Origin of the sequence: Microbacterium trichothecenolyticum (assembly GCF_000956465.1) — a bacterium.
Classification (GTDB): Bacteria; Actinomycetota; Actinomycetes; order Actinomycetales; family Microbacteriaceae; genus Microbacterium; species Microbacterium trichothecenolyticum.
The window spans coordinates 1-57089 of the sequence record NZ_JYJA01000036.1 but is presented as its reverse complement, the minus strand read 5'-3'; the positions used below and the strand labels follow the sequence as shown (position 1 = coordinate 57089).

The 57089-nt window shown below is 70.8% G+C and carries 48 protein-coding genes (1 of these 48 running past the window's edge); 19 read left to right on the top strand and 29 right to left on the bottom strand.

The window, feature by feature from the left end:
* Positions 1-1520 carry the 3' portion of an MFS transporter gene (locus tag RS82_RS12005; RefSeq protein WP_045299738.1) on the top strand. The gene continues 88 nt to the left of window position 1, outside the view, so only the last 1520 of its 1608 coding nucleotides appear in the window; its start codon lies off the left edge, out of view; its stop codon occupies positions 1518-1520.
* A 46-nt stretch (positions 1521-1566) separates the two neighbouring features.
* Here RS82_RS12005 and RS82_RS12000 read toward each other — a convergent pair whose 3' ends face one another.
* The 3 genes from RS82_RS12000 to RS82_RS11990 are packed head-to-tail and all read right to left on the bottom strand — an operon-like array spanning position 1567 to position 5020.
* Complete coding sequence (locus tag RS82_RS12000) at positions 1567-2412, bottom strand: transglutaminase family protein (RefSeq protein ID WP_045299736.1); 846 nt, start codon at positions 2410-2412, stop codon at positions 1567-1569.
* Positions 2409-3341 carry an alpha-E domain-containing protein gene (locus tag RS82_RS11995; RefSeq protein ID WP_045299734.1) on the bottom strand — a complete coding sequence of 311 codons (933 nt, stop codon included), beginning with the start codon at positions 3339-3341 and terminating at the stop codon, positions 2409-2411. Before RS82_RS11995 ends, RS82_RS12000 begins: the two co-directional genes overlap by 4 nt.
* Positions 3335-5020 (bottom strand): circularly permuted type 2 ATP-grasp protein, encoded by a 1686-nt coding sequence (locus RS82_RS11990; protein ID WP_045299732.1) that lies wholly within the window; start codon positions 5018-5020, stop codon positions 3335-3337. Before RS82_RS11990 ends, RS82_RS11995 begins: the two co-directional genes overlap by 7 nt.
* 89 nt (positions 5021-5109) lie before the next feature.
* On the opposite strand from RS82_RS11990, the gene RS82_RS11985 reads away from it, so the two are divergent.
* Positions 5110-6711: a molybdopterin-dependent oxidoreductase gene (locus RS82_RS11985; RefSeq protein ID WP_045299731.1), complete on the top strand. Its 1602-nt coding sequence runs from the start codon at positions 5110-5112 to the stop codon at positions 6709-6711.
* Between the two features lie 29 nt (positions 6712-6740).
* Here the strand turns inward: RS82_RS11985 and rocD are convergent, their stop codons facing one another.
* The 6 genes from rocD to RS82_RS11955 all read right to left on the bottom strand — a co-directional run bounded on the left by rocD (position 6741) and on the right by RS82_RS11955 (position 14823).
* Positions 6741-7967, bottom strand: coding sequence for an ornithine--oxo-acid transaminase (rocD, locus tag RS82_RS11980; protein ID WP_045299729.1), 1227 nt, complete (start codon positions 7965-7967; stop codon positions 6741-6743).
* A 23-nt stretch (positions 7968-7990) separates the two neighbouring features.
* Positions 7991-8875, bottom strand: coding sequence for a dimethylargininase (gene ddaH / locus RS82_RS11975; RefSeq protein WP_045299727.1), 885 nt, complete (start codon positions 8873-8875; stop codon positions 7991-7993).
* A 148-nt stretch (positions 8876-9023) separates the two neighbouring features.
* On the bottom strand, positions 9024-10079 hold the full coding sequence (locus RS82_RS11970) for an NAD(P)-dependent alcohol dehydrogenase (RefSeq protein ID WP_052676816.1): 1056 nt from the start codon (positions 10077-10079) through the stop codon (positions 9024-9026).
* A gap of 1 nt (position 10080) precedes the next feature.
* Positions 10081-10296: a helix-turn-helix transcriptional regulator gene (locus RS82_RS11965; RefSeq protein ID WP_045299725.1), complete on the bottom strand. Its 216-nt coding sequence runs from the start codon at positions 10294-10296 to the stop codon at positions 10081-10083.
* Positions 10296-10730, bottom strand: coding sequence for a hypothetical protein (locus RS82_RS11960; protein WP_045299723.1), 435 nt, complete (start codon positions 10728-10730; stop codon positions 10296-10298). Before RS82_RS11960 ends, RS82_RS11965 begins: the two co-directional genes overlap by 1 nt.
* Positions 10731-11019: 289 nt before the next feature.
* Positions 11020-14823 carry a proline dehydrogenase family protein gene (locus RS82_RS11955; protein ID WP_045300038.1) on the bottom strand — a complete coding sequence of 1268 codons (3804 nt, stop codon included), beginning with the start codon at positions 14821-14823 and terminating at the stop codon, positions 11020-11022.
* Between the two features lie 164 nt (positions 14824-14987).
* Here RS82_RS11955 and RS82_RS11950 point away from each other — a divergent pair, with 164 nt between their 5' ends.
* On the top strand, positions 14988-15896 hold the full coding sequence (locus RS82_RS11950; RefSeq protein ID WP_045300036.1) for a LysR family transcriptional regulator: 909 nt from the start codon (positions 14988-14990) through the stop codon (positions 15894-15896).
* 51 nt (positions 15897-15947) lie between these two features.
* On the opposite strand, the gene RS82_RS11945 is transcribed toward RS82_RS11950, so the two are convergent.
* Positions 15948-16499 (bottom strand): hypothetical protein, encoded by a 552-nt coding sequence (locus RS82_RS11945; RefSeq protein WP_045299721.1) that lies wholly within the window; start codon positions 16497-16499, stop codon positions 15948-15950.
* Between the two features lie 223 nt (positions 16500-16722).
* On the opposite strand from RS82_RS11945, the gene RS82_RS11940 reads away from it, so the two are divergent.
* Positions 16723-18675: a sensor domain-containing diguanylate cyclase gene (locus RS82_RS11940; RefSeq protein WP_052676815.1), complete on the top strand. Its 1953-nt coding sequence runs from the start codon at positions 16723-16725 to the stop codon at positions 18673-18675.
* Here RS82_RS11940 and RS82_RS11935 read toward each other — a convergent pair.
* Positions 18667-18969: a DUF7882 family protein gene (locus tag RS82_RS11935; protein WP_045299719.1), complete on the bottom strand. Its 303-nt coding sequence runs from the start codon at positions 18967-18969 to the stop codon at positions 18667-18669. The two genes, RS82_RS11940 and RS82_RS11935, sit on opposite strands and share 9 nt — an antisense overlap.
* Positions 18970-19010: 41 nt before the next feature.
* Here RS82_RS11935 and RS82_RS11930 point away from each other — a divergent pair, with 41 nt between their 5' ends.
* The gene (locus RS82_RS11930) at positions 19011-19271 is read left to right on the top strand and encodes a hypothetical protein (RefSeq protein ID WP_045299717.1); all 261 of its coding nucleotides are present in this window, start codon (positions 19011-19013) and stop codon (positions 19269-19271) included.
* 21 nt (positions 19272-19292) lie between these two features.
* Here the strand turns inward: RS82_RS11930 and RS82_RS11925 are convergent, their stop codons facing one another.
* The gene (locus RS82_RS11925; protein ID WP_045299716.1) at positions 19293-20081 is read right to left on the bottom strand and encodes an EAL domain-containing protein; all 789 of its coding nucleotides are present in this window, start codon (positions 20079-20081) and stop codon (positions 19293-19295) included.
* Positions 20082-20214: 133 nt separating this feature from the next.
* Here RS82_RS11925 and RS82_RS11920 point away from each other — a divergent pair, with 133 nt between their 5' ends.
* Together RS82_RS11920 and RS82_RS11915 are read left to right on the top strand one after the other, a co-directional pair.
* Positions 20215-20529 carry a DUF7882 family protein gene (locus RS82_RS11920; RefSeq protein WP_045299714.1) on the top strand — a complete coding sequence of 105 codons (315 nt, stop codon included), beginning with the start codon at positions 20215-20217 and terminating at the stop codon, positions 20527-20529.
* A 63-nt stretch (positions 20530-20592) separates the two neighbouring features.
* Positions 20593-20898, top strand: a complete 306-nt coding sequence (locus RS82_RS11915) for a hypothetical protein (RefSeq protein ID WP_045299712.1) — start codon at positions 20593-20595, stop codon at positions 20896-20898.
* A 4-nt stretch (positions 20899-20902) separates the two neighbouring features.
* Here the strand turns inward: RS82_RS11915 and RS82_RS11910 are convergent, their stop codons facing one another.
* A complete protein-coding gene (locus RS82_RS11910; RefSeq protein ID WP_045299710.1) occupies positions 20903-21463 on the bottom strand; it encodes a thioesterase family protein in 561 nt (186 codons plus the stop codon).
* 148 nt (positions 21464-21611) lie between these two features.
* Between RS82_RS11910 and RS82_RS11905 the strand changes: the two genes are divergently transcribed.
* Positions 21612-22118: a GNAT family N-acetyltransferase gene (locus RS82_RS11905; RefSeq protein ID WP_045299709.1), complete on the top strand. Its 507-nt coding sequence runs from the start codon at positions 21612-21614 to the stop codon at positions 22116-22118.
* A gap of 102 nt (positions 22119-22220) precedes the next feature.
* Positions 22221-22997, top strand: coding sequence for a coenzyme F420-0:L-glutamate ligase (gene cofE, locus RS82_RS11900; protein WP_045299707.1), 777 nt, complete (start codon positions 22221-22223; stop codon positions 22995-22997).
* Positions 22998-23124: 127 nt separating this feature from the next.
* On the opposite strand, the gene RS82_RS11895 is transcribed toward cofE, so the two are convergent.
* The 3 genes from RS82_RS11895 to RS82_RS11885 are packed head-to-tail and all read right to left on the bottom strand — an operon-like array spanning position 23125 to position 25939.
* The gene (locus tag RS82_RS11895) at positions 23125-23979 is read right to left on the bottom strand and encodes a DUF4097 family beta strand repeat-containing protein (protein ID WP_045299705.1); all 855 of its coding nucleotides are present in this window, start codon (positions 23977-23979) and stop codon (positions 23125-23127) included.
* On the bottom strand, positions 23976-24686 hold the full coding sequence (locus tag RS82_RS11890; protein ID WP_045299704.1) for a response regulator: 711 nt from the start codon (positions 24684-24686) through the stop codon (positions 23976-23978). The genes RS82_RS11895 and RS82_RS11890 overlap by 4 nt, the downstream gene beginning before the upstream one ends.
* Complete coding sequence (locus tag RS82_RS11885) at positions 24674-25939, bottom strand: sensor histidine kinase (protein WP_045299702.1); 1266 nt, start codon at positions 25937-25939, stop codon at positions 24674-24676. The genes RS82_RS11890 and RS82_RS11885 overlap by 13 nt, the downstream gene beginning before the upstream one ends.
* Positions 25940-26158: 219 nt before the next feature.
* On the opposite strand from RS82_RS11885, the gene RS82_RS11880 reads away from it, so the two are divergent.
* Positions 26159-26839, top strand: coding sequence for a pentapeptide repeat-containing protein (locus RS82_RS11880; protein WP_052676814.1), 681 nt, complete (start codon positions 26159-26161; stop codon positions 26837-26839).
* A 10-nt stretch (positions 26840-26849) separates the two neighbouring features.
* On the opposite strand, the gene RS82_RS11875 is transcribed toward RS82_RS11880, so the two are convergent.
* Genes RS82_RS11875 through RS82_RS11865 form a run of 3 tightly spaced genes read right to left on the bottom strand, consistent with a single transcriptional unit; the run spans position 26850 to position 30270 of the window.
* Positions 26850-28511 carry a cytochrome b/b6 domain-containing protein gene (locus RS82_RS11875; protein ID WP_045299699.1) on the bottom strand — a complete coding sequence of 554 codons (1662 nt, stop codon included), beginning with the start codon at positions 28509-28511 and terminating at the stop codon, positions 26850-26852.
* Positions 28512-28517: 6 nt separating this feature from the next.
* Positions 28518-29483, bottom strand: a complete 966-nt coding sequence (locus RS82_RS11870; protein ID WP_045299697.1) for an electron transfer flavoprotein subunit alpha/FixB family protein — start codon at positions 29481-29483, stop codon at positions 28518-28520.
* Positions 29484-29493: 10 nt separating this feature from the next.
* Positions 29494-30270 (bottom strand): electron transfer flavoprotein subunit beta/FixA family protein, encoded by a 777-nt coding sequence (locus tag RS82_RS11865; RefSeq protein ID WP_045299694.1) that lies wholly within the window; start codon positions 30268-30270, stop codon positions 29494-29496.
* 180 nt (positions 30271-30450) lie between these two features.
* Between RS82_RS11865 and RS82_RS11860 the strand changes: the two genes are divergently transcribed.
* Positions 30451-30987 carry a MarR family winged helix-turn-helix transcriptional regulator gene (locus tag RS82_RS11860; RefSeq protein WP_045299693.1) on the top strand — a complete coding sequence of 179 codons (537 nt, stop codon included), beginning with the start codon at positions 30451-30453 and terminating at the stop codon, positions 30985-30987.
* Between the two features lie 5 nt (positions 30988-30992).
* Here the strand turns inward: RS82_RS11860 and RS82_RS11855 are convergent, their stop codons facing one another.
* From RS82_RS11855 to RS82_RS11845, 3 genes are all read right to left on the bottom strand, one after another.
* Positions 30993-31784 carry an enoyl-CoA hydratase-related protein gene (locus RS82_RS11855; RefSeq protein ID WP_045299691.1) on the bottom strand — a complete coding sequence of 264 codons (792 nt, stop codon included), beginning with the start codon at positions 31782-31784 and terminating at the stop codon, positions 30993-30995.
* A gap of 191 nt (positions 31785-31975) precedes the next feature.
* Complete coding sequence (gene mmsB / locus RS82_RS11850; protein WP_045299689.1) at positions 31976-32875, bottom strand: 3-hydroxyisobutyrate dehydrogenase; 900 nt, start codon at positions 32873-32875, stop codon at positions 31976-31978.
* A 25-nt stretch (positions 32876-32900) separates the two neighbouring features.
* Complete coding sequence (locus RS82_RS11845; RefSeq protein ID WP_045299687.1) at positions 32901-34073, bottom strand: acyl-CoA dehydrogenase family protein; 1173 nt, start codon at positions 34071-34073, stop codon at positions 32901-32903.
* 210 nt (positions 34074-34283) lie between these two features.
* On the opposite strand from RS82_RS11845, the gene RS82_RS21080 reads away from it, so the two are divergent.
* A complete protein-coding gene (locus RS82_RS21080; protein ID WP_045299684.1) occupies positions 34284-38117 on the top strand; it encodes a choice-of-anchor I family protein in 3834 nt (1277 codons plus the stop codon).
* Positions 38118-38169: 52 nt separating this feature from the next.
* On the opposite strand, the gene RS82_RS11835 is transcribed toward RS82_RS21080, so the two are convergent.
* Positions 38170-38502 carry a YciI family protein gene (locus RS82_RS11835; RefSeq protein ID WP_045299682.1) on the bottom strand — a complete coding sequence of 111 codons (333 nt, stop codon included), beginning with the start codon at positions 38500-38502 and terminating at the stop codon, positions 38170-38172.
* A gap of 203 nt (positions 38503-38705) precedes the next feature.
* Here RS82_RS11835 and RS82_RS11830 point away from each other — a divergent pair, with 203 nt between their 5' ends.
* Both RS82_RS11830 and RS82_RS11825 read left to right on the top strand, forming a co-directional pair.
* The gene (locus RS82_RS11830; RefSeq protein ID WP_045299680.1) at positions 38706-38885 is read left to right on the top strand and encodes a hypothetical protein; all 180 of its coding nucleotides are present in this window, start codon (positions 38706-38708) and stop codon (positions 38883-38885) included.
* Between the two features lie 39 nt (positions 38886-38924).
* Positions 38925-39296: a bleomycin resistance protein gene (locus tag RS82_RS11825; RefSeq protein WP_045299678.1), complete on the top strand. Its 372-nt coding sequence runs from the start codon at positions 38925-38927 to the stop codon at positions 39294-39296.
* Positions 39297-39343: 47 nt separating this feature from the next.
* On the opposite strand, the gene pulA is transcribed toward RS82_RS11825, so the two are convergent.
* Positions 39344-45358: a pullulanase-type alpha-1,6-glucosidase gene (gene pulA, locus RS82_RS11820; protein ID WP_245619597.1), complete on the bottom strand. Its 6015-nt coding sequence runs from the start codon at positions 45356-45358 to the stop codon at positions 39344-39346.
* A gap of 255 nt (positions 45359-45613) precedes the next feature.
* Between pulA and RS82_RS11815 the strand changes: the two genes are divergently transcribed.
* Entirely contained in the window at positions 45614-45844 is a 231-nt protein-coding gene (locus tag RS82_RS11815; RefSeq protein ID WP_052676813.1) for a DUF1232 domain-containing protein, read from the top strand.
* Positions 45845-45847: 3 nt separating this feature from the next.
* Here the strand turns inward: RS82_RS11815 and RS82_RS20735 are convergent, their stop codons facing one another.
* The 5 genes from RS82_RS20735 to RS82_RS11790 form a co-directional block, all read right to left on the bottom strand.
* Positions 45848-46702 carry a hypothetical protein gene (locus tag RS82_RS20735; RefSeq protein ID WP_157005547.1) on the bottom strand — a complete coding sequence of 285 codons (855 nt, stop codon included), beginning with the start codon at positions 46700-46702 and terminating at the stop codon, positions 45848-45850.
* 79 nt (positions 46703-46781) lie between these two features.
* On the bottom strand, positions 46782-47960 hold the full coding sequence (locus RS82_RS11805; RefSeq protein WP_045299676.1) for a thiolase family protein: 1179 nt from the start codon (positions 47958-47960) through the stop codon (positions 46782-46784).
* Positions 47961-48084: 124 nt separating this feature from the next.
* On the bottom strand, positions 48085-49176 hold the full coding sequence (locus RS82_RS11800; protein ID WP_052676811.1) for a phosphotransferase family protein: 1092 nt from the start codon (positions 49174-49176) through the stop codon (positions 48085-48087).
* Positions 49173-50381: an acyl-CoA dehydrogenase family protein gene (locus tag RS82_RS11795; RefSeq protein ID WP_045299674.1), complete on the bottom strand. Its 1209-nt coding sequence runs from the start codon at positions 50379-50381 to the stop codon at positions 49173-49175. The genes RS82_RS11800 and RS82_RS11795 overlap by 4 nt, the downstream gene beginning before the upstream one ends.
* A complete protein-coding gene (locus RS82_RS11790) occupies positions 50378-51139 on the bottom strand; it encodes an SDR family oxidoreductase (RefSeq protein ID WP_045299673.1) in 762 nt (253 codons plus the stop codon). The genes RS82_RS11795 and RS82_RS11790 overlap by 4 nt, the downstream gene beginning before the upstream one ends.
* Before the next feature lie 191 nt (positions 51140-51330).
* Here RS82_RS11790 and RS82_RS11785 point away from each other — a divergent pair, with 191 nt between their 5' ends.
* The 4 genes from RS82_RS11785 to RS82_RS11770 are packed head-to-tail and all read left to right on the top strand — an operon-like array spanning position 51331 to position 57074.
* Positions 51331-52482 (top strand): acyl-CoA dehydrogenase family protein, encoded by a 1152-nt coding sequence (locus RS82_RS11785; RefSeq protein WP_045299671.1) that lies wholly within the window; start codon positions 51331-51333, stop codon positions 52480-52482.
* 11 nt (positions 52483-52493) lie between these two features.
* Complete coding sequence (locus RS82_RS11780) at positions 52494-53696, top strand: acetyl-CoA C-acetyltransferase (RefSeq protein ID WP_045299669.1); 1203 nt, start codon at positions 52494-52496, stop codon at positions 53694-53696.
* Between the two features lie 44 nt (positions 53697-53740).
* The gene (locus tag RS82_RS11775) at positions 53741-55930 is read left to right on the top strand and encodes a 3-hydroxyacyl-CoA dehydrogenase NAD-binding domain-containing protein (RefSeq protein ID WP_045299667.1); all 2190 of its coding nucleotides are present in this window, start codon (positions 53741-53743) and stop codon (positions 55928-55930) included.
* Entirely contained in the window at positions 55923-57074 is a 1152-nt protein-coding gene (locus tag RS82_RS11770; protein WP_211255925.1) for an NAD(P)H-dependent flavin oxidoreductase, read from the top strand. Before RS82_RS11775 ends, RS82_RS11770 begins: the two co-directional genes overlap by 8 nt.
* Positions 57075-57089: the final 15 nt, after the last annotated feature.

Below are 57089 nucleotides of genomic sequence, written 5' to 3'. Positions count from 1 at the left end.
ACGTCGCGATCCCCGCCATCGTCGACGACCTGGGGATCACGTCCAGCGAGGTGCAGTGGGTGCAGGAGGCCTACACCCTCGTCTTCGCGTCGCTGCTGCTCGTGTTCGGCGCGCTCGCCGACAGATGGGGACGACGACGGATGCTGCTCATCGGCGTCGTCATCTTCACCCTCGCCTCCGTCGGCGCCGCACTGGCGACGACGGGCGGGCTCCTGATCGGGGCGCGCTTCATCCAGGGCATCGGCGGGGCCATGATGCTTCCCACGACGCTGTCACTGCTCAACGCGACGTTCCGAGGACGCGAGCGGGCCATCGCCTTCGCGGTCTGGGGCTCGACGATCGGCGGTATGGCGGCCGTCGGGCCGCTGCTCGGCGGCTGGCTGACGACCGAGTTCTCCTGGCACTGGGCGTTCCTCATCAACGTGCCACTCGGCATCGCCATCGTGGTCGGGGTGCTGCTGACCGTGGACGAATCGCGCGGCGATGCCGCGTCGATCGACCTCTTCGGCGCGCTGCTGTCGGTGATCACCGTCGGCGCGCTCGTCTTCGGCCTGATCGAAGGACGCACCTACGGCTGGATCACGACCGACAAGCAGCTCACGATCGGCGGATGGACCTGGCCGTGGGACGTCTCACCCGTCGCCGCGGCCTTCGCCATCGCCGCCCTCGGCGTCGTGTCGTTCATCTGGTGGGGGCTGCACCGTCGTCGGGTCGGCAAGCCGACGGTCATCGCGTTCGGGCTCTTCCGCATCCCGTCGTTCCGCAACGGCAACATCGCGGCGATGGTGGTCTCGCTCGGCGAGTTCGGCCTGATCCTCGCACTGCCGCTGTGGCTGCAGTTCGTCCTCGGGTTCGAAGCCGTCCAGACCGGCCTGATCCTTCTGGCCCTGGCCATCGGCTCCTTCGCCGCAAGCGGACTGGCGGGGGCCCTCAGCGGACGCGTGGCACCGGTGTGGATCGTGCGCGTCGGAATCGTGGCCGAGATCATCGGCATCGCAGCGGTCGGGTTCATCATCGAGCCGGACGCGTCGTGGGTGCCGCTCATCCCGGCACTCTTCGTCTACGGATTCGGCGTCGGACTCGCCACCGCGCAGCTCACGGGCGTGGTGCTCGCCGACGTGCCGACCGCCGAGGGCGGTCAGGCATCGGGAACCCAGTCGACGGCGCGCCAGCTCGGCGCGGCGCTCGGCATCGCCATCCTCGGCACCATCCTCTTCTCGACGACCTCCGCCGTCCTCACGGCGCGCCTCGACGACCGCGGGATCCCCGCCGAACAGCGCGACCAGGTCGTCTCGGCCGTCGTCGACAGTGCCGGCGGGGCGATCGCGGGCCTTGCCGGATCGCCTCAGACCGCGCCGCTCGCCGACGACGCCAAGGCCGCATTCTCGGAAGGCACGAAGTACGCCAGCTTCGCCGCCGCGGGCTTCCTCGCGGTGGGCCTGCTGGCCACGCTCTCCCTCGGCGGCGGCCGGCCGCGCGACGAGGAGCGCATCGAGGTCGAAGCCGTCGAACCGGCCTGAGCCGCAGCATCCGTCCGCCGAGACCCGGAGAGCTTCGGCAGCTCTGCTACGCCTCGCGCGTGATCGTGACCTTGACGTGGAGGTTGCTCTTGAACGGGCCGGCGTAGACGCCCCGCAGCGGCGGAACGTCGCCGTAGTCGCGGCCGCGGCCGACGAGCACGTGGCGGTCGCCGATCTCGATGTTGTTCGTGGGGTCGAATCCCTGCCACTGGCCCGCGAACCACTCGATCCACGCGTGGGACTCGCCCGTCACTGCGACGCCGACCTCCGCCGACGGCCGCGGATGCAGGTATCCCGACACGTACCGCGCCGGGATGCCGACCTCACGCAGCGCACCGAGTGCGATGTGGGCCATGTCCTGGCAGACGCCTTTGCGCGCCTCCCACGCCTCGGCTGCGGTCGAGTGCACGCCGGTGATGCCGTGCATGTACTCGACGGCGTCGCCGATGGCGACCGCGATCGCGTGCGCAGCGCGGCCGGGGTGGTCGTGCTGCGCGGCGATCGACCGGGCGAGCTCGGCGACCTCCTCGTGGGGGCGGGTGCGCCGGGTCTGCGACAGCTGCTCGACGGTCTCGAGCGAGCGGGCCGCCTCGCGGGCGAGAACCTCCCACGTCACGTCGATGTGCTCGAGCGGCCGCGGACGCACCTCGACCAGCGAGCGAGCGGTGATCGTGAGCGACGAGTGGGGCGAGAGCACGTCGAACGCCGCAACCCGTGTGCCGAAGTAGTCGACGTACTGGTTGACGGAGGTCGACGGCTCGATGTCGAGAGACGAGTTGAGCACGAACTGGCTGTCGGTGGAACCCGGCAGCATGCGCGCCTCGTTGTACGACGCGGTCACGTCGCCCTGATAGCTGAAGCCGGTCTGATGCTCGATCCGGAGTCTTTTCATGAGATCTCTCCGATCCAGCTGGGCTCGGCCTGCGTCGGGAAGAACCGGCCGCGGATGGCTTCGGATGCCTCGCGCGTGACCTTCTGCACGCGGTCCATGTGCGTCGGCAGCTCGCCGAGGATCTCGGAGATCGGCCGGTATTCGAGGTCGTTGCGGATCTGGCCGAGCGCCCGCAGCACGGTGTTGGAGTGGCCCACGCGGTCCGCGCGGGGATCGATGGCGCTCATGCACTCCTCGGCGCGCTGGATCGAGTAGATGATCGAGCGGGGGAAGAGCCGGTCGAGCAGCAGGAACTCGGCCGCATTGCGGGCGCTCGGCATGCCTCGGTACGTGCGCAGGTACGCCTCGTACGCGCCGCACGAGCGCAGGATGGTCGTCCACGACGGACCGGATGCCTCGGTCAGCGACCGCGTCGCGAGCAGGCGCGCGGTCATGTCGGTGCGCTCGATGCTGCGCCCCAGCGTGAAGAACTGCCAGGCCTCGTCGCGGCTCGTCGACGAGTCCACGATGCCGACGGCGAGCGCCGCCCGCTCGCGCACCCACTGGAAGAACTCGTGCACGCGGTCGTTCTGCAGGCGCCGCGGCATGCGGGCGTTCGTCGTGTTGAGGGTCTCCCACAGCTCCGTCGAGACGATCTCCCGCGCGCGGCGGGCGTTCTCGCGCGCCGCCGTGAGCGCGTACGCGATGCTCGACGGGTTCATCCGGTCGACGGCGAGGCGCGCGAGCACGTCCTCGCGGCGTACCTGGTCGACGCCTTCGGGCGGCAGAGACCCCATGACGCTGAGGAGCGACCGGCACGCCGTGTCCTCATCGATCCACGGGTCCTCGAGGAGGAGCTGCAGGTGCACGTCGAGGATGCGGGCGGTGCCGTCGCTGCGCTCGATGTAGCGCCCGATCCAGAAGAGGCTCTCGGCGATGCGACTCAGCATGATGCACCTCCGTCCTGCTCCGCAGCCTGCTGCTGCTGCTCCTGCTGCTCTACGCGCGAGCGCGGGCGGTCCTGCGGCGAGTGCGTCGGCTCGGTCTGGGCGTCGTAGATGATCGGGATCGCCGCGGTCACCGTGGCTGCCTGGTCGGCGACCAGGCCGGCCACGCTCTGCCCCTGGCCGTACTCGACCTGGGCGGGAGCGGAGCCGCCGACGATCCAGGTGTCCTTCGACCCGCCGCCTTGGCTGGAGTTCACCACGAGCTGGCCCTCGGGAAGGGCGACGCGGGTGAGGCCGCCGGGGAGCACCCACACGTCCTCGCCGTCGTTGACCGCGAAGGGGCGGAGATCGGCGTGACGCGGACGCATCCCGTCCTCCACGAGCGTGGGGATCGTCGAGAGCATGACCACGGGCTGCGCGATCCAGCCGCGCGGGTCGGCGAGCAGGCGCTGCCGGAGCTTCTCGAGCTCGGCGGGTGAGGCATCCGGCCCGACGACCAGCCCCTTGCCACCGGAGCCGTCGACGGGCTTGACCACCAGCTCGTCGAGACGGTCGAGCACCTCTTCGAGGGCGTTCGGGTCTTCGAGCCGCCACGTGTCGACGTTCTTGAGGATGGGCTCTTCCGCGAGGTAGTAGCGGATGAGGTCGGGGACGTACGTGTAGAGCAGCTTGTCGTCGGCGACGCCGTTGCCGACCGCATTGGCGATCGTGACGTTGCCCAGACGCGCGGCCAGCATGAGGCCAGGGGCGCCGAGCATCGAGTCGGCGCGGAACTGCAGCGGGTCGAGGAATTCGTCGTCGACGCGGCGGTAGATGACGTCGACGCGCTTGGGGCCGCGCGTGGTGCGCATGAACACCTTGCCGCCGATGCAGAGCAGGTCGCGGCCCTCGACGAGCTCGACGCCCATCAGGCGGGCCAGCAGCGTATGCTCGAAGTAGGCGGAGTTGTAGACACCGGGCGTCAGCACCACGACGTTCGGGTCCTCGATGCCCGCGGGGGCGGAGGCGCGCAGCGCCGCGAGGAGCTTGTTCGGGTAGTCGCCGACGGGGCGCACCCGCATCGACACGAACAGCTCGGGCAGGGTCTGGGCCATGACCCGCCGGTTCGAGATGACGTAGCTGACGCCCGACGGGACCCGCACGTTGTCTTCGAGCACACGCATCTCGCCGTGCTCGTCGCGGATCAGGTCGATGCCCGACACCTGGATGCGCACGCCGTTGGCCGAGTGGATACCGGCGGCCTGACGGTAGAAGTACTGCGAGCTCGCGATGAGTCCAGCGGGCAGCACCTCGTCGCGCACGCAGAACTGATGCCCGTACGCGTCGTCGAGGAACGCCTCGAGTGCGCGCACGCGCTGCTTGACGCCGGCCTCGATGCGCGACCACTCGTCGTACGTGATCACGCGCGGCACGGCGTCGAGCGGGAACGGCCGCTCCTCTCCCGCGAAGTCGAACGTCACGCCCTGCGCGAGGTACGAGCTCGCGAGCGAATCGGTGCGGCCGCGCAGCTCCTCCTGGGTCATCTGCGCGAGCGCCTGGTAGAGCTCTCGATAGGCCTCGCGCGATTCGGCCGGCGCGCCCGGGTGGGCCGGGCTCCCGAACATCTCGTCGAACGCGGGTACCCCCGAGGGCGTCTTGCGCGGCGCCAGCGTGGAGCCGTAGCCGTCGAACAGATCACCCATGCGAAGAGCCTAATGCGGCCTTCGTTGCGCTCGTGTTTCCGAGCCGTTCTCCTGGTCCGCACTGGGAGGATCGGACGTATGCTCCCGCTATGACTCGTGAAGCGGGGGCCGCGACGCGCGTCGCCGCGAAGGCCTCGGCCCTCTCCGGCGCGGGAGCGGGCGCGGCGTCCGCCGTCCTCGGCGCGGGGGTGGGCGAACTGGTCGCAGCGTTGGTCGCGCCGTCGTCGAGCCCCTTCTCCGTCGTCGGCGGCGTGCTCATCGACCTCGCACCGCCGTGGGCGAAGGATGCCGCGATCTCGCTGTTCGGCACGGCCGACAAGCTCGCCCTGCTCGTCGGGATCGCGCTTGTGCTGCTGGTCGCGGCGGCGGGTGTCGGCATCCTGGAACTGCGTCGCCCGTGGTTCGGCGCCGCACTGTTCGCCGTCCTGGGTGCGGTCGTCGCCGTGCTCGCGATGACCCGTGCCGGCGCGACCGGACTCGCGTGGCTCCCCTCGCTCGCCGCGGGCCTCGTCGCGGCGACGGTGGTGCGGCTGCTGACGCAGCTGGCAAGACGCACGACGGATGCCTCGTCCCCCGCCTCGACGGCGGCGGGCACGGGCGACGCGCCAGGCGACGACGACCCGTCGCGCCGCCGTTTCCTCGTGTGGGCAGGTGCGGCCACGGCGGCCGGCGTGATCGCGGCGATCGCGGGGACCGCGCTGCAGGCAGGTTCCCGCACCGTCACCGCCGTGCGCCGGGCCCTCCGACTGCCCGCGCCGGCCGTCGCCGCGCCGCCGGTCCCGGCCGATGCGCAGCTCGATCTCACCGGCATGACGCCGGTCGTGACCCCGAACGCGAGCTTCTACCGCATCGACACCGCCCTCGTCGTGCCGCAGGTGGATCCGAGCGACTGGAGCCTGCGCATCCACGGACTCGTGGAGAACGAGGTCGAGATCGGGTGGGACGAGCTGCTTGCGCTCCCCCTCGAGGAGAGCTGGACCACCCTCGCGTGCGTGTCGAACCCCGTCGGCGGCGACCTCATCGGCAATGCGAAGTGGCTCGGGTATCCGATCCGCCTGCTGCTCGAGCGCGCCCGGCCGACGTCGGACGCTGACATGGTCCTGTCGAGATCGATCGACGGCTTCACCGCGAGCACGCCGCTGGAAGTGCTGCAGGAGGAGTCGCGCGCCGCGATCCTCGCCCTCGGGATGAACGACGAACCGCTCCCGGCGGAGCACGGCTTCCCGGTGCGCATGGTCGTCCCCGGGCTGTATGGCTACGTCTCGGCGACCAAGTGGGTCACCGAGCTCGAGGTGACGCGGTTCGACAAGGCCACCGCTTACTGGACGACGCGCGGATGGTCGGCGAAGGGGCCGATCAAGCTGCAGTCGCGCATCGACCTGCCGCGCCGTGGCCAGGGACTGAGCGCCGGCGACACCACCATCGCGGGCGTCGCCTGGCAGCAGCACGTGGGCATCGCGAAGGTCGAGGTGCAGGTCGACGGCGGGCCGTGGCGCGAGGCGACACTGGCGTCGGCGATCTCGGACGACACGTGGGTGCAGTGGTCGATCCCGTGGACGGCCGAACGCGGCTCTCACGCGATCCGCTGCCGCGCCACCAACGTGAAGGGCGAACGGCAGACCGAGACCGACGCGTGGCCCGCGCCCGACGGCGCGACAGGGTGGCAGCAGCTCAACGTCGAGGTGGCGTGAGCCGCCGCTGAGCCCCGACCTCAGACCCCTCAGGCCGCGAGCACGAACCGCAGCTGTTCGACCGCCCAGTCCAGCTCGGTCGCGCGCACGACGAGCGGCGGCGCGATGCGGATCGTCTGGCCGTGCGTGTCCTTGGCGAGCACGCCGCGCCCGATGAGACGCTCGGCGATCTCGCGTCCGGTGCCGACCTCAGGGTCGATGTCGATGCCTGCCCAGAGACCCGCGACACGCACCGCGGTGACGCCGTGGCCGACGAGCTCCTGGAGCTTCGCCTCGAGGTGGTCGCCGAGGAGCTTCGCGCGGCCCTGGAACTCGCCGGTCTGCAGCATCTCGACCACCCGCAGGCCCACGGCCGCGGCGAGCGGGTTGCCGCCGAATGTCGAGCCGTGCTCGCCCGGGTGGATCACCCCGAGCACGTCGCGGTCGGCGACGACCGCCGACAGCGGAAGGATGCCCCCGCCCAGCGCCTTGCCGAGGAGGTAGATGTCGGGCACCACGCCTTCGCGGTCGCACGCGAACGTCTCGCCCACGCGGCCGAGGCCGGACTGGATCTCGTCGGCGATGAACAGCACGCCGCGGCGGGTGCAGATCTCCCGCACCTTCTTCAGGTAGCCCTCGGGCGGGAGGATGACGCCCGCCTCACCCTGGATCGGCTCGATGAGCACGGCCACCGTGTCGGCGGTGATCGCGGCGTCGATGACCGCGGCGTCGCCGAACGGCACCGAGACGAAGCCGGGCGTGAACGGACCGAAGTCGGCGCGTGCCTGCGGGTCGTCGCTGAAGCCGACGATCGTCGTGGTGCGCCCGTGGAAGTTGCCGTGCGCGACGACGATCTTCGCGGCGTCCGCAGCGACGCCCTTCACTCGGTAGCCCCACGCGCGGGCGACCTTGATGCCGGTCTCGACGGCCTCGGCGCCGGTGTTCATCGGCAGCACGAGGTCTTTGCCGCAGAGCTCGGCGAGCGCAGCGGCAAAGGGTCCCAGACGGTCGTTGTGGTACGCCCGGCTGGTGAGCGTCAGTCGGTTCAGCTGCTCCTGCGCGGCGGCGACGATCGCAGGGTGCCCGTGCCCGAAGTTGAGGGCCGAGTAGGCCGAGAGCAGGTCGAGGTAGCGCTTGCCCTCGACATCCGTCACCCACGCTCCCTCGCCGCGCGAGATCACGACGGGGAGCGGGTGGTAGTTGTGGGCGACGTGCTGCTCCTCGGCGGCGATGATCTGGCTCATGGCGGCATCGAGTGAGGTGGAGGCGGCGGTCATCGGGGGCTCCTCTTTCGCGCGGGTCAGCGTCGCAGCTCGAGCGTGCAGCACTTGATGCCGCCGCCGCCGAGCAGCAGCTCGGACAGGTCGACGAGCACCGGGTTGTAGCCGCGTTCGCGCAGCTGCGCCTCGAAGCCGGTCGCGCGCGGCGAGATGATCACGTTGAGACCGTCGCTGGCCGAGTTGAGACCGAACACGGCGCCGTCGGCGTCGGCGACGCGGATCGCGTCGGGATAGCGCTCGGCGAGGATCGCCTGGCTGCGCTCGTCGAACGCGTGCTCGAGGTACGCGATGTTGGCCTTCTCGACGCCGCCGGGACCCTCGACGGGGTCCAGCACCGAGATCGCGGTGTCGAGGTGGTAGAACCGCGGGTCGACGAGAGTGAGGCTCACGACCTCCTTGCCGAACACGTCGCCGAGTTCCCGGTGACTGTCACCCGTCGAACGGAAGCCGGTCCCGGCGAGGATCGTGTCGCCGACGAGCAGGAAGTCGCCCTCGCCCTCGTTGACCTCGACGGGCTCCGCGACCTCGAAGCCGTTGTCACGGAACCAGTCCATGAACGCGGGCCCCTCGGGGACGCGCTCCTGGAAGCGGAACTTCGCGCCGTACGCGACGTTGTCGATGACGAACCCGCCGTTGGCCGTGTAGACCATGTCAGGAAGACCCTCGATGGGGTCGATGAGGTGCACCTCGTGGCCGAGCGCGATGTACGTGTCGTAGAGAGCCTGCCACTGGCGCACCGCGAGGGCGGTGTCGGTCGGGTTGGCCGGCTCCATCCACGGGTTGATGGTGTAGCTGACCGTGAAGTGCTCGGGGCGGCACATCAGGTAGCGACGGATCTGCTGGGTCCGGCCGGAGGCCGACCCGGTGACCGGAGTGGTGGCGGGCGCGGTGTTCTGCGTGGACATCTTGCTCCTGTAGAGGCGCGGCGGACGCTGTCCAGAGGCCCGGCGGTCTTCGCTCCAGGGTTGCTCAGCCTGTCGAAGGGCGATCCGGGCACGCCACGTCCATTGTCTCACGGACCCTGAATGCGATCTGGGAGACGCGGCATCCGTCTCATGCTCGGGCGATGACGACGACCTTCCCCGTCACGTGACCGTCGGCGACGCGAGCGAGCGCAGTGCCGGCGTCGGCGAACGGGACCCGCGCCTCGATCACGGGGCGCAGGCTGCCGGCCGCGGCGAGCGCGAGCAGCTGTGCGAGCACGTCCGGCTTCGCGACGGCGGCGAGCGGACGAAGCGGCCGCTTGGAACCGATCGAGAGGACGGATGCCGCGGCGATGCGCCCGATCGGACCCCAGACGCGTCCGCCTTCACCCGACACGAGCACGACGCGGCCCCCCTGACGCACCAGCCGACGCAGCGTGCGCAGCGGCGCGGTGCCGGCGATGTCCACAACGGCGTCGAAGCGGCCCTCCCCGAGCTCCGCCGACCCGGGCTGCACCGTGCGGTAGTCGAACGTGCGCGACGCGCCGAGCCCCTCGACGAGCGCCCGGTTGCGATCCCCGCACAGCGCCCACACCTCGGCACCGCGCGCCGCCGCGAGCTGCACCGCGAACGTGCCCACGCCGCCCGACGCCCCGATGACGAGCACTCGCTGCGTCGACGCGTCCGCCGCCGGGCGGATGACTCCGCCGAGCTCCAGCGCCTGCCATGCTGTGCCCCCTGCGACCGGAAGCGCTGCGGCGATCACGGCATCGAGCTCGGCGGGCCGCCGCGCCAGCCGGCCGGCCGGCGCGAGGGCATAGTGGGCGAGGCCGCCGCCCGCGGGGAGCTCGCCCACGACCTCGTCGCCGACGGCGAGCGCGGTGACGCCCTCGCCGAGGGCGACGACGGTGGCGGCGGCATCCATCCCTCGGACGGCTTGGCGTGGGCGGCGCAGGCCGAAGGCGAGCCGCACGAGGAGCGGCTCGCCGCGCATGACCCGGATGTCGCCGTTGTTGAGGCCTGTTGCCCGCAGGCGCAGGAGCACCTCGCCGCGGCCGGGCGCCGGCACGTCGACGGTCTCGAGGACCACCCCGTCGGCCCCGCCGTAACGGCGCTGCCGCCACGCCGCCATCGCCCCGGGAATCGCGGCCGCGGCATCCGTCGTGCCGTCCTCATGAATCGTCATGTCATTGCTCCGGGTAGTCGAAGAGGTCGTCGAGCCCGACGCCGAACGCGCGGGACAGCTGGAACGCCAGTTCGAGCGTCGGGGAGTACCGTCCCTGCTCGATGGCGATGAGGGTCTGCCGCGTGACGCCCACACGACGGGCGAGATCGGCCTGGGTCATGCCGGCCGCTTCGCGGACGGCGCGGATCGAGTTGGTGACCTTCGTGGGCTTCACCATCAGACGAGGCCCCGACGGTAGGCGAGGACGCTCGCAATGCCGCCGACGATCGACGACAGCGCGAAGCCGAAGTACATGGTGTTCGCGATCCAGAACCAGTCCGCCTCGAACGCGCACAGCACGATCACGCCGAGGCCCGCGATGACGAGGAACGCCTGCCCGACGCGCGTCGACATGTGCGCGATGTCGCGGTCGCGCTGGTCGCTCTTGCCCACGCCGTCGGGGTCTCGCATGCCGGCGAGGATGCCCCACGCGATGCTCAGGACGATCGCGCCGACGATGCTCGCGCCGATGACCCACAGCATGATCGGCACCCAGTCCACGTCGGTGAGCGGGCGGCCGTCGGCCTGCTGCAGGACGATCACGACGTAGACGATCGTGCCGATCACGCTGACGATGAGACTCGACCAGATGTTGCGCTCTTCGTAGACCATGACTCCCCCAGGGGCTTGTAAAGAATTCTTGACACCGACGGTAGGCGGACCCGCCGTGCCTGTCAAGAATCTTTTACACATCTGGCCGCCAGGTCGCGACGCTCGGCACGGCGCCCGCGGGCTGAGCAGCCCCGACGAGAGCCCCGCCATACGGGCTCGGCGGGCATCCCGCGCGTTCGGGGCGCGCCCGCGCCCCAAACGATCGCCGCACGCCCAAGCCCCGGGATCGGGCCATCCAGAGACAGCCGGGAGAGCGAGCGGATGCCGCGGACCGCAGCATCCGGATCCGTCAGATCACGGCCTCCGACCACGGGTCGGGGTTGCCGAAGCGGTGCGCCGTGATCGTGACGGACTGCTCGTGGAGGAACGGAAGCAGCTCGAGCCGACCGGCGGTGGTGACCTCGTTGTCGTAGACCGCGAGATCGGGGTCGCCGCCCATGCTCTGCGCGACGAGGGTGTGCAGCGCCGCGACCGACTCGGTCTGTCCGATGAGCCGCACGCGCGCGGGCCGCGGCTCGGGGTCGGCGTCGGCGGCCGCCGCGACGATGTCGACGGCGCTGAGTCGCTGGAGCCACTGCTCGTCGGTCTCGACGAAGACGGCGACATCCTCTTCGGCCAGAACCCGGCGCACCGCGGCAGGAAGACCGACCGGCGCCGAGAGCGTCAGCCGTGAGCCCGCCCGGAGTCCCGCGACCACCACGCGCAGCACGGCCTGCCACGAAGCGTCCGCGGTCGCGCGCAGGGCGACCGCCGGGATCGGGCGGTAGCGGAACAGGTTGCGCTCGACGCCGAGGCCCGACACGTCCTTGACCTGGCCGAACTCGCGGTCCCATGCGATGGCGTCGGACAGGGCGCCGCGACGGAGCCATTCGAACGCCTCGTAGTCGAGCGACGGCTGAGCGGCCTCGATGAGCGCGGCGATGCGGGTGTCGAGCCCGCGCAGGTGCAGCGTGGCCGATGCCGGGACGCCGGAGGTGGCGCGCCAGCGGCCGAGGCCGACGAGATAGTTCGGCCCACCGGCCTTGGCGCCGGCGCCGACCGACGAGCGCTTCCAGCCGCCGAACGGCTGGCGCTGCACGATCGCGCCGGTGATGCCGCGGTTGACGTAGAGGTTCCCCGCCTCCACGCGATCGAGCCACTGGGCGAGGTCGTCGGGGTTCTGGGTGTAGAGCCCCGCTGTGAGCCCGTACGCCACGGCGTTCTGCAGCTCGATCGCGTGTGCGAGCGACGACGCGTGCATGATGCCGAGCACCGGCCCGAAGAACTCCTCGCGGTGGAAACGCGAGCCCGGCTGCACGCCGGTGCGGATGCCGGGAGTCCAGAGGCGGCCGTCGTACTCGGGGGCCGCGTCCACCGGCTTCGGCTCGACGAGCCACCTCTCCCCCTCGTCGAGGGTGGTCAGCGCCCACCGGAGCTTGCCGCGGGGCACCTCGACGACCGGGCCGACCTCGCTGAGCGGGTCGGACGGCGGGCCGACGCGGAGGGAGGTCGCAGCATCCATCAGCTGACGCGCGAAGCGCTGCGAGTGACCGACCGGACCCACGAGGATCGCGAGCGATGCGGCGGAGCACTTCTGGCCCGCGTGGCCGAATGCGCTCTTGATGATATCCGATGCCGCGAGGTCGAGGTCCGCCGTCGGCATGACGATCATCGCGTTCTTGCCGCTCGTCTCGGCGAGCAGCGGCAGGTCGGGACGCCAGGATCGGAACAGCGCCGCGGTCTCCCATGCGCCGGTGAGGATCACACGGTCGACGTCGGGGTGCGACAGCAGGGTCTGCCCCAGGCCGCCCTCTTCGATGTCGACGAGCGCCAGCACGTCGCGCGGTACGCCCGCTTCCCACAGCGCCTCGGCGACGACCGCCGCGCAGCGCCGCGCCTGGGGCGCGGGTTTGAACACGACACCCGAGCCTGCGGCCAGCGCCGCCAGCACGCCACCCGCAGGGATCGCGATCGGGAAGTTCCACGGCGGCGTGACGACGGTGAGCCGTGCCGGCTCGAACACGGCCCCGCTCACGCGGTCGAGCTCCCGCGCGGTGGCGGCGTAGTAGTTGGCGAAGTCGACGGCCTCGCTCACCTCGACGTCAGCCTCGGCGAAGACCTTGCCGGTCTCGGAGGCGGCGACCTCGATGAGCTCCCCGCGGCGCGCCTCGAGCGCCCGGGCGGCGGCGGTGAGCACGAGGCTCCGTTCCGCCGCCGGGAGCGCGCCCCACGCCGGCGCGGCATCACGCACCCGGGCCACGATGCCCTGCAGCGCGGGTTCATCGGTGACGCGGGCCGCCTCGACAGTGGCGTCGCCCGCGCGGGAGGTCTCGATGCGCGACAGGATGCTGCGCGCCCAGGCCCTGTTCGCGGGCAGGGCCGGGTCGCTGTCGGCGGTGTTGCGGAAGCCCGGTGCGCCCGCGACCCGGGCCGCGGACTCGCGCGGAGCGAACACCGCGGTCTCGACGAACGCCTCGGCCCCGAACACCTGCTCAGGGACCGAGCGCGCCACCGGGGCGGTGTCGCCCGGCGCGGCCGAGCGCGCGATGCCGATCACGGCCTGGGTCAGACCGGCCTCGTCGGATGCCGCGGCGGCCCGGCGCAGGCGCGCCTGCGCGCGCGGGGACTCGGCGCCGGCGGGCGCCGTCGTCGCGATCGCCTCGGCGGCGCGGTCCTGCGACCGGTTCGCGCCTGTCGCGAGCGCCGGGTCGTCGGCGCGCGCGAGGGAGGCGAGGAAACGGTCCCGCTCACGGTCGAACATCACGGGGTCGTCGGCGAGGTCGAAGGCGGCCGAGAGGAAGTTGTCGCTCGAGGCGTTCTCCTCGAGGCGCCGCACCAGGTAGCTGATCGCCACGTCGAACTCGTCGGGACGCACGACGGGAACGTACAGGAGGACGTGGCCGACCTCGCGCGTGACAGCCTCGACCTGGCCCTGCGCCATGCCGAGCAGCATCTCGAACTCGACATCGGGCGACACGCCGGCGGCGCCGGATGTCGCCTGCACCGAGCCTGTCGAAGTGTCGTCGCGCACACCGGCTTGGCCGGCGAGCAGCCAGGCGTAGGCGATGTCGAAGAGGTTGTGTCCGGCGACGCCGATCCGTACCGCGCGGGTGTGCGCCTTCTGGAGCGCGAACCGCAGGCACCGCACGTAGTTCGCGTCGGAGTCGACCTTCTCGCCGTACGTGGCGAGGCTCCAGTCGTGCATGACCGCGTCGACGCGCTCCATCGCGAGGTTCGCTCCCTTCACGAGACGCACCTTGATGCGCGCGCCGCCCTTGGCGACGCGCTCCTGCGCCCACGCGGTGAGCCGCTCGAGCGCGGGCAGGGCATCGGGGAGGTATGCCTGGAGCACGATGCCGGCCTCGAGCTGTCGCAGGCGCGGGTCCTCGAGGAGGCGCGTGAACACCGCGATCGTGAGGTCGAGGTCGCGGTACTCCTCCATGTCGAGGTTGATGAACGTCGGGCCGCTCATGGAGCTCGTGGGCGACGCCGCCGTGAGGTACAGCGGCCGCAGTCGGGCGACGACCTTCTCGACGACCTCGTCGAACGCCCACATCGAGATGTGGCTGGCGATCGCCGAGACCTTGACCGAGACGTAGTCGACGTCGGGCCGGCGGATGAGCTCGTGGATCCCCTCGAGCCGGCGGAGTGCCTCCTGCTCGCCGAGCACCGCCTCGCCCAGGAGGTTCAGGTTGAGCCGCGCACCGCTCGCACGAAGGGCGGCGATCGCGGGGCCGAGCTTGTCGGGACGCGCGTCGACGACGAGGTGCCCGACCATCTCACGCAGCACGCGTCGCGCGATCGGGACGACCGGCGACGGCAGCACCGGCGCGAGAGCCCCGCCCACGCGAACGGCGCCACGCAGGTACCACGGCAGGAAATCCGGAACGAGGGGGGCGACGCGATGCAGATGGGATGCCGCGGCCGACAGGCTCTCCGGACGCATCACGCCGTCGACGAACCCGATGGTGAACGGCAGGCCGTTCGGGTCCTTGAGCACACCGGCGAGCCGCTGAGCGGCCGGGTCGACCTCGACCTCGGCGCTCTCGGCGATCCACCGCTGCGCCAGGGCCACGGCCTCGCCGGCCAGGCGCTCGTCGGATCGGTCTTCCATTCGCACTCCAGCTGTCACGTCGTCGGACTCCGTGGTTCCAGCCTGCACCTCAATGTGCGCGATCGGGTTCACCTGCTGCATGAGGTCAAGGGTGAGGCATCCATTCATTCGTGAAAAGCGATCATCTACGATCGATATCGTTCGAGATCTTCGATGGGATGCGCATGTTCGAGTTGCGACGTCTGCGACTGGTCCACGAGCTCGCGCTCCGCGGCACGCTCGCAGCCGTCGCGGAGGCGCTCGCGTACAGTCCGTCGACGATCTCGCAGCAGCTCGCGCAGCTGGAACGAGAGGCCGGCGTCGCGCTGCTCGCGCCGGAGGGACGGCGGGTGCGACTCACCGAACACGGACGCGTCCTGGCGGCCCACGCCGCGCGGGCACTCGACCTCGACGAGCAGGCGCGGGGTGAGCTCGAGTCCCTGCATCCGGGGCTCGCGCCCGTGCGCGTCGCGATCATGCAGACCGCCGCGCTCGCGATCGTGCCCGCTGCGCTCAGGCTGCTGTCCGAACGTGCACCCGACCTTCGCGTCGAGCTCGTCGAGATGCCTCCCGAGCTCGGCCTGTTCGAGCTCACGGCACGGGGCGTCGACCTCGTGATCGCCGAGCAGTACCCCGGGCACACGCGGGCCCACACCCCGGGTCTCGAGCGCGACCCGCTCGGGACCGACCCGATCCATCTGGCCGTGGCATCCGTGGATCCCGCACGCTCGCTCGACGACCTGCGCGATCGCCCGTGGGTGATGGAGCCCGCCGGCACCGCCGCCCGCCTGTGGGCGGTGCAGCAGTGCCGCGCCGCGGGGTTCGAGCCCGACGTGCGGTACGAGCTGGCCGATCTGTCCGCCCACGCGCGTCTGGTCGCGGCCGGACAGGCCGTCGCCGTGCTGCCCGATCTGCTGTGGGAGGGGTCGGCGGTGCCGGTGTCGCTGCTCGAGCTCCCCGGTCGTCCCGCGCGCGAGGTCTTCGCCGCGCAGCGCACCGCATCGCGCGCGCGGGCGGGCATGCGGGAAGTTCGGCGTGCCCTGCACGACGCGTTCCCGATGCGGCGGACGGATGCTGTGCCCCCGAGGCCCTAGCCAAGCCCGAGGGCCGCGCAGCTGCGGGGTGGCGGCATCCGTCCGCCGGTGTCAGGTGCGCTCGGTGTGCTCGTGCCGCTCCGGCGGAGTCGGCGGCCGCTCATCGGTGTTCGCACGGCGATCTCGCTCGGTGCCCTCGAGCACGGTGTCCCGGTCGTCGCGCGCGTCGTCCGCGTGCGCCGCGGCCGGCGGGGCGGCGGTGCTGCGGGCACCGGTGCCGTCGGCGTACGGGTCGATGTCGTCGGCCTTGCGCATCGCCTCTGCGTGCTGCTGACGCAGGCCTTCGGCTTCGGCGCGGTGCTCGTCGATCGCTCCGGCGCGTCGCTCGGCGTCGATCGCAGCCTCTGCGGCACGGGCCTTGGCGGCTTCGGCAGCGGCCGACGCCGCTGCGGCGTCCGCCCGCGCCCGAGCGGCCTCGGCCTCGTGCTCGCGGGCCTGCAGCTCGGTCTCGCGCGCATCGGCGCGCAGCTTCTCGGCGTGTTCGTGCTGGTGCTCTCGACGGCGCTCGCGGCGCCCGCGTGCCGTGAGCAGCAGCGCTACGACGACGATGGCGAGCACCACGACGATGCCGACGATGACCCAGATGAGGGTGGTCGTGTCCACGGCTCCTCCTTCTCCCTCCGACGCCGGAGCGGGTACCGGCGCCACCGCAGTCAGGCAACTCCCCACGCGCACCGACCGCAAACCCATTGCGCGGGCGCGATCACTGCGCTAAAGCCGCCGTCCCGTTCCGCGCCCTTAGGTTCTCGCCGCTCTCGCCCATAGGATGAGGCTCTCGCCAACGCAGTTTCGTCCCCCACCCGCCACACCCTTTTAAGGACTCGCGTTGACCGATACGCCTGCCCTCGTCTTCGACGGAGACCGTCCCCGCGATGATGCCGAGTCGCTCCGCCTGCGGGAATGCTCACAGGAGCAGATCCGCACGATCGGACGCATCCAGGCGCACGGTGCCCTCTTCGGCATCGACGAGACGACCGGTGTCGTGGTCGTCGCGAGCGAGAACGTCGAGCACTGGCTCGGACGCGACCTCCGCCAGGCCGGCAACGAGACGCTCTCCTGGGCGATCGGCCAGGGACTGGCCGTCGATCCGGTGCGGGCGGAGTTCGAGGGTTCGCTCTACGACGTGATCGCGCATCGCGGCACCGCGCCGCTCATCGTCGAGCTCGAGCCTGTCGTGCCGGAGCTCGAGTACGTCCGCACCGGAGTCGTCGGCGCCATCCAGCGCTTGGCGGGGGTCAGCGACCCCGACGAGCTGCGGCAGCAGGCCGCCCGCGAGATCAAGGCCATCACGGGCTTCGACCGGGTCATGTGCTACGAGTTCCACGACGACGGCCACGGGCAGGTCGTGGCCGATGAGCGCGAGCCCGACATGGAGGCGTACTTCGGACTGCACTTCCCCGCCTCCGACATCCCGGTGCAGGCGCGCGCGCTCTACATCGAGAAGCGCTCCCGAGTGATCGCCGACACCGCGGACCCGGGCCTCGCCCTCCACACGCTCCTTCCGGAGGACGCCCCGCTCGATCTCGGAGGCACCGAGCTGCGCGCCGTGTCGCCGCACCACCTCCAGTTCATGCGCAACATGGGGCAGGCGGCGACGGTGTCGTTCGGCCTCGTCATGGGGGACCGCCTCGTGGGGATGTTCACGTGCGCCCACCGAACCCCCCGACGCATTCCGGTGCTGCTGCGCCGGGCCCTCGAGGTGATGGCGACCCAGGTCGTCAGCCAGCTCGCCGCTGCCGAGCAGATCCGGCGCCTGCGCCGGCAGCTCGAGGCGCGAGAGCGGCGGATCGCCCTCATCGCTCCGCTGTACGGGCGCGCCGATGTCGGCGCCGTGCTGATGAGCGGCGAGCGCACCGTGCTCGACGTGGTTCCCGCAGATGGCGCCCTGCTGCGGATGGGCGATGCAGTCCACACCGCGGGCGTCGTGCCCCCGCCGGCTCGCCTGTTCGCCGTCGTCGACGAACTCGGCCCGGGACGACTGCTGTGGGAGGCGCTCCCGATCGAACGGCCGGAGCTCGCGGTCGAGGTGCCGAGCGTCACCGGCCTTCTCATCGTCCCGCTCGGCGGCGACGGCGACATGCTCGTCTTCGTGCGCAGCGAGGTCTCGCGCACGGTCGACTGGCTCGGCGACCAGCGGCCGGAGAACCGCGACACACCGCTCTCGCCTCGCCGGTCGTTCTCCGCCTGGCGCGAGAGCGTCACGGGCCGCAGCCTCCCGTGGGGCGAGCACGCGCAGGACGCTGTGGACCTCGGCGAGGAGATCAGGTCGGCCATGGTCGCCCGCACCCAGGCGGAGCTCGCAGAGCTCGCACTGCGCGATGCCCTCACCGGTCTCCACAACCGCCGCTTCCTGGACGACCGGCTGGACGAGCTGCTGAACGGCTCCGAGGCCGCCGTGGCTGTCGTCTTCCTCGATCTCGACGACTTCAAGCTCATCAATGACACGTACGGTCACGAGATGGGCGACGCCGTCCTGGCCGCGATCGGCCGCCGGCTGAGCGGGGTCGCCCGCAGCTCCGACATCGTCGTGCGACTGGGCGGCGACGAGTTCGTGATCGTGTGCGTCGGCGCAGGGCGGGAGGAGGCCGCGGCGATCGCGGGGAGGGCCCTGGCCGTGATCACCGAACCGATCACGGTGCGGGGCGCCGAGGTCGCCGTGCGCGCCTCCGCGGGCGTCGTGGCGGCCGAACGAGGGGTCTCTCCGGGAGGACTGCTGGATGCCGCGGATGCAGCGATGTACCGCGCGAAGCGCGACGGCGGCGGTCGCGTCTCAGCGTGACGGGAGGTCGGGTTCGGGGAGGACCCGCAGCCCGGCCGACGAGTTCGCCGCGTCGATCAGGTCCTGCAGCCAGAGCCGGTTGATCTCGGGCATCGGCCCTTCATACTCGAACCGCAGCGACGTCACAGGCGAGATCCAGACGGCCTGACGCAGCGACGTGTTCTCGTCGACGTGCGCGAACGAGAGGTTCTCCCGACGCCGCAGCTTCGCCATGATGACCAGCTCGAGGTGAGCGAGGGTGCGATCGTCGATCGTGAAGGACGCCGGGGGTGCGCCGTAGTGAAGTATGCCCACGCTTCGATCCTACGGGCGGGCGGCGCAGGTACGCTGGTGCGATGGCGATCGTGAACCGGCTCACCGTCGATGGACGCGACTACTTCCTCCCCGACCCCGTCTCGGAGCTGAAGACGAAGATCCTCGAGGCGATCAAGGCGGGGGGCGGCTACGTGAACATCCCGCCGCTGCGCGGAGGCCCGGGCGTCGACATCCTGTTCTCCCCCGGCATGCCGGTGACGTGGTCGCAGTTCGAGGTCGGCGAAGCGCCGGTGGCTCCGGCCGACGAGCCGGTCGACCAGCTCGCCGACTACGAGCTCTGACGCGAGCCGTTCGCGCGCCGGTCAGCCCGCCGCGAGCAGCGCATCCATCTCTTCCGACGGCATCGGGAGCCCCCACAGGTAGCCCTGTCCGAGGTCGCAGCCGCGCTCGCGGGAGCGCTGGAGGTCCGCGAAGGTCTCGATGCCCTCGGCGACCACCCGCCAGCCGTTGCGGGCACTGCTGTCGACCACAGCGGCGACCGCGTCGTGGGCTTCGGCATCGGTGCGCTGCGTGAGCGATCGGTCGATCTTGACCTCGTCGATCGGCAGTGCTTCCAGCATGGCCACGGTGGTGTCTCCGCCGGCGTAGTCGTCGACCGAGATGGCGATCCCGACGGACTGCAATGCCTGCATCGCCGTGATCATCTCGGGACGCAGCTGGGGTGTCGGCGCTTCCGTGATCTCGACGGTCATTCCCGCGGGGTCGACGCCGAGCCGGTCCAGCCGCGCGACGATCGTGTCGGCGTATCGCCTCGAGAAGTGCGCCGGAGAGGCGTTCACCGAGAGTCCGAGCGCGTGTCCCGCCTCCCGCCACCGCAACACCTGCTCCGTCGCGCGCCCGAAGACCTGCAGATCGACCTCATCGAGGAATCGCCCCGCCTCCGCCAGGGGGATGAACGTGTCAGGCGGCACGGCGCCGAGGAGCGTGTGATTCCAGCGGCAGAGGGCCTCGACGGCGACGGGATCCGTCGCCGCCGCGGCATCGACCGGCCCGGCGGGGTCCAGGTCGTACTGCGGCTGGAACGCGATCCACAGCTCACCGCCGGAGAGCGCCGCGCGCAGGTCACGAGTGAGCTGGGGAGGAGGGGCCATGCCACCAGCGTCAAGTACGTACGCATCAAGGCGCAACACCGGACACGGGCGCGGAATCCGCGTATACTGCGCCGCACCGCGCGCAAGGCCCAATCCGACGCAGTCCCGTGTCGCGGGGGCTAAGGTGGGGGCGATGGGCACGCTCACCTACGACACCCGCGTCACGACGTCGATCGACGACCGGATCCTCGCGCATCTGCAGGCGGTGATCTGGGCCAAGCTGCGTCGCGGCGAGTCCTTCCCGTTCACGTGGAGCGACCCCACCCGCGCCGGCCTCGGACGCACCTCGGTGTGGCTGAGTCCGAACGTCTCGCTGGCGTTCGAGTACTTCGGCGGCCGCCAGCCGCGCCTCAACCCCGCGTGGGTGGAGGCCCTCACCAAGGCGGCGAACTCGCCCGCCGGCCTCACGATCGTGCCCGAGCCCGACAACCCCGCGGCACCCCAATAAAGCGCAGCCGGCGATGCTGTCAAGACCCCCGGGCGGGTGTCGACGCGTCCTTAACGTGGACGCATGACACAGCACACCGAAGACCGGGTCGGTGAGATCCATTGGTCGGCCCCCGAGCGAGGCTCGTGGGCCGCTGACCGCTTCGGACGCCAGGTGGGCGGGGTGAGGCGGGACGAGCACGGCTACGTGGCGACCCGTGGCGGCCGGACGGTCGGACGCTATCGTTCCCTCGACGCCGCGCTGGACGCGGTCGATCACCACAGCTGGACCCACCTTCAGCCGAGCCGCTACTGGACGCTGCTGCTTGCGACCATCAACGTGGGCATCATCGCCGCGATGTCGCTGATCGCGACCGCGATCCTCCGCTGACGCATCAGCTCCACACGCTGGGGGCCTTCGCACGTGTGGGAGGGAGAGCGGATGCTGCTGCCCAGTCGTGCACCCACGCGTCCACCTCGGGAACCCCCTCGGGGCGGCCGATCGCGGCGAAGAGCTCCTCGTGCGACAGCGTTCCCCCGGAGCGCTTCATCATCCGGGCCCGGATGATCGCGCGTGCGTACACCTCGCCGCCGACCACGGCGCGATGCTCGAGGTAGACGGCCTTGTCGTCGTGCCCGATCATGCGCGACTCGACGTCGAACTTCTGCCACAGGTTGAGCGACTTGCGGAAGGTCACCGTCTCGCTCGAGACCACGGCGTACCAGCCGTGCGTCTTCATGACGTCCCAGAGCCCGGTGCGCACGAGCAGATCCCATCGGCCGAGATCGAACAGCGAGAGGTAGCGACCATTGTTCATGTGACGCAGCAGGTCGATGTCGGTGAGCAGAGTGGTCAGCCGGATACGGCTGATCTCACTCGGGCCGAGTCGACCGCCCCGCCGCAGCCGTCGCCGCGCTGTCACCATCACGATCAGGGTCCGCCACATCACGTTCACGAGGTGCGATCGTAGCGATCCTCGACGGGTGTGCCGATTCGGTTGTCGATTCCCGACAGCACGGGGTCGCAGCATCCGTTCGCCACTCCAGGTTCACCGTCTGTTCGCCCGATTTCGGGTCTCGGGCCGACGCGCGTAGAGTCTGGCCATGGAAGCCGAAACCCAGACCGACATCGTCGTCCGTCCGGTGCGTGACGTCGACGCGGAGGCCCTCGGGCGCGTCCACGCGACCGCCTGGCACGAGACGTACGACCACCTCATCAGCAAGGCCGCCCTCGAGGCCGTCTCGCCCAAGCGCCTCGCCGAGCTCTGGACCCACTGGGCCGTCCAGGGTCCCGAGTTCAAGATGTTCGCCGCCCTCGTGAACGGCGAGATCGTCGGATTCGCAGGCTCCGGTCCCGCGCGCGACAAGGACGCCCCGCGCTTCCGCGAGCTGTACTTCATCTACCTGCTCGACGCCCACCACGGCACCGGCATCGGCCAGAAGCTCTTCGACGCGGTCGTCGAGCCCGCCGAAGGCCTCTACCTGTGGGTCGCCGACGACAACCCCCGCGCGCACCGCTTCTACACGCGCAACGGGTTCGCCCTCGACGGCGCGACGCACACCGAGCCCTTCCTCGGCGAGACTCTCACCGAGGTGCGCTTCGTGCGCTGACCCACCACTGTCCCGAAGGGGCGTGTCCGGTTCGCCGGGCACGCCCCTTCGGCGTTTCCGGCGGCGGAGCCGGAGCGCCCGCGCATCCGGAAGACTGGACCCATGCCGCCTCGCACCGCGCTCACCGTCTGGCCCCTGGAGGGCATCCCCGAGATCGAGGCGGGCGCCGACCTCGTCGATGTCATCGCCCGCGCGGCGGGCGACGAGCTCGCGGACGGCGACATCCTCGTGGTGACCTCGAAGATCGTCTCGAAGGCGGAGGGGCGCTTCGTCGTCGCCGACGACCGCGAAGACGCGATCACGTCCGAGACTGTGCGGGTCGTGGCATCGCGCACCACCCCCAACGGCTCCACGACCCGCATCGTCGAGAACCGCCTCGGCATGGTCTCGGCCGCGGCCGGCGTCGATGCGTCCAACACCCCCGAGGGCACGGTGCTCCTGCTGCCCGTGGACCCCGACGCCTCCGCACGCGCGATCGCCGCGGGTCTTCGGGAGCGGCTCGGCGCAGAGGTCGGCGTCATCGTGTCGGACACGCTCGGCCGCGCCTGGCGCGAGGGACAGACCGACCACGCGATCGGCGCGGGCGGCGTGCACGTCTTCGAGGACCTCCGCGGGGGCACGGATGCCGAGGGCCGCCCCCTCGTCGTCACCATGCCGTGCGTCGGGGACGAGCTCGCGGCGGCGACGGACCTCGTCAAGGGCAAGGCGACCCGGCGCCCCGTCGCCGTGGTGCGCGGACGCGCCGACCTCGTCGGCGCCCTGGATCTTCCCGGCGCCCGCTCGATCGTGCGCCCGCTCGAGAAGGACATGTTCCGCCTCGGCACCGACGAGGCCTACGCCGAGGGATTCGCCGCGGGCGCAGCATCCGTGGCGACCTGACCCGCCGGTGCAACACCACCCGATGGTCCTGCCTCTCACCTCTTGGTCCGCTGGCGAGGGGCCCGAAGACGCGGACCGGCCCGCCGCCGCGGTGCCGCGACGGCGGGCCGGAAACGGATGCTGCGGCTCAGCGCCCGGACTTCAGCACGGCCTGGCCGGCAGAGACCTGCACGTCGATCGTGCGGGACGCGCCGGGCGTCGAGCCGATGCTGTTGTCGAACTGGCCGGCCGAGACCTCCGAGCGCACGTCGTACTCGCCCTCGGGCACCGTGAGCCGCAGCGAACCGGCGCTCACGTCGAGCTCGATCGCATCCGGCGCAGCGCCGGTCAGCGTCGCGTCGAGGGAGCCCGCGCTCACGGTCAGGTCGGCCTCGCGCACGCCGTGGAGCTCGACGGTGCCGCGTCCTGCGCTGACATCGGCGCTGAGCGAGTCAGCCGAGCCCGACACGTCGAATGAGCCGGCCGCGAGCGAGAGGTCCAGCTCGCCGAACTCGCCGTCCGTCACGAACTCGCCTGCCGCGAGCGAGATGTCGGCGTCCAGTCCCTCCAGCGACGCGGGCAGGCGCAGCACGGCATCCGCTCCCCCGTCGCCGAACCATCCGCGCCAGCCGAACCAGTCGCGGTCCGGCGACGAGACCTGCAGCGTGTCGCCGTCGCGCTCGAGCCGCCAATCACCGGCGCCCCACGAGCTCGTCACCTCGAGTTCGGCCTCCCCGATGTCGGAGAACTCGACGCGCAGCGTGCCGGCGGCGGCGTCGACGTCGAGCGCCTCGATCCCGGCCGCGTCGACCGTTCGGGTCGAGGTGTGGACCGATGCCGAGGCGATGGTGCCGACGGCGGCCGAGGTCGCCGCGCCCAGGAGCACGATGCCGCCCAGCACGATCACGACGATCGCGACGGCGCGCGATCCTCCGGAGGACGGCCGCGGCGGTTCGGCGGGGCTGTCGGGCACCACGGGCGGAGGGGTCAGGGTCGTGCTCATCGGTTCGTTCCTGTCTGCGGCCCACGGCCGCTCGGTGTCGTCGGAGCCGGCGGCGTCGGGCCGCCGTGCTCGAGGTGGGCGATCGCGGCGAGCACGCGCCGGTTGCCCGATTCGTCGGGTTCGAGGTCCAGCTTCTGGAAGACCGCGGTGATGTGCTTCTCGACACTGCCCTCGGTGACGTGCAGCGTCTTCGCGATGGCCTGGTTGGAGCGCCCCTCGGCGATGAGCGCGAGCACAGAGGACTCGCGTTCGGTGAGGCGCAGCATCCGTTCGTCCCTCGTCCTGCGGCTGAGCAGCTGTGCGACCACTTCGGGGTCGAGGACCGTGGCACCCGCCGCGATGCGCTCGATCGCCTCGAGGAAGTCGGTGACGTCGGCCACGCGGTCCTTGAGGAGGTAGCCGAGCGCTCCGCCGCTGGACGAGATGAGGTCGGCGGCGTACCGCTCCTCGACGTACTGCGAGAGCACGAGCACCGCGAGCTGAGGCAGGCGTGCCCGCAGCGACAGGGCGGCGCGGATGCCCTCGTCCACCCAGGTCGGCGGCAGCCGCACGTCGAGGATGCACAGGTCGGGCGCCGTCGTGTCGACGGTCTCGTCGAGCCGCGAGGCGTCGGGGAGGGCGCCGACCACCTCGTGGCCGGCGTCTTCGAGCACCCGCACCAGGCCGGCGCGCAGCAGCGCCGAGTCCTCGCAGATCAGGATGCGCACGGGATACTCACCTCCACGCTCGTCGGTCCACCGGCGGGGCTGTCGATGCGCGCCTCGCCGCCGGCCGCGAGCACGCGGTTGACGATGCCGTCGAGACCGCCGCCGGGGATGACCCGCGCGCCGCCCACGCCGTTGTCTTCGACGCGGGCCCACAGCGTTCCAGGCTCGCGCAGTCGCGCGACCACGCGCACCTCGGTCGCCCGCGAGTGCTTGGCGGCGTTGGTGAGGGCCTCCGCGATCACGAAGTACGCCGCCGCCTCGGTGTCACGGCTGCACCGGCCGTCGAGGCGGACGTCGGTGTGCACCGGCACGACCGAACGGGCGACGAGCGCCGAGATGGCGGCGTCGAGTCCGCGATCGTCGAGGACGGACGTGTGGATGCCCCGGGCCAGCTGCCGGAGTTCCGTGATGGCCGCCTTGGTCGAGGTGTGCGCCTCGGTGATGAGGGCCTTCGCAGCCTCGGGATCGGCGTCGATCTTCTGCTGCGCGAGCCCGAGGGTCATGCCGACCGAGACGAGCCGCGGCTGGACGCCGTCGTGGAGGTCGCGCTCGATGCGGGTGCGCTCGACGTCGGCGGCGCGGACTGCGCCCGCGTGCTGCTGGCTCGACATGCGAGCCGCGGCGGCGAGCTGCGCCTCGCGCGACGGGACCATGATCGCCCGCGCGATGATGCCGTGGAGCACGCCGAGCCCGATGAGCGCGGCGGCCGAGAAGAGCGCTGCGAAGATGCCCACGGGTACCGCCCACGCGAGCGGCACCTCGATCCCGGTGCGCGCGAGCCGCACGGCGCTCGCGTCGGCGAACAGCGGCGCGAACACGAGAACGGCGCCCGAGACCAGGAGTCCGGCGAGTGCCACGACGACCCACCCGAGGATCGTCGCGATCGCGAGGTTCGCGATCGCGCGCCACGTGCCGGGGTCGATGGCCTGCATCCAGATCGTGCGCAGGAACCCGCCGAATCCGGGCCGGCCGCTGGTCCGCGGACGCAGCCGCGCAAGCCCGAACCGGTACAGCCCGTCGACGCGCTCGGTCTCGAGCCAGCCGAGGGCGAAGAGCACGTAGACGAGCCCGACGAGGAGGACGAGGCCGATGCCGAGCACGAACACGAGGCCGATGCCGACGCCGAGCAGCGTGAAGAGGAGGGAGAAGGCCGCGGCGCCGAGGACGCCGAGGGCCGCGAGCTGCGCGATGGCGCCCGCCACCTGGCCGGGCCGCGTCACCGGGCGGACGGGAGGAGAGTCCGAGGAGGTCATGTCACCAAAGTTAGGCGCGCGCGCCGCGCCGCGCGCCGGTGCCATCCGCACACTTCGCTTCGGGTTATCCCCCCTCCCCGGCCGCAGCCGCCACCCGAGTTCGGGGCGCAGGGCGCGCATTCGGGGCGTGCGGCATGCGCCCCGAACCCACGCGGCGCGCCCCGAACCCAGAAGGACGGTGACATGCCGGCGTCGGCGGCTCGGGCTAAGGTTGCGGCGATGCCAGCTGCAAGATCGCGCAAGACCCAGGGCACCCAGCCGCCTTCGTTCGACTTCGACGAGTCGTCGCTGGGCGCGCTCGACGCCGGCGACGACGCGATGCTCGACGCCGGGCGCCTCGACGGCGTCGCGTACTCGGGTATCGCCCGTGACACCTGGCAGCTCGAGTCCGGCGCCACTGTCGAGGCCTGCCGGTTCGACGGGCTCGACCTCGGAACGTGGGCGCTGCGCGGTGCCCACCTCGTCGAGTCCGTGTTCGCCGGCGCGAACGTGCCCACGGTGTCGGCCGCGCGCGGCGGCTGGCGCGATGTCGAGCTCCGCGACAGCCGGTTCGGCTCGGTCGAGGCCTACGACGTCGCCTGGCGCGGCATCCGTTTCAGTCGCTGCAAGCTCGGCTACGTGAACCTCCGCGGGGCCGAGCTGCTTGACGTCGCCTTCGTCGACTGCACCATCGACGAGATCGACCTGTTGGATGCCTCGGCCCGCCGTGTCGCGTTCGACGGCGCCCGCATCGGCACGCTGAACGCCGGCGGCGCCCGGCTCACCGACGTCGACCTGCGCGGGGCCGACCTCAGTCAGGTCGTCGGGATGGAGGGCCTCCGCGGCGCGACGATCTCGCCGGAGCAGCTGCAGCTCATGGCAGCGGCCCTCGCGGACCTCGCCGGCATCGTCGTCGAGTAGGCCGGTTGCGTCAGCGGCCGGAGACCTTGCCGAACAGGCGGGCGATCGGCGCCAGCACGAGCGGCCGCGCGGCGATCCAGGCTGCGGCGATCACGGCGAGCGACAGGGCGAAGAACCAGAACCCGGTCCAGTTGTCGGCGTACGCGTTCGGGTCGACCGAGCCCTGCGCCGCGTACATGTGGTTGAGGTTGCGCAACGCCCCGGTCGCGAACACGAGGAACACGTGCACTGCGATGAACACGACGAAGTAGAGCATCACCGGGAAGTGCACGGCGCGCGCCCACTCCACCGGGTACGCCTTGTTCAGCCCGGCCGCGTTCTTCGGCCAGACGTGGCTCATCCGGACCCCCGTCGCGATCGCGAGGGGTGCCGCGAGGAACACGGTGGCGAAGTAGGCCAGCTGCTGCAGCGAGTTGTAGTTCACCCAGCCGTTCTCGGTGGGCCAGTCCAGCGATACATACTGCAGAGCCGCCGACACCGCGTTCGGGAACACCTCCCACGACGTGGGCACGATCTTCATCCACTGGCCGGTCACGAACAGCAGCACCACGAAGATCACGCCGTTGACGATCCACAGGATGTCGAGCGACTGGTGGAACCACAGGTTCAGGCTCATCTTGCGCCGGCCGTTGCTGCGCGGCGACCAGAACACGCTCGGCCTCTTCTCGGTGCGCACCTGCAGGCCGGTGCGGATGATCAGCACCATCAGGAACACATTGAAGAAGTGCTGCCACCCGAGCCACGCCGGGATGCCGACCGGCGCTCCCTCGGGCAGGTGATACTCGCCCGGGTACGCCGCGAGGAAGTCCATGCCCCACGACGTCGACAGCAGCCAGCGCACGGCGAGCACGGCCATGCCGGCCGCGTACAGCAGTCCGGCGCCGCCGACGACGACCGCGCCGGCCCACTGGCCACGGGTGAACGGACCGATCCGCTTCGGCTCCGCCTTGGCCGCCGGATGCGCCTTGGCGGTGGCACCGGCCCACACCGTGCGACGGAACGGCAACGGCTCCGACAGCGAGACGCCGGTGGCGGTGGTGCGCGCTGCGGGGGCAGGAGTTTCGGACACCGTTGCTGCCACCCCGGAAGCGACGGCCGCCGACGCTTCGTGGACCGATGGGGGCTCGGCATCCGTCACCGGTGCCGCGGTCGCGGTCGGCGCGTACCCGGCCGGCGGCCACGGCTCGCCGCCCGCGACGCGGGGCAGACCGCGCCGCAGCGCCTTGGCACCGTCGCCGGATGCGGTCGGAGCTGATCCCGGTGCGGCAGCGCGCGGGGTGGCCGGGGCTCGCTGCGGCACCGCCGTCGAGTCGGCCTCCTGCTGTTCCGCAGTCACTTCTGGTGCGTGATCCGTCTCGGCACCCGCCGCAAGCGACTGCGGAACCACAGGCGCTTCCCCGGCGGGCGGCCAGGGCTCGCCGCCGGGCACGCGCGGCAGACCCCGGCGCAGCGTGACCGCACTCCGTGGTTCCGCAGTCACCTTCGGCGCGGCATCCTCCTGCGCACCCGCCACAACCGACTGCGGAACCGGATGATCGCCGGCGGCGGGGCCCTCGGCTGCCGGCACGGCGCCGTCGCCGTTGGTGGCGGGCGCGGCGCCGGCGGGCGGCCAGGGCTCGCCGCCAGGCGTGCGCGGGAGGCCGCGGCGCACCGTGGAACCGAACGTCGCCATGCCGGGTTACGCCCTCTTCGCCTCGAGCGCGGCGATCAGCTGCGGCACGACCGTGAACAGGTCGCCGACCACACCGAAGTCCGCGATCTCGAAGATCGGGGCGTCGGCGTCCTTGTTGATCGCGACGATCGTCTTGGCCGTCTGCATACCGGCCTTGTGCTGGATCGCACCCGAGATGCCGAGGGCCACATACAGCTGCGGCGACACCGACACACCGGTCTGCCCCACCTGGTACGAATACGGCACGTACCCGGCGTCCACCGCGGCCCGCGACGCGCCGATCGCGGCCCCGAGTGCGTCGGCGAGCTGCTCCACGAGGGCGAACTTCTCACCGGAGCCGAGTCCGCGTCCACCGGAGACGACCTTCGCCGCACCACGCAGCTCCGGACGCGACGACGACACCACGGCCTCATCAACTGAGGTCACGGTCGCGGCCCGACGCCCGGAGGCGCGGACCTCGAGCGGCTCCGCCTCGACTCCGGCGACCGCGTCGGCGCGGGCGTCGATCGAGCCCTGCCGGATCGTGATCACCGGCGCACCCCACGTGACGGCCGAGTCGACGTTGTAGGCACCGCCGTACACCGAGTGGTGCGCGACCACGCCCTCCGCATCACGGGATACGCCGACCGCGTCGACCGCCACCGCCGAGCGGGTGCGGGCGGCGAACCGGCCGGCGACCTCGCGGCCCTCCACCGAGTTCGCCACCAGGATCGCGTCGGGCCGCACCAGGTCGGCGGCCTCCGTCAGCGCGTCCACCCGCGGGACCGACAGTCCCTCGCCGGCCGGCGCAACCAGCACCGACGCGGCGCCGAGGGCCGCAGCATCCGCCGCCAGCGCGGCGTCGCCCACGATCACCGCGACCGGCGTGCCCACCGTCGCGGCAGCCCCCAGCAGCTCGGCAGCCGTCTTGGCGAGCCCGCCCGACGGCGTCGTGTCGAGGAGGACCAGGATCGAGTCATCTGCAAACGTCATCGGAGCACCCTCACGCGAGCCGGTTCTGGATGAGGAAGTCCGCGAGCTTCTGGCCCGCATCCCCCTCGTCGACGATCTTCACGCCGGCCTCACGCGGCGGCTTCTCACTGAGCGAGATCACGATCGACCGCGACGCATCCGGATCGTGCGGGTCGATCTCGAGCTCGGCGAGCGACAGCGTCTCGAACGGCTTCTTCTTGGCCGCCATGATTCCCTTGAAGTTGGGAAAGCGCGCGTCGGGCAGCGCCTCGGTGATCGAGATCACCGCCGGCAGCGCCGCCGTCACCTGCAGCGTCGCTCCATCCGACGCCCGCGTGCCCGACACCTCGCCCTCGCCGATCTCCACCGCGCTCAGGTACGTCGCGGACGGCACATCGAGGATCTCGGCCACCATCGCCGGGATCATCCCGCCCACCCCGTCGGTCGACAGGTTGCCGCCGATCACCAGGTCGAACCCAGTGCGCTGCAGCGCGGCAGCGAGCACCTCGGCGGTGAGCCCCAGATCGGCTCCGAGCAGCCCCTCGTCGACCACCTGCACGGCCGACGCGGCACCCATCGCGAGCCCCTTGCGCACCGTCGCCGCCGCCGATTCCGGCGTCATCGACAGGACGACCACCTCGGTGCCCGGCGTCTTGTCCGCGTACGACAGGGCCACCTCCAGCGCCCGCTCGCCGATCTCGTCGAGCACCGTCTCGCTCGCGCCACGATCGGCCAAGCCGGTCTCCAGCGACAGCCTGCGATCCCCATAGGTATCCGGGACTTCCTTGACCAGGACGACGATCTTCATACGATCTCCTCACGCTGGGCACGAGTCTATGGCTCGCGCCGCAATGTACCCAATCCCGCGAAATGAACCGGCGATGACCGACTCGCGACCTGCCGTGTGTATACATAAGCCGCCGTTTCGAGGCATCCGGGTGTCCGTGACAACCCGGTCGACCGGTACGGTGGGGACGAGGAGGTCGACATGGCAGCACCCAGGCGTCTTCCGGTCGACCCGATCGCCGAAGCCAAGCGCCAGTGGATCGCCCATGGCTGGGAGAACGCGGCCGCGGGCATGACCGCCGTGACCTCGATCATCCGCGCGCAGCAGCTCCTGTTCGCGCGCATCGACACCGCTCTGAGGCCGTTCGGCCTGTCGTTCGCCCGGTACGAGATGCTGCGCCTGCTCGGTTTCACGAGAGAGGGACGGATGCCGATGGCCAGTGCCATCGCCCGCCTGCAGGTGCACCCGACCAGCGTCACGAACACGGTCGACCGACTGGCCCGCGACGGGCTCGTCTCGCGAGAGCCGCACCCAGCTGACGGCCGTGCGGCGATGCTCGTGCTGACGGACACCGGGCGCGAGCTCGTGGAGCGTGCGACCACGGCCCTCAACACCGAAGTCTTCGAGGATCCGGGCCTCACCGACGCCGACACGACCGAGCTCGTGCGCATCATCGCGCGCTTCCGCAAGGACGCCGGCGACTTCACCGAGCCGAGACCCCAGCCTGACCCCCTCTGACCCGGTCAGCGGCCCTTGAATTCCGGAGCGCGCTTCTCGCGGAAGGCGGCCATGCCCTCCTTCTGGTCGGCGGTGTCGAAGAGGCTCGCGAACACGTGCTTCTCGAGGCGCAGGCCCTCGGCCATCGGGGTCTCCAGCGCGGCGTCCAGCACAGCCTTCGCGGCGTACAGCGACGGGAGGCTCTTCGACGCGATCGCCTCGGCCGTCTTCTGCGCCTCGGCGAGCAGGTCGGCCGCGGGCACGACGCGCGAGGCGAGTCCCGACCGCTCGGCTTCCGCAGCATCCATCATGCGTCCCGTGAGGATGAGCTCGGCGGCCTTGTAGTAGCCGACCGCACGGATGAGGCGCTGCGAGCCGCCCATGCCGGGGATCACGCCGAGGTTGATCTCGGGCTGCCCGAACTTCGCGGTGTCGGCGGCGAGGATGATGTCGCACATCATCGCGAGCTCGCAGCCGCCGCCGAGCGCGTAGCCCGACACGGCCGCAATGACAGGGGTGCGGACGGCGGCGAACTGCGTCCAGCCGCCGAAGTGGTCGCCCATCAGCATCTCGAGCCCGTTCTTGGACTCCATCTCCTTGATGTCGGCGCCGGCCGCGAACGCCCGCTCCGAGCCTGTCACGACGATCGCGCCGATCCCCTCATCGGCATCGAAGACGGATGCCGCGGCCACGACGTCGCGGCACACCTGCGAGTTCAGCGCGTTGAGCGCCTCCGGCCGGTTGAGGGTGATCCACCCCACCCTCCCGCGAGTCTCGACCAGGATCGTCTCGTACTCGGCCGCCTGGTCCTCGGTCATCTCTGCTCCTTCGGTTGAGTCGTCCTGATCGTAAAGCCTCGGCTCCGCAGTCACTTCCGGTCGGTGTCCTGTGGACTCCGACGCACAAGCCGACTGCGGAGCGGAGAGACGCACTCGCTCCGCAGTCGGTTGTTGCTCGGGCTCGGGGGGCGGCGCCTCAGGAGCGACCGCGGGGCAGGGGGGCGGGGGGGTCAGTCTGAGAACTCGCGGATCGAGTTGATGATGCCGGAGAAGTCCTGGCCCGCGCCGGGGCCGTCCGCGTAGTGGGCGTAGATCTCGCGCGCGAGCATGCCCATGCGGGCATCCACTCCTGTGAGCTGGATCGCCTGCTCGGCCAGACCCAGGTCCTTGTTCATGAGGGCTCCTGCGAATCCGGGCCGGTAGTCGCGATTCGCCGGACTCGTCGGCACCGGCCCCGGCACGGGGCAGTTCGTCGTCAGCGCCCAGCACTGGCCCGACGCGTTCGAGGCCACGTCGAACAGTGCCTGGTGCGAGAGCCCCAGTCGCTCGCCCAGCACGAACGCCTCGGCCACCGCGATCTGCGACACCGCGAGGATCATGTTGTTGCAGACCTTCGCGGCCTGGCCGAGCCCGGCGCCGCCGCAGTGCACGACGCGACGGCCCATCGCCTCCAGGAGCGGCCGGGCGGCGTCGAAGTCGTCGTCCGTGCCGCCGACCATGAACGCGAGCGTGGCGTTCTCGGCTCCGACCACCCCGCCCGACACCGGGGCGTCGAGCGAGCGGTGCCCGGCCGCCTCGGCGAGCGCGTGCGCGGCGCGCGCCTCGTCGACGGCGATCGTCGAGCAGTCGATGAACAGCGCTCCGGATGCCGCGACGTCGAGGAGCCCCTGAGCTCCGCCGGAACCCCGATAGGCCTCGAGCACCTGCGTGCCGGTCTGGAACATCGTGATGACGACGTCCGCAGCGGTGGCGGCATCCGTTCCCGAATCCCCGACGATCAGCCCCGCCTCTCGCGCCGCGTCGACCGCGGCGGGGAAGACGTCGAAGCCGACCACCTCGTGTCCGCTGCCGGCGAGATTCCGCGCCATGGGCAGGCCCATATGGCCGAGCCCCAGGAATGCGACCTTCATGTCGGACCTCCTCGTCCTGAGAGCGTCAGTGCGCGAGCAGCTGGCGGCCGATGATCACGCGCATGATCTCGTTGGTCCCCTCCAGGATCTGATGCACACGCAGATCGCGCACCACCTTCTCGATCCCGTACTCGTGGAGGTAACCGTAGCCGCCGTGCAGCTGCAGCGCCTGGTTCGCGACGGTGAAGCCCGCGTCGGTGGCGAACCGCTTGGCCATCGCGCACTGCATGGATGCGTCGGGGGCCTTCGCGTCGACCGCCGCGGCGGCGTCGCGAACGAGCGCGCGCGCCGCGCGCAGCTCGGTGGCCATGTCGGCGAGGGCGAACACGACAGCCTGCTTCTCGGCGAGCGGCTCGCCGAAGGTGAAGCGCTCGTGCACGTACTTCACCGCGCGGTCGAGGGCCCACTGCGCGCCGCCCAGCGAGCACGCGGCGATGTTGATGCGGCCCCCGTCGAGCGCCGACATCGCGATCTTGAACCCCTGACCCTCGCCGCCGAGGATGTTCGCGACGGGCACGCGCACCTCGTCGAGGATCACCTGCCGCGTCGGCTGGGCGTTCCAGCCCATCTTGTGCTCGAGCTGCCCGAACGACAGCCCGGGGGCGTCGGCCGGCACGAGGAACGCGGTGATGCCGCGGGCGCCGGCGTCGGCATCGGTGCGGGCCATGACGATGTAGACGGATGCCTCGCCCCCGCCGGAGATGAACTGCTTGACTCCGGTCAGCACGTACTCGTCGCCGGACCGGATCGCGCTCGTCGCGATGGCGGCGGCATCGGATCCTGCACCCGGCTCGGTGAGGCAGTAGCTGCCGAAGCCCTGCATCGACGTCAGGAGTGCAAGCCACTCATGGCGCTGGGCATCGGTGCCGTACGTGTCGATCATCCACGCCACCATGTTGTGGATCGAGATGTAGGCGGCGATGGCGGGGTCGCCCTTCGCCAGCTCCTCGAAGATCGCGGCCGCGTCGGAGCGCGTGAGGCCCGACCCGCCGACGTCCTCGCGGACGTAGATGCCGCCCAGGCCGAGCTCGCCGCCGAGCTGCAGCGTCTCGCGGGGGAAGTGCGATGCCCTGTCCCACTCCAGCGCGTGCGGCGCGAGTTCGGACTGTGCGAAATCGCGCACGGCTTCGATGATGGCTGCGCGCTCGTCTTCGCTGATGGCGACGGGAGCGAGCACGGGGACAGGGGTGGCGTCCATTACGTCTCTCCGGTGAGTCAGGGTGACGGCTTCGTCACGACTTCCAGAATACTAGGACATCCATGTACTTGCTCGGTAATCCGTGCAACCGACTCGTCTTGTGCTGTTCACCCCGGGGTCACCTTCGCTAGAGAGGCTCGAACCGATTCGGTCTGGACGCTGGGTTCCATTCCGTGTCGCACCCGTCACCCCCTTTTCATGAGGACACGCATGCCTTCGTATCTCTTCCGCCGCGCCGTCGCGTTCACCGCGACGACCGCGGCCGTCTGCGCGCTCGCGCTGACCAGCAGCACCGCGGCATCCGCCGCGCTCGTTCCGGATTACTTCAGCGACTCCGCCCCGAACGCCGCACTCGCTCTGACCCCGCTCGGCACGCACGAGGCCGGCGTCTACGCGGAGTCCGCCGCCGAGATCGTCCAGGCCTACCGCGACCGCCTGTTCGTGGTCAACGCGCAGGCCGGCACCGTGGTCGTGCTCGACAACACCGACCCCGAGCACCCGGCCGAGCTGTTCTCGATCGCCTCGACGGGCGTCGCGAACTCGCTCGCCGTCCGCGACGACGGTCTCGGCGTGGTCGCGTTCGAGGCGGAGACCAAGACCGACAAGGGCCACCTCCTGTTCTTCGACGCGAACGAGGACTCTGCCGAAGCGGCGGTGCTCGGAGAGGTCGAGGTCGGGGCCCTTCCCGACATGGTCACCGTCTCGAAGGACGGCAAGTACGCGGTCGTGGCGAACGAGGGTGAGCCCGCCGACGACTTCTCGCTCGACCCCGAGGGCTCGGTCAGCGTCGTGACGCTTCCGGCCGGCGTCGCCGCTCCGGCCCAGAGTGCGGTCAAGACCGCCGGCTTCGGCGCCTTCGAGGCGGGCGGCGCGAAGACGCTCGCCCCCGAGGTGCGCGTGTTCGGCCCCGACGTCGCGGCACCCGACCAGGGCGACAAGCCGCTCACGGCCAACCGCGTGAGCCGCAACCTCGAGCCGGAGTACATCACGGTCGACGGCACCACCGCCTACGCGGCACTGCAGGAGGCCAACGCGATCGCCGTCATCGACCTCACCAAGCCCGAGGTCACCTCGATCCTCCCGCTCGGGTACAAGGACTACGGCACCCCGGGCAACGGTCTCGACGCGAGCGACCGCGACCCGCAGGGCGCTCCGACCGTCAACATCAAGACGTACCCCGGCCTCAAGGGCCTGTACATGCCCGACGGCATCCAGTCGTTCCAGGCGACCGTCGGAGGCAAGACCGCGACGTACCTCGTCACGGCGAACGAGGGCGACGCGCGCGAGTGGGGTGTGGAGGGCACCGACTCCTACTTCATCGACGAGGCCCGCGTCAAGGACCTCGGCAAGGACGGCCTCGCCGGCATCTGCGCGACCGGTCCGCTCTCGGAGATCGCGAACATCCAGAAGGACGACGTCCTCGGTCGCCTCAAGGTGGTCACCGATCTCGGCAAGGCCGAAGGCGCCGACTGCTACAGCGAGCTGTACGCCTACGGCGGTCGCTCGTTCTCGATCTGGGACACCACGGGCGACCTCGTGTTCGATTCGGGCGACGACTTCGAGCAGATCACGTCGCAGATCCCGGGCCTGGTGTTCAACGCGAGCAATGACAACAACACCAGCAACGACCGCAGCGACGACAAGGGCCCGGAGCCCGAGAACGTCACGATCGGCGTCGTCGGCGGCAAGACCTACGCCTTCGTCGGCCTCGAGCGCGTCGGCGGCGTGATGGTCTACGACATCACCGATCCCGCGGCGGCGCAGTTCGTCACGTACGTCAACAACCGCGACTACACGCAGGACGTGAAGACCGCCGCGGCCGGCGATCTCGGCCCTGAGGGCATCCAGTTCATCTCCGCACTGCGCTCGTCGACGGGCACCCCGCAGCTCGTCGTGGGCAGCGAGGTCTCGGGCACCACCACCGTGTGGGACGTCGAGCAGCTCACCGCCTCGCAGCCCGACGTGCGCGTGCTGACGATCAACGACTTCCACGGTCGCCTCGTGCAGGAGACCGGCGGAGTCGCGGGTGCGGCGGTTCTCGCGGGTGCGGTCGACAAGTACCGTCAGCAGAACCCGAACACGCTGTTCGTCTCGGCCGGCGACAACATCGGCGCCTCGGCGTTCGAGTCGTTCATCGACGACGACGACCCGACGATCGATGCGCTCGTCGCCGCCGGTCTCGACGCCAGCGCGGTCGGAAACCACGAGTTCGACCAGGGCTTCGACGATCTGGTGAACGACGTGATCCCGAGCTTCGAAAGCGACGAGCACGCCGACGCGATGAGCGATTTCGCCCTCGGCGCCAACGTCTTCATGAAGGGCACCGACGAGCACGCTCTGCAGCCGTACACGATCAAGACGGTCAACGGCACGAAGATCGCGTTCGTCGGCGTCGTCACGACGCAGACGGCCGGCATGGTGAGCCCCGACGGCATCGCCGGCATCGAGTTCCGCGACCTGGTCGACTCGGCCAACGACGCGGCCGCGGACGCGGTGGCCGAAGGCGCCGACGTCGTCATCCTGCTCGCCCACGAGGGCGCCGCGAGCTCGGCGATCGAGGCCAGCCAGTCGGGCGACGCGTTCGGCGACCTGGTCGAGAACGCGTCGGACGACATCGACGCCATCGTCTCGGCGCACACGCACCAGCGGTATGCGCACGAGATCGGCGGTCGCCCGGTCATCCAGGCGCACCAGTACGGCACCGCGCTCGGCACGCTCGACATCGAGCTGACGGAGACCGGCGAGCTCGAGTCGATCACCGGCGGCACCGTGTCGCTGTACGACTCGGTCGTGAGCCAGCACGTGGCGTATCCGCAGACCGAGACGACGTCGATCGTCGACGACGCCGCGAAGGTCGCGAACGAGAAGGGTCAGGTACAGGTCGGTTCGATCACGGCCGACATCCTCCGCGGCAAGACCTCGACCGGCAGCGAGGACCGCGGCGCGCACTCCACACTCGGCAACACCGTCGCCGACGTCTACCTGTGGGCGACGAGCACGAACCCGGGCTACGGCGGTCAGGACGCGCAGATCGCATTCATGAACCCGGGCGGGCTGCGCAATGACCTGCTGTTCGGCGACGACAACGGCGCGATGTCGTACCGCGAGGTCGCGAACGTCCAGCCGTTCGGCAACACCCTGGTCACGCTCGACCTGACCGGCGCGCAGATCAAGGAGATCCTCGAGCAGCAGTGGCAGCCCGACGGCGCCTCGCGCCCGAAGCTCGCCCTCGGTGTCTCGAAGGGCTTCACCTTCGAGTACGACCCGGCGGCCGCCCGCGGTGCGCACGTCGTGTCGATGCAGTACCAGGGGGATGAAGTCGACCCGACCGACACCTTCCGCGTCGTGACGAACTCGTTCCTCTCGGCCGGTGGCGACAACTTCTTCTCCTTCGCCGACGGTGAGAACGTGCTCGACTCGGGCCAGATCGACCTGCAGGCGACGGTGGACTTCTTCGCCGCCGCCGGCGGACCGGTCGCGCCGTCGCCCGCGAACCGCGCGTACCTGATCGGTGAGCACCCCCCGGTCGAGGGCACCGACCCCGGCACCGATCCCGGCACGGGCCCGGGCACCGATCCCGGCACCACCCCGCCCACGCCCGTGAACCCCGGCGGCAACCCGCCGGCGGCAGGCGTGCAGCGCGGCGGCGACTGGGCGCAGGTCGATGTGGGCTCCGGCCGTGTCGAGCGGGGCGGCACGCTGCGCGTCGCACTCTCGGGCCTCGAGCCGAATCAGACGGTGGCCGCGACGCTCTTCAGCGACCCGGTCGTGGTCTCGGGCATCCCGGCAGCCGACGCGCAGGGCCGTCTGAGCTTCGCCGTCGCGATCCCGTCGGACATCGCGCTCGGCGACCATCGCCTGGTGATCACGTCAGCGGGTCTGGACCCGATCGAGGTGGGCGTCACGGTCGTGGCTCCCGGTGCCCTCGCCGCCACCGGCTCGGAGTTCCCATGGGGCATCGCCGCCGGGGGCGCAGCGCTGCTGATGGTCGCAGGCTCCGCGCTCTTCGTGATCCGCAAGCGTCGCGACAGCACCGCGGGCTGACACACCGCATCCGAGGCGGCCCCCACCCTCTGGTGGGGGCCGCCTCTTCGCGTCACTGGTCCCAGACCATGAACGGGCGCAGCTCCAGCTGGCCGTTTCGTGCCATCGGATGCCGGGACGCGATCTCGATCGCCTCCTCCAGGTCCTCCACCTCGAGGATGTCGAAGCCGCAGATGACCTCGGCCGTCTCGACGTACGGACCGCGGCTGGTGAGCACCTTCCCGCCGCGCACCTTCACCACCGTGGAGTCGGCCTGCGGCGCGAGCACCTCCCCGATGACGCGCTTGCCGCTGGCGTCGAGCGGGTCGACCCACAGGTCGACATCGGACTCGTCGGTCTCGGCATCGGGCTCGAGCGATGTGACGACGAACATCATGTACTTCATGGGGTGATCCTTCCGGTTGTGGGCGGCCGTCCGCCAGCCTCACTCCGGTCGTCGCACGACCGACGGCGATCTCGACAATCACCCGAGGAGTTTTCCGACGCCTCTTCGTCCCCCTCCCCGGTGCGGGAGATCATCCTCCGGGTGGACCCGGATGAGACTCGGGGTGGACGCGGCGCCGCGACCCGTTCCGTAGCGTCGAAGGCATGGTCAGCACCACATCCACCGTCCCGGTCACCCGCCACCGCGAGCTGTCCACGGCCGCCGCACTGCTCCTCACGATCGGCGGCAACATCGTCGTCGTGACGATCGCCGCCATCGGAGTGGCAGGCGTCGCCGCAGCCGCCGTCGCCGTGTTCGGCCCGCAGCTGATGGAGCTGCTCTAGCTCCGTCGCCCCGCCGGGGCATCGCGCTAGCCTGCCGGAATGAGTGAGCGCGCCGTCCCGATCCTCCTCAGCCGCGACCTCGCCGAGACACTGTCGTTCTTCGAGCGGCTCGGGTTCGAGAACCGCGGCGCCCCGCCTGAGCAGTGGCAGTACCTGATCATCGGGCGCGGCGCGATCGAGCTGCATTTCACGGAGGATCCGACGGTCGACCCGCTGTCCACTGCGTCGATGTGCTACCTCTACGTCGACGACGCCCGGCAGCTCCACGCCGAATGGGCCGACCGCGTGGAACCCGATCCACCTTCGGGCAGCCGCATCGTCGCGCCGGTCGACACCGACTACGGCATGTGCGAGTTCGCCGTCGTCGACCGCAATGGGAACCTGCTGCGCATCGGCTCACTGCTCCAGTGAGCCCGCGTCGGCTCCGCCGGGTGGGATGCGCCCACCCGGCGGAATCGTCAATACACGAGCACGGGGACGGGGATCGCCGCCCGCGAGTCCTCGTAGTCGCCGGCATCGGCGAACGCGGTGCGGAGGAGGTGGACGCCCCGACCCGAGAGCTTCACGTCGACCGCGACCTTGCCCTTCGCGGCAGCGGTGAGCTCGACGCTCGCCACGACCTTGCCGTTGTCGGTGACGGTCACGGTGCCGACCGGCGCGGACCCGTCGGCGGCGGTGACCTTGCCCGCCACGGTCACGCTGCCGCCCGCTTTGAGCAGCAGCTTCGTCGGCGCGACGAGCGTCGTCGTGGCGATCGGCTCGCGGTCCACCAGCACCACCGCGGACCGCGCGGGCACCGTCACGGTCCCGGTCGAGGCATCCCACGTGGTCGTCTTCACGACCGCATCCGAGCCGTTCGCGAGCGCGGGCGTCAGCGAGAACGAGCGACCGGCGAGCGACGAGATCGTCTGGGTCGTCGGCTCGACTCCCGCGTTGAACACCACCAGCGCGCCCTCGAGCTCGGGGTCGACGTCCTCCCCGACGAGGTCGTCGATGAGCATCGTGAGCACGCCGGGTGCAGCATCCGGCCCGCTGTTCGGGAACGTGACCTTCTCGCCGATCAGCTCGGCAGACCCGAGACGCAGCAGCCCCACCTCTTCACGCACGCGGAGCAGATCGAGAGCGGATGCCTCGGCCGTGGCGATGTCGGACGCGGCCGGCTTGTTCGCCGGGTTCGCGAGCAGGGGCTTCTTGATCGCCCACGACGTCTCGTTGTCGGCCGCCCGCGGCAGACCCGACCCGAAGGTCGACTCCTGGCCGGTCCAGTCGATCCGGTTGAACCAGTCGCCCGAGTTGTAGCTGTTGCGGTCGAGCGACTTGGAGCGCAGCAGCTCGGTGCCGGCGTGCCAGAACGACGGGGTCTGCGCGAACGCCGTGGTCGCGAGCGACAGCGTGTTCATGCGGACGCGATCGGCCATCGTCGTGTCGGCCGGCAGCTTCAGCACCGACAGGTCGTACAGCGTCTCGTTGTCGTGCGCGTCGACGTACGTGATGATCTCGTCGGGCTGGTCGGCGTATCCGGCCGGCGAGCCGCGGTAGTCGAGCTCGTCGCCCGCCTTCACGGCACCCGTGTGATCGGTCAGCGTGTAGTCGCGGAGGTTGCCCGCGAGGCCCAGCTTCACGAGGTCGGTCTGGTGCGCGAGGTCCGCGAGGGCCTGCTCGGTCGTGCCGTTGATCGGCGCGCCGTTGGGGTCGGTGCCGAGGCCGGTGCCGAAACCCTGCTGCTGGATCGTCTCGCCGGCGACCGGGCTGCCGCCGTGGACGGCGTCGCGCAGGCGGTCGCTGAACGTTCCGATGCCGGTGCCGCCGAGCTGCCCCTGCGTGGCCTGCTCGAAGAGGGCGTTGTTCGCGACCTCGCCGAAGTTCCAGCCCTCGCCATAGAGGTAGATCACCTTGCCGTCGACGCCGTCGTTCTTGAGCGTCAGCTCGTCGAGCGCCGCGCGGATCGCGAGCATGTTCTCCTTCGAGTGGTGGCCCATGAGGTCGAAGCGGAAACCGTCGACCTTGTAGTCGCGGGCCCACGTCACGACCGAGTCGACCATGAGCTTCTGAGCGACCTCGTGCTCGGTGGCCACGTTCTGGCAGCACGTCGAGGTCTCGACGCCGCCCGCGAGGTTGAGACGCTGGTAGTACCCGGGAACGACCTGGTCGAGCACCGACGTCGGCGCCTGTCCCGAGGCCGACGTGTGGTTGAACACCTGGTCGAGCACGACCTGCAGGCCCATGCCGTGCAGCGCGCCGACCATCTCACGGAACTCGCCCACGCGCGCGCCGCCCTCGGGGTCGACGGCGTACGAGCCTTCGGGCGTCGTGTAGTGGAACGGGTCGTAGCCCCAGTTGAAGCCGTCGGCCTCGACGATCTTCTCGACGCACGCCTGCTGCTCGGTGCTGTCGGCCGCGTACGACGCGAGGTCGCAGTCGGGCACGGCCTGCCGCGAGCGGTCCTCCTCGATCGTCGCGATGTCGAAGGTCGGCAGCAGGTGCACCGTGTTGATGCCGGCGTCGGCGAGCTGGCGGAGCTGCTTCGTGCCCGCACTGTCACGGGTGAAGGCACGATACGTGCCGCGTTCGGCCTCCGGCACCGACTCGTCGGCGATCGAAAAGTCGCGCACGTGCAGCTCGTAGATCGCGCGGTCGACCGGGCGGTCGATCACGGGCGCCTTCGTCTTCTCCCACGCCTTCGGACGCCACTCCTTGTCGTCGAGGTCGATCGCGACCGAGCGCTCGGAGTTCGTCGTGAGCGCGACGGAGTACGGGTCGGTGACGTCGTTCGTCTCGATCGCACCGGTGGTCGGGGCGTAGACGACGACCTCCCACAGGTACTCGTCGCCCTTCAGCGACTTCGCACCCGCGACGGTCCAGATCCCGGATGCCGCATCCCACGTCGCCTCATGGCGCACGGGGTCGCCGTCAGTGCCGGCGTCCCACGTGAGCAGCGTCGCGCTCTGCGCGGTCGGCGCCCACAGCCGGAACGTGGGCTTCTTGCCCTGGAACGTCACGCCGAGGTCGGTGTCGGCCACCGCGTCGGCGTACAGGTCGTCGAGCACACCCGGGATCTGCACCCCGGTGAATCCCGAGAGCACGCCCTCGGCATCGCGTTGCGACACCGCCAGCTGTCCTCGGACGAGGGCCGAGGCATCCGTTCCCTCCGGCACACGGAGTGCGACGAAGCCCGCGAGAGCCGGGAACTCGGCCTTCTGTTCGGCGGTCAGGCCACCCTCGATCACCGTGAGGTCGATGGCGTCGCCGCCCGTGATCTCGCCGTCCGCGAGGACCACAGAGGCGTCGGCCGAGGCATGCAGCTGCCACGAGGCGTCGGCGGGGAGGGCGCCGAGGTCGGCCGGCCACGCGATCGTGCGAGCGTCGATCCAGTGCGCGCGCTGCTCTCCCACGCCGGCCAGCGGCGGGTCGGTGACCTCGATCTCGAGCACGTGGGTGGCGAGGGTGTAGCGGAAGACGATCCGCTTGCCGTCGCTCGCGCTGAACGAGTAGTTCGCGCCGCCCGGGGCTCCTCCCACGCCGTAGTTCTCGGTCCAGCTGAGGCCGTGCGCGACCTTGATCTCGTACGCGCCCGCGGGGATCCGGTCGGTCGAGAACTCGTACACACCGTCTTTGTCGCCGTCGGCCATGAGGGTCGCGAGGCAGTCGGGCGCCCAGTCGCCCGCGCAGCCCAGCTCGCTCTGCGCCGAGCCCGGCAGCGTGATGATGGGGCCTTCGACCGTCGACTGCACGATGTTCGAGCGCGGATCGAAGTAGAACGTGATCGGGCCGCCGGTGTGCGAGATGGTGACGTTCGCACCGCCCGGGACGCCGTTCGCACCGTAATTGAGGTCCCACGTGCCGTTGATCGCGACCTTGTACTCGTAGTCGCCGGCGGGCAGGTCGAAGGTGCCGGACCAGATGCCGTCGGCGCGGAGCGTGAGCTTCGCCGCCTCGCATCCGGGGGTCCAGTCGCCGGCGCAGCCCATCTCGGAGTTGAGGCTTCCGGGCACGGTCACCATGTCGATCGGCGACTCGGGCTCGTCCACCTCAGCGAGCGACACGGCGTTGCCCACCGACGCGTAGGTCGAGGCGGCGGCGTGGTGCCCGGCGGCGTCGGTCGTGACCGCGCGGTACTCGACGAGCGTGCCGTTCGCGAGGCCCTTCACCGTGTGGAAGACGCGCGGGTCGGTGTCTTCGGCGGTGCCGAGCGCGTGCCACTGGTCGGACCCGGCGACGCGCCACGAGAAGCTCGTCTCCTGCCACGTCGCGTCGTCCACGTCGGCGCTGACGGCGACCGAGCCCGTGAGAGCGGCACCGGCGCTCGGCGCGCTCACCGAGATGGCCAGGGGTGCCTCAGGAGCCGACACCGTCGTCCCGGCTCGGTAGACGACGGCCGACAGGGCCGGGACGGTGACGGGAGCCTGCGCTGAGGCATCCGTCGACACCGACGCGTCGGCGCCGTACACCGGAGCGAACGACGCGTTCGCAGTGAGCGTCGGGATGGTCACCGTCTTGGCGGCCGTCGTGTTGTTGAGCGCGACCAGGTATTCGACCTTCTCGTCGCGGTCGACACGCGAGAAGGCGTACACGCCGGCGCCGCTGTCGGCGTAGCGCTCGATCTGCGCGCCGGTGACCAGGGCCGGGTGAGCCTCGCGCAGCGCGGCGAGGTCGGCGATGCGCTCGTAGACCGGTGCGGCCGTGTCGTAGCGGTCGACCGATCCGGCAGTGGTGCCGTCGATCAGCTTCTGGTTCTGGTACTCGGCCACCTGCGTCGCGAAGAGCGTCTGGCGCGCGTCCTTGTCGCCGCCGGCGCCCGCGAAGCCCTGCTCGTCGCCGTAGTACACGACGGGCTGTCCGCGACCGAGGAACATCAGGTCGTGCGCGAGCAGGTCGCGCTCGAGCGCGTTCGGCGTGGACTGCAGCATGTAGCCGACCCGGCCCATGTCGTGGTTGCCGAGGAAGGTCGGCAGCGCCGTCGCCGACGTGTCGGTCGTCGTGTACCAGTCGTCGCCCGCGTACAGGGACTGCAGTCCCTTGGCGCTGTTGCCCGCGGCGTAGCTGACCGCCGACGACTGGAAGGTGAAGTCGAGCACCGAGTTCATGTCGGTGTCGCGGACGTACGGCGACAGCTTCACCGGGTCGGCGTCGTAGACCTCGCCGAACATGAAGAAGTCGTCTTTGCCGAGCGAGTGCGCGTAGTCGAGCACCTGGGTGGTCCAGGTCTGCCAGAACTCGAAGTTCACGTGCTTGGCGGTGTCGATGCGGAAACCGTCGATACCGAGGTCGATCCACTTCTGGTAGACGTCCACGAACCCGTTCACGACGGTGGGGTGCTCGGTCATCAGGTCGTCGAGCCCCGAGAAGTCGCCGTACGTCACCGACTCGCCCGACCACGTCGAATCGCCGCGGTTGTGGTACAGCGTCGGGTCGTTCAGCCAGGCCGGGACCTTCGCGGTCGTGTCGTTCACGACGGGCGTGTAGGGGAACGACGTCGCGGCGTCCAGCTCGGGGAAGGTGTCGGTGCCCGCGTAGTCGGTCGGGTCGAACGGGGTGCCGGAGGCGTCCTTGTACGGGCTCGTCGCCTTGTCGATGTACGAGTACTGGCCCTGCGTGTTCGAGATCAGGTCGGCCGTGTGGTTCGTGATGATGTCGAAGTAGACCTTGATGCCCTTGGCATGCGCCTCGGCGATGAGCGCCTCGAGCTCGGCGTTCGTGCCGAGGTGCGGATCGATCTGCGTGAAGTCGGTGATCCAGTACCCGTGGTAGCCGGCGCTCGCGTTCGCGCCCTCGCCCTGCACGGGGTTGTTCTTGAAGCTCGGGGTCAGCCAGATCGCGGTCGTGCCGAGGCCGTCGATGTAGTCGAGCTTCTCGCGCAGGCCCGCGATGTCGCCGCCGTTGTAGAAGCCCTTGTCGGTCGGGTCGAAGCCGGTGGTGAGGCGGTCGCCGGTGAGTCCGCCCTGGTCGTTCGCGGTGTCGCCGTTCGCGAAGCGGTCGGTCATCACGAAGTAGAACTGCTCCTGGCTTCCCGGCTGCCGCACCGGCGCGGCGACGAGCGCGTCGTCGTCCGCCGTGTACCCGGCGCGCAGGCTCTTCGCCTCGAGGCCGACGCGGTGGGTGTTGTCGTCGAACACGAAGCGCAGCGTCGACGGCCCGTCGATCGTCAGCGGGATGTTGTCGCCCCCGCCGCCCAGTCCGTACGACTCGTCCCACGCGTCGTTGACGGCCACTTTGTACTCGTACGAGCCGGCCGGCACGTCGAACTCGGCCGCGTAGACGCCCGCGGTGTCGGTGGCGGTGAGTTCGGTCGCCGCGCAGTCGGGCTTCCAGTCGTCGGCGCATCCGAGTTCGGACTGCAGGCTGCCGACGAGCGCGAACGTGCGCTCGGCGGCGGCCGCGGGCGCGATGGCGACCACTCCCCCCGTCACGATGAGCGCCGCCGCGGCAAGGCTGGCGGTGAGGATGCGGGCACGTCCTGAGGTCGACTTCGACACGGGAGCTCCTGGGGTGGGGCGGTGGGCACGCCGACGTGCCCGCGGTGCAGTTGTGCGGCCGACACTAACAGCCGGTTCATAGGAACTGCAAGCGCTTACATCATGAGAAGTCCTTAATCGAGCGGATGCCGCGACCCGAGGCATCCGTTCTCCTCCCGTTCACGCAATCGCTTGCAGAGACGATCAGGGAATGCTCAGCATCACGAGTTGATCTCGCCGGGCCGCTATCGGTCGATCGCGGCGCACACTCGATGCATGTGGTGGAGGTTCCTCAAGGCACTCAAGGTCGGTGAGCACCGCGTCGCGCCGACGACGTGGATCGCCGCGACCGCCGCGGTCGTCTATGCGGTCTCGCCGATCGACCTGATCCCCGAGCTCGTCCTCGGACCCCTCGGATTCGCCGACGACCTCGGCGTCTGGAGCATCCTCGCCCTGCTCGTGGTGCGCGAGCACCATCGGTGGCAGGCCCGGCTGCAGGCGCCGTAAGCGTCAGCCGCCGGCGACCGCGCACGCGCTCTGGATGCTCACGTGGAGGAGCCCGTCGACCGTGGTCTTGTCGCGGATGCTCAGGCGCTCGACCGGAAGGGCCGTGCTGTAGCGGATGTCCTCCTGCATCGCGCGGTCGGGGAGGTAGCCGGCGGCGTCCCAGGCGGCGAGGATCGCGACGAGCGAGGCTGCGTTGTCGGCGGTCGCCAGCTCCGTGGTCAATGCCAGACGGGAGCCGACCTCGCCGCACGGCGCAGCCTGCAGCTGCGCGGCATCCACGATCAGCGGAGAGCCGTCGGCCGTGGTGACGGGCGCCGCTGCGGCATCGATCGTCGTCGAGAACATCGCGAGCATCTCCTGGCGGGCGTCGTCGACCGTGAGCGGGTCGGGCGCGGGAGACGGTGAGGGAATCGGAGCCACCGCGGGCGCATTCCCGACCGCCGACACGGCACGGGCGACGAGAGACTCGACCTGGCCGCTGACGCCCACACCGACGATGGCGAGCGCCAGGAGCCCGCTGCAGACGACCCCGATCACGCTCCAGCTGGTGCGCCGTGCGAAAGCCCCCGCCACGGCGATCACGCACGTCACCACGAGAGCGACGGCGAGCGCCCCCGCCGCGAACATCAGGGCCGAGGCCGCCCGGTCGATCGCCTGCATCCATTCGACCGCGGTGCGGGGTTCGCGGTATCCGGTGTCGTCGGCGAGCACGCCCACGAGCAACGCCCCCGCGCACAGCACGAGCGTGCCGCCCACGACCGCGACGGCGAGGACCACACCGAAGACCCGGCCGACCGAGCGCAGCACCCGACGGATGTCACCGTCGTATGCACCTATCGTTTTTCGATCTGAATCCATCGAATAACGATAGGTGACGACCGGGCGCCGCGGGAAGAGCCGAGGTCCGGTCCGCGAGACAGCGCCCCGGGCGTGCTTCCTAGAGCCGTTCGATGATCGTCGCGTTGGCCATGCCGCCGCCCTCGCACATCGTCTGCAGGCCGTAGCGGCCGCCGGTCGCCTCGAGGTACGACACCAGCGTGCCCAGCAGGCGGGTGCCGGAAGCGCCGACGGCGTGGCCGAGCGCGATCGCGCCACCCCACGGGTTCAGCTTCTCGGGGTCCGCGTCGAGATCGTGCTGCCACGCGAGCGGCACGGAGGCGAACGCCTCGTTCACCTCGTAGGCGTCGAGGTCGCCGATGGACAGGCCGCTGCGCTCGAGGATGCGCCGCGTTGCGGGGATCGGCCCGGTCAGCATCATCATCGGGTCGTCCCCGACGACGGCGAACGAGTGGAAGCGCGCCCGGGGCGTGAGCCCCAGCTCGACGGCCCTCTCCTCGCTCATGATGAGAGCTGCGGATGCCGCATCCGTGAGCGGCGACGAATTGCCCGCCGTGATGCGCCAGTCCAGGTCGGGGAACCGGGTGGCGAGCTCGTCGGTGCGGAAGGCCGGTTTCAGGCCGGCCAGCGACTCCGCGGTCGTGCCGGAGCGCACCGTCTCGTCGAACGCGACGGCCTCGGGGCCGCCGCCCCAGACCGGCACGACCTGGGCGTCGAACGCGCCGCGGGTCCAGGCATCCGCCGCCCGCCGATGCGATTCGGCGGAGTACGCGTCGAGCTCCTCGCGGCTGAACCCCCACTTCTGCGCGATGAGCTCTGCGGAGACGCCCTGATTCACGAGACCATCGGGATAGCGGTGGGCGACGCCGTGCGACACGGTGCCGCCGTGGGCCGACGAGCCGAGCGGCACGCGGCTCATGGACTCGACGCCGGCGGCGATGACGACGTCGTAGGCGCCGGCGATCACGCCCTGCGCGGCGAAGTGCGCGGCCTGCTGACTCGAGCCGCACTGACGGTCGATGGTCACCGCGGGCACGGTCTCGTCGAAGCCCGCCGCGAGAACTGCCTGCCGCGCGACGTTGAGGGACTGGTCGGCGACCTGGCTGACGCATCCCATCAGCACGTCGTCGATCTGCCGCGACTCGAGGCCGCTGCGTTCGAGCAGCGCGGTGAGCACCCCCGCGACGAGATCGACGGGGTGGACCGCGCTCAGCGCTCCCCCGGGTTTGCCCCGGCCGGACGGGGTGCGGACCACATCGACGATGACGGCGTCAGGCATGGAGACCTCCTCCTTCGAGCCTATGCCCGGGTGCGGGCAGCGGCGCCGCCGGTCCGGGTGTCACGACACCCGGCGCGCCCGCGTCGTCCCCGCGTGTTGCGCCACATCGAGCGCTCTGCCGGCGTCAGGAAGCCGACAGAGTCGCGGCCCGGTCCTGCGCGGCCTCGAGCAGTCGTGGCACCCCCTCCTCGAGGGTCGGGCCGAACGTGTCGCCGGGGCGCTGACCGTCGAGCCAGCGGGTGTACAGCGCCTCGCAGAACACCGCGGCCTTGAAGAAGGCGAGCGTCTCGTACCAGGGCAGCATCGACAGATCGAGCGGATGCCGCGACGCGTACCTTGCGACGAGCTCCGCGGTCTCGGGAAACCCGTCCAACCGGGTGACAGGCGTCAGCTCGAGTGGCGTCGGCGCGGATCCGGGGCGCGCGTACGTGGCGGTGAAGTAGCCCAGGTCGGCGAGCGGGTCGCCGAGCGTGGCCATCTCCCAGTCGAGGATCGCCGCGACCCGCGCCGGAGTTCCGGGCGCGTACATCAGGTTGCCGATGCGGAAGTCGCCGTGCACGACGGCGGCGCGCTGGGTCTCGGGCATACGCTCGGCCAGCCACGCGGCGAGCTCGGCCACCGCGGGGAACGAGCGCCGCGAGTTCACCTCCCACAGCGCGGCGAAGCGGCCGACCTGACGTGCGAGGTAGCCGTCGGGTCTTCCGAGTGCCGCGACCTCGCCGGTGCGGACCGGAACGGCGTGCAGGTCGGCGAGCGCGTCGACGGCGGCGAACCCGATCCCGCGGCGGCCCTCGGCGTCGTCGAGGGCGGGGGGCACGGCATCCGTGACGACATCCCCGCTCACCCGCTCCATGACGTAGAACGGCACGCCCAGCACGGCGGGATCGTCGCTGTGTGCGACGATCTCCGGCACCGGCACGCCTGCCGCTCCCAGCACGCGCTGCACACGCGCCTCGCGGGCCATGTCGTGCGTGGAGGGCGGATGCGGCGGGCGCGGCCCGCGCCGCAGCACGAGGTCGCGGCCCGCGTACGCGATGGCATAGGTGACGTTGGAATGGCCCTCGCCGATGCGCTCCCACGCGAGCGCTCCGTCGCCGAGTCCGAGACCGCGGAGGTACTCCTCGACCGCGTCGACCACGAGCAGGGGCGGCCGCTCGAGTCCGGCCGCATCGCTCCAGGTCGCCACCGCCTCGAGGCCGTCGGGCCGCGTGATCACGGGGTCACCTCATCGAGCCGGGCAGCGCCCGCCTCGACCTCGCGGGAGCGAGCGGATGCTGCGCGTCGCGCGATCGCCCAGCGGTGGGTCTCGCTCGACCCGTCGTAGATCCGGAAGGGGCGCACCTCGTTGAGGTACTGGATGAGCGGCAGCGCGTCGGTGACGCCGTCGCCTCCGCACAGCTGCACAGCGCGGTCGATCACGCGGAACACGGCTTCGGAGCAATGCACCTTGGCGACCGACGACAGCGCCTCTCCCGCGCGCGGGTCGGCGCGCAGCATCCGTGCCGTCTTGTCGATGATCGCGTCGGAGGTCTCGAGGTCGATGACGCTGTCGGCCAGGAGCGCCTGCGCGACGCCGAGGTCCCGCAGGCGCGAGCCGAAGAGCTCGCGCGCGTCGGCGCGGTCGAGGGCGGTGTCGTGAGCGCGGCGCGCGAGGCCGAGCCAGCGCATGCAGTGGGTGAGCCGCGCGGGGCCGAGACGCACCTGCGCATACCGGAACCCCTGGCCCGGTTCTCCGAGCACGTCCTCGTCGGGGACGAGGCATCCGTCGAAGCCCACATACGGATGCCCGCCCGCGATGGCCCCCTCGATCGTGTGGATGTCGGGGCCGACGGTGACGCCGGGCGCGTCGAGTGGCAGCAGGAACATGGTCGCCCCCTCATCCCAGCCCTCGACACCCGGCGTGCGCGCCATGACGATCGCGAACGCGGCGCCGTTCGCACCGCTGATGAAGCGCTTCTGTCCGGTGAGACGCCAGCCGCCGTCGACGCGCTCCGCCGCAGTCGAGAGCGCCCGCGGATCGGACCCGGCGCCCGGGTGAGGCTCGGTCATCGCGAAGCTCGAGCGCACGTCTCCGCGCACGAGCGGCGCGAGGTAGCGCTCGTGCTGCGCGGGCGTGCCCGCCACGTACAGCAGGTGCATGTTCCCCTCATCGGGCGCCATGATGTTGAGCACCGCAGGACCGATGGGCGAGTACCCGGCCTCCTGGAAGACGGGCGACCACGCATCGATCGGGATGCCGAGGCCGCCGTACTCGACGGGCGCGTGGGGAGCGAACACCCCGGCGTCGCGGGCCTTCGCGCGGAGGGCGTCGCGGGTCGTGTCGTCGAGCGGCGCCCCGGGCCCCGGCTCCGCCGGGAGGACGACCTCGCGGATGAATGCACGCGTGCGGCCGCGGAGGTCATCGAGCTCGGCCGGGCTCATGCCGTGCCTCCCGCGCCGAGCAGGCCGCCGTCGAGGGTCAGCACCTGGCCGGTGATCCACGAGGCGTCGTCGCCTACGAGGAACGCCACAGCGCCGGCGACATCCTCCGGAACACCGAGCCGGCCCAGCGGATAGCCGGCCGCGACCTCCTCCTCCCGCCCCTCGTACAGTGCGCGCGCGAAGCGGGTCTTCACCACGGCCGGGGCGACCGCGTTCACGCGCACCCGCGGGGCGAGCTCGACCGACAGCGATGTCGTCAAGTGCGCGACGGCGGCCTTCGTCACGCCGTACCAGCCGATGCCCGGCGAGGGCACGGCACCCGATACCGACGAGAGGTTCACGACACTGCCGCCGTGCGCGCCCTCGCCGAGGCCGCGGCGCAGCGCCTCCTGCGTCCACGCGAGCGTCGCGACGACGTTGACCTCGAGGACCTTGCGCGCCGCACCGAGGTCGAGCTCGGCGAGCGGGCCGTAGACCGGGTTGATGCCCGCGTTGTTCACGAGGATGTCTATGCCGCCGAACTCCCGGACGACGCGGTCGAGCGTCTCGGCCCGGTGATCGGCGTCGTCGGCGCCGCCCGCGACGCCGATCGCGCAGCCCGCCGGCAGCGTCGCTACGGCGTCCGCGAGCTCCTCTGGATGCCGCGCCGTCAGGCACACGCGCGCCCCCTCCTCGGCCAGTCGCGATGCGATCGCGAGGCCGATGCCACGGCTCGCCCCCGTCACGATCGCGGTGCGTCCGCTCAGCGGTGTGGTCATCGTCGTCCTCACTCTCGGCGTGGTCGCCGCCGGTGCGGCCACGATGCCTTCGTTTAATCGTGCGTAAGAAACCGCGCCGGCACAACCCGGTGATCCGGCGGGATAGGCCAGGTTGCAGCATCCAGTTTCTAATGCATAATAAAAACATGCGTGCGGCGAGGACGCCGCATCCGCGACACGGAGGTTCGGCGATGACGCTGAAGAGAGACATCTACGACGAGGACCACGAACAGTTCCGCGAGGTGGTGCGCGCGTTCGTCGAGCAGTACGCCAGGCCGAACGCCGACCGCTGGAGCGCCGAGGGAAAGGTCGACCGCTGGCTGTTCACGAAGGCGGCGGAGGCCGGCATCCTGGGCTTCGCCATCGCGGAGGAGTACGGCGGCGGCGGGGCGGACGACTTCCGGTTCCACGCGATCATGGGCGAGGAGCTCGCGCACAACCCCGTCTCGGACGGCATGGCGGGCATCGCGCTGTCGAACGACATCGTGATCCCGTACTTCACCGACCTCACGAGTGACGAGCAGAAGCAGCAGTGGCTGCCCGGCATCGCCGCCGGCGAGCTCATCGTCGCCGTTGCGATGACCGAGCCCGGCACCGGCAGCGACCTGTCGGGCATCCGCACCTCCGCGGTGCGCGACGGCGAGGACTACATCGTCAACGGCTCGAAGATCTTCATCTCGAACGGCCAGAACGCCGACCTCGTCGTGACCGCCGTGCGCACGAGCGACGACCCGCACCGCGGGCTCAGCCTGCTGGTGATCGAGGCCGACTCCCCCGGATTCTCGCGCGGGCGCAACCTCGACAAGGTCGGGCTGCATGCCCAGGACACGAGCGAACTCGTCTTCGAAGACGTACGCGTGCCGGCCGCGAACCTGCTCGGCGCGGAAGGCGACGGGTTCTTCGGCATCATGCGCAACCTGCCGCAGGAGCGCCTGTCGATCGCGGCCGCGGCGGTGGCCGCCAGCGAGGGCGTGCTCGAGCGCACGCTGGCTTACGTCAAGGACCGCAAGGCCTTCGGCAAGCCGATCGGGTCGTTCCAGAACACCCGGTTCGAGCTGGCCGACATGGTGACCGCGACCGATGTCAGCCGCGCGTACATCGACCGGTGCATCCGACTGCACTCGGCCGGCGAGCTCTCGGCCGAGGACGCGGCGGCCGCCAAGTTCTGGACCACCGAGCAGCTCGTGCACGTGGTGAACCGCTGCCTGCAGCTGCACGGCGGCTACGGCTACATGCGCGAATACCGCATCGCGCGCGACTACGAGGACGCGCGCATCACGACCATCTACGGCGGCACGACCGAGATCATGAAAGAGATCGTCGGCCGGGGCCTCGGACTGTGAGGAGAGGCCACATGGCTGACGCATACATCTACGACGCGGTTCGCACCCCGCGCGGCAGGAACCGCGGCGGCGCCCTGCACGGCACCAAGCCCGTCGACCTGGTCGTGGGGCTCATCCACGCGGTCCTCGAGCGCAACCGCGGGGTCGACCCTGCGCTCATCGACGACATCGTGCTGGGGGTGGTCTCGCCGGTCGGCGAGCAGGGCGGCGACATCGCCCGCACGGCCGCGCTGGTGGCTGGCCTTCCCGAGACCGTGGCGGGCGTGCAGCTCAACCGCTTCTGCGCGTCGGGCCTCGAGGCCGTGAACGTGGCGGCGCAGAAGGTGGCATCCGGCTTCGAGGACCTCGTGCTCGCCGGGGGCGTCGAGTCGATGTCGCGCGTGCCGATCGGCTCGGACGGCGGAGCCTACGCGCAGGACCCGACCACCAACTACGACCTGCACTTCGTACCGCAGGGGATCAGCGCCGACCTCATCGCGACGCTCGAGGGCTTCTCGCGCGCCGACGTCGACGCGTATGCCGCCGAGTCGCAGCGCCGCGCCGACACCGCGTGGCGTGAAGGCCGGTTCGGGGGGTCGGTGGTGCCGGTGCGCGACCAGAACGGCGTGACCCTGCTCGACACCGACGAGCACCGTCGCCCCGACACCTCCGGGCTCGGCAACCTCCCCGCGGCCTTCGCCGCGCTCGGCGAGAACGCCGGCTTCGACGCCGTCGCGACACAGAAGTACCACGCCGTCGAACGCATCGACCATGTGCACACCGCGGGCAACTCGTCCGGCATCGTCGACGGCGCCGCCCTCATGCTCATCGGCAGCAAGGAGGCCGGCGAGCGCCTCGGCCTCACGTCCCGCGCCCGCATCGTGTCGACCGCCGTCACCGGCTCCGAGCCGACGATCATGCTCACGGGCCCGACACCGGCGACGCTCAAGGCGCTCGATCGGGCGGGGCTCGCCGCATCCGATATCGATCTCTTCGAGCTCAACGAGGCGTTCGCCGCCGTCGTCATGAAGTGGATGAAGGACCTCGACATCCCGCACGACAAGGTCAACGTCAACGGCGGCGCCATCGCGCTCGGCCACCCTCTGGGCGCCACCGGCGCCATGATCCTCGGCACCCTCCTCGACGAGCTCGAGCGCCGCGACCAGAAGCGCGGCCTCGCGACGCTGTGCGTCGGCGCCGGCATGGGCATCGCCACCGTCATCGAGCGGGTCTGAGCCCCGGCATGCGTCTCCACCGATCTCACGGAAAGAGAACACCTATGAGCACCACGATCGACGACACGGCCGTGTACCAGGGATACGCGTGGGAGCAGGATGCCGACGGCGACGTCGTCATCACGCTCGACGACCCCGACAGCAGCGTCAACACCATGAACCCGCACTTCGTCACGGCGCTGAAGGCGACAGCCGACCGGCTCGAAGCGGAGCGCGACGACGTCCGCGGGGTCATCCTGGTGTCGGCGAAGAAGAGCTGGTTCGCCGGCGGCGACTTGAACCTGCTGCGCGCCGCGGACCCTTCGCGGGCCGCGGAGGAGACGGCCCACATCGACGCCGTCAAGGCCGACCTGCGCCGCCTCGAGGTGCTCGGAAAGCCCGTCGTCGCGGCGATGAACGGCACGGCGCTCGGCGGCGGCCTCGAGCTCGCTCTCGCGGCGCACCATCGCATCGCCGCCGACGTGCGGGGCGCGCAGTTCGGAGTGCCCGAGGTGTCGCTCGGACTCCTGCCCGGCGGCGGCGGCATCACGCGCCTCGTGCGCATGCTCGGGCTGCAGAAGGCGCTGACCGACGTCATCCTGCCGGCGACGAAGTTCTCGCCGTCGGACGCCCTCGCGGTGGGCATCGTCGACGAGCTCGTGCCGTCGGCGGACGAGCTCGTGCCGGCCGCCAAGGCGTGGATCGCCGCGAACCCGGCGCCCGTGAAGCCGTGGGATGTGAAGGGCTTCCGCATCCCCGGCGGCGCGCCGAACTCGCCGTCGCTCGCGGGTGCACTGCCGGCGTTCCCGGCCTCGCTGCGCAAGCAGCTGAAGGGCGCGCCGCTTCCCGCACCCCGCGCGGCGATGGCCGCGGCGGTCGAGGGCGCGTACGTCGACTTCGAGACGGCGTCGAAGGTCGAGACCCGCTACCTCGTCGAGCTCACCCACGGCCAGGTCGCGAAGAACATGATCAAGGCGTTCTTCTTCGATCTCGGGCACATCAACGCCGGGGGTTCGCGCCCGGGCGGCTTCCCGAAGTACCGGGCGAAGAAGGTCGGCGTGATCGGCGCGGGCATGATGGGCGCCGCGATCGCGTACGTGTCGGCGAAGGCGGGCATCGAGGTAGTGCTGAAGGACGTCACCCTCGAGGCGGCCGAGAAGGGCAAGGACTACTCGCGGGCGCTGGAGGACAAGGCGCTCGCACGCGGCCGCACGACGGCGTCGACGTCCGAGGCGCTGCTCGCGCGCATCACACCGACCGCCGACCCGGCCGACTTCGCCGGCGTCGACTTCGTGATCGAGGCCGTGTTCGAGTCCGTTCCGGTCAAGCAGGGCGTGTTCGAGGAGATCCAGCACGTCGCCCTGCCCCACGCCGTGCTCGGGTCGAACACCTCGACGCTGCCGATCACCCTGCTCGCGGAAGGCGTGGAGCGCACCGACGACTTCATCGGCATCCACTTCTTCTCCCCCGTCGACAAGATGCCGCTGGTCGAGATCGTCCGCGGCGAGCGCACCAGCGACGAGGTGCTCGCGAAGACGTTCGACTACGTGCAGCAGATCCGCAAGACGCCGATCGTCGTCAACGACGCCCGCGGCTTCTTCACGTCGCGCGTCATCGGCCGATTCATCGCCGAGGCTGTCGCCGCGGTCGGCGAGGGCGTAGAGCCCGCGTCGGTCGAGCAGGCGGCACTGCAGGCCGGGTACCCGGCAGGCGCGCTGCAGCTCCTCGATGAGCTGACCATCTCGCTCTCACGGAGCATCCGCCTCGAGACGCGCGCCGCCGAAGAGGCCTCCGGAGCGGTGTGGGTGGAGCATCCGTCCGAAGCGGTGATGGACTGGATGGTCGTCGACGCCGAGCGCCCCGGGCGACGCGCGGGCGGCGGCTTCTACCAGTACGACGAGTCGGGCCGGCGCGTCGGCATCTGGCCGGGCCTGCGCGAGAAGTACGGCTCGGGACGCACGGTCCTCCCCTTCGAGGACCTGCAGGAACGGATGCTGTTCGCCGAGGCCCTCGACACCATCGCGTGCCTCGACGCCGGCGTGCTCACCTCGGTGCCCGACGCCAACATCGGGTCGATCTACGGCATCGGCTTCCCGGCGTGGACGGGAGGCGTGCTGCAGTACATCAATCAGTACGACGGCGGGCTCCACGGCTTCATCGCCCGATCGCGCCAGTTGGCGCAGCGGTACGGCGACCGGTTCCTTCCGCCTGCCTCCCTCATCGCGAAGGCGGAGGCGGGTGAGACCTATGAGTGAGGACGCAGTCGTGGGCGTTTCGTCTCGCGTCGCTCGCTCAGCGACCGATGAGCCTGGGTCTTCCGGCTTCGCCGGCTCACCCACCCCTGGTCCCGCGGCGTCGCGCCCCGCCGGCGGGGCGACCGATTCCTCCCGGTCGCTGAGCCGGGAGCGCAGCGACGATACGAGACGCGCGCGCCTGCGCACGCGCTTCACCGAGGCGCTCGGCATCGAGCACCCCGTGGTGCAGGGCGGCATGATGTGGGTCGGGCGCGCCGAGCTCGCCGCGGCGGTGTCGGAGGCGGGCGGGCTCGGCATGATCACCGCCCTCACCCAGCCGACGCCGGCCGACCTCGTGAAGGAGATCGAGCGCGCGCGCACTCTCACCGACAAGCCGTTCGGCGTCAACCTCACGATCCTGCCGTCGATCACCCCGCCGCCCTACGACGAGTACCGCCGGGCGATCATCGACGCCGGGGTGACGATCGTCGAGACGGCGGGTGCGAACCCCGAGCCGCACATGGACATGTTCCGCGAGCACGGGGTGCGCGTCATCCACAAGTGCACGTCGGTCCGGCACGCGCTCAAGGCCGAGAAGGTCGGCGTGACGGCGGTGTCGATCGACGGATTCGAGTGTGCGGGCCACCCCGGGGAAGACGATGTGCCGGGGCTCGTCCTGATCCCGGCCGCGGCGGATGCCCTCAGCATCCCGTTCATCGCCTCCGGAGGGTTCGCCGACGGCCGAGGTCTCGCCGCGGCGCTCGTGCTCGGCGCCGACGGCGTGAACATGGGCTCGCGGTTCATGTGCACCGAGGAGTCGCCCGTGGCGCGGGCGGTGAAGGAGCGCATCGTCGAGGCGAGCGAGCTCGACACGAACCTCATCTTCCGGTCGCTGCACAACACCGCACGCGTCGCGAAGAACGCGGTGTCGGACGAAGTGGTGCGCATCCTCGCCGAGGGCGGCCAGTTCCCCGACGTGCGCGAACTCGTTGCGGGCGCCCGCGGCCGGAAGGTCTTCGAGAACGGCGACCTCGACGCCGGCATCTGGACCGTGGGCCAGGTGCAGGGCCTCATCCACGACATCCCGCCCGCCGGCGAGGTCGTGCGCCGCACGGTGTCCCAGGCCTATGAGGTCCTGTCGCAGCGCCTGTCGCTGTTCGCGTGACGGCGGACTCCCCCC

Coding starts and splice junctions, on each gene's coding strand:
- RS82_RS11995 (WP_045299734.1), bottom strand. CDS start 3,341: ATGCTGAGTCGCATCGCCGAGAGCCTCTTCTGGATCGGGCGCTACATC.
- RS82_RS11785 (WP_045299671.1), top strand. CDS start 51,331: ATGACGCTGAAGAGAGACATCTACGACGAGGACCACGAACAGTTCCGC.
- RS82_RS11795 (WP_045299674.1), bottom strand. CDS start 50,381: ATGAGCCCGGCCGAGCTCGATGACCTCCGCGGCCGCACGCGTGCATTC.
- RS82_RS11835 (WP_045299682.1), bottom strand. CDS start 38,502: ATGAAGTACATGATGTTCGTCGTCACATCGCTCGAGCCCGATGCCGAG.
- RS82_RS11895 (WP_045299705.1), bottom strand. CDS start 23,979: ATGAGCACGACCCTGACCCCTCCGCCCGTGGTGCCCGACAGCCCCGCC.
- RS82_RS11955 (WP_045300038.1), bottom strand. CDS start 14,823: ATGGAAGACCGATCCGACGAGCGCCTGGCCGGCGAGGCCGTGGCCCTG.
- mmsB (WP_045299689.1), bottom strand. CDS start 32,875: ATGAAGGTCGCATTCCTGGGGCTCGGCCATATGGGCCTGCCCATGGCG.
- RS82_RS11925 (WP_045299716.1), bottom strand. CDS start 20,081: ATGGCCCCTCCTCCCCAGCTCACTCGTGACCTGCGCGCGGCGCTCTCC.
- RS82_RS21080 (WP_045299684.1), top strand. CDS start 34,284: ATGCCTTCGTATCTCTTCCGCCGCGCCGTCGCGTTCACCGCGACGACC.
- rocD (WP_045299729.1), bottom strand. CDS start 7,967: ATGACCGCCGCCTCCACCTCACTCGATGCCGCCATGAGCCAGATCATC.
- RS82_RS11960 (WP_045299723.1), bottom strand. CDS start 10,730: ATGGTCTACGAAGAGCGCAACATCTGGTCGAGTCTCATCGTCAGCGTG.
- RS82_RS11860 (WP_045299693.1), top strand. CDS start 30,451: ATGGCAGCACCCAGGCGTCTTCCGGTCGACCCGATCGCCGAAGCCAAG.
- RS82_RS12000 (WP_045299736.1), bottom strand. CDS start 2,412: ATGAAAAGACTCCGGATCGAGCATCAGACCGGCTTCAGCTATCAGGGC.
- RS82_RS11865 (WP_045299694.1), bottom strand. CDS start 30,270: ATGAAGATCGTCGTCCTGGTCAAGGAAGTCCCGGATACCTATGGGGAT.
- RS82_RS11825 (WP_045299678.1), top strand. CDS start 38,925: ATGAGTGAGCGCGCCGTCCCGATCCTCCTCAGCCGCGACCTCGCCGAG.
- RS82_RS11950 (WP_045300036.1), top strand. CDS start 14,988: ATGTTCGAGTTGCGACGTCTGCGACTGGTCCACGAGCTCGCGCTCCGC.
- RS82_RS11815 (WP_052676813.1), top strand. CDS start 45,614: ATGTGGTGGAGGTTCCTCAAGGCACTCAAGGTCGGTGAGCACCGCGTC.
- RS82_RS11915 (WP_045299712.1), top strand. CDS start 20,593: ATGACACAGCACACCGAAGACCGGGTCGGTGAGATCCATTGGTCGGCC.
- RS82_RS11780 (WP_045299669.1), top strand. CDS start 52,494: ATGGCTGACGCATACATCTACGACGCGGTTCGCACCCCGCGCGGCAGG.
- RS82_RS11775 (WP_045299667.1), top strand. CDS start 53,741: ATGAGCACCACGATCGACGACACGGCCGTGTACCAGGGATACGCGTGG.
- RS82_RS11920 (WP_045299714.1), top strand. CDS start 20,215: ATGGGCACGCTCACCTACGACACCCGCGTCACGACGTCGATCGACGAC.
- RS82_RS11845 (WP_045299687.1), bottom strand. CDS start 34,073: ATGGACGCCACCCCTGTCCCCGTGCTCGCTCCCGTCGCCATCAGCGAA.
- RS82_RS11830 (WP_045299680.1), top strand. CDS start 38,706: ATGGTCAGCACCACATCCACCGTCCCGGTCACCCGCCACCGCGAGCTG.
- RS82_RS11770 (WP_211255925.1), top strand. CDS start 55,923: ATGAGTGAGGACGCAGTCGTGGGCGTTTCGTCTCGCGTCGCTCGCTCA.
- ddaH (WP_045299727.1), bottom strand. CDS start 8,875: ATGTCCACGCAGAACACCGCGCCCGCCACCACTCCGGTCACCGGGTCG.
- RS82_RS11930 (WP_045299717.1), top strand. CDS start 19,011: ATGGCGATCGTGAACCGGCTCACCGTCGATGGACGCGACTACTTCCTC.
- RS82_RS11855 (WP_045299691.1), bottom strand. CDS start 31,784: ATGACCGAGGACCAGGCGGCCGAGTACGAGACGATCCTGGTCGAGACT.
- RS82_RS11965 (WP_045299725.1), bottom strand. CDS start 10,296: ATGGTGAAGCCCACGAAGGTCACCAACTCGATCCGCGCCGTCCGCGAA.
- RS82_RS11790 (WP_045299673.1), bottom strand. CDS start 51,139: ATGACCACACCGCTGAGCGGACGCACCGCGATCGTGACGGGGGCGAGC.
- cofE (WP_045299707.1), top strand. CDS start 22,221: ATGCCGCCTCGCACCGCGCTCACCGTCTGGCCCCTGGAGGGCATCCCC.
- RS82_RS11885 (WP_045299702.1), bottom strand. CDS start 25,939: ATGACCTCCTCGGACTCTCCTCCCGTCCGCCCGGTGACGCGGCCCGGC.
- RS82_RS11880 (WP_052676814.1), top strand. CDS start 26,159: ATGCCAGCTGCAAGATCGCGCAAGACCCAGGGCACCCAGCCGCCTTCG.
- RS82_RS11875 (WP_045299699.1), bottom strand. CDS start 28,511: ATGGCGACGTTCGGTTCCACGGTGCGCCGCGGCCTCCCGCGCACGCCT.
- RS82_RS11970 (WP_052676816.1), bottom strand. CDS start 10,079: ATGACGATTCATGAGGACGGCACGACGGATGCCGCGGCCGCGATTCCC.
- RS82_RS20735 (WP_157005547.1), bottom strand. CDS start 46,702: ATGGATTCAGATCGAAAAACGATAGGTGCATACGACGGTGACATCCGT.
- RS82_RS11985 (WP_045299731.1), top strand. CDS start 5,110: ATGACTCGTGAAGCGGGGGCCGCGACGCGCGTCGCCGCGAAGGCCTCG.
- RS82_RS11805 (WP_045299676.1), bottom strand. CDS start 47,960: ATGCCTGACGCCGTCATCGTCGATGTGGTCCGCACCCCGTCCGGCCGG.
- RS82_RS11870 (WP_045299697.1), bottom strand. CDS start 29,483: ATGACGTTTGCAGATGACTCGATCCTGGTCCTCCTCGACACGACGCCG.
- RS82_RS11990 (WP_045299732.1), bottom strand. CDS start 5,020: ATGGGTGATCTGTTCGACGGCTACGGCTCCACGCTGGCGCCGCGCAAG.
- RS82_RS11905 (WP_045299709.1), top strand. CDS start 21,612: ATGGAAGCCGAAACCCAGACCGACATCGTCGTCCGTCCGGTGCGTGAC.